This window comes from Pseudomonas sp. GM102 (assembly GCF_000282555.1).
Lineage (GTDB): Bacteria > Pseudomonadota > Gammaproteobacteria > Pseudomonadales > Pseudomonadaceae > Aquipseudomonas.
The window spans coordinates 1-57,671 of record NZ_AKJB01000067.1 but is presented as its reverse complement, the minus strand read 5'-3'; the positions used below and the strand labels follow the sequence as shown (position 1 = coordinate 57,671).

Annotated in this window: 45 protein-coding genes and 1 tRNA gene (1 of these 46 running past the window's edge); 36 read left to right on the top strand and 10 right to left on the bottom strand. The window is 59.5% G+C overall.

The genetic code is table 11. The features are described 5' to 3' along the window. The 10 genes from PMI18_RS11910 to PMI18_RS11955 all read left to right on the top strand — a co-directional run. On the top strand, positions 1 to 345 hold the 3' portion of the coding sequence (locus tag PMI18_RS11910) for an AprI/Inh family metalloprotease inhibitor (RefSeq protein ID WP_033036580.1). It extends 78 nt beyond the left edge of the window; only the last 345 of its 423 coding nucleotides appear in the window; the start codon falls outside the window, past its left edge; the stop codon is at positions 343 to 345. Between the two features lie 198 nt (positions 346 to 543). Further along, positions 544 to 2,319, top strand: coding sequence for a type I secretion system permease/ATPase (locus PMI18_RS11915; protein ID WP_007902363.1), 1,776 nt, complete (start codon positions 544 to 546; stop codon positions 2,317 to 2,319). After that, positions 2,316 to 3,665 (top strand): HlyD family type I secretion periplasmic adaptor subunit, encoded by a 1,350-nt coding sequence (locus tag PMI18_RS11920; RefSeq protein WP_007902362.1) that lies wholly within the window; start codon positions 2,316 to 2,318, stop codon positions 3,663 to 3,665. Before PMI18_RS11915 ends, PMI18_RS11920 begins: the two co-directional genes overlap by 4 nt. A gap of 2 nt (positions 3,666 to 3,667) precedes the next feature. After that, on the top strand, positions 3,668 to 5,032 hold the full coding sequence (locus tag PMI18_RS11925) for a TolC family outer membrane protein (protein WP_007902361.1): 1,365 nt from the start codon (positions 3,668 to 3,670) through the stop codon (positions 5,030 to 5,032). 201 nt (positions 5,033 to 5,233) lie between these two features. Then, on the top strand, positions 5,234 to 8,191 hold the full coding sequence (gene eprS / locus PMI18_RS11930; RefSeq protein ID WP_033036584.1) for an autotransporter serine peptidase EprS: 2,958 nt from the start codon (positions 5,234 to 5,236) through the stop codon (positions 8,189 to 8,191). A gap of 179 nt (positions 8,192 to 8,370) precedes the next feature. After that, positions 8,371 to 11,418: an autotransporter serine protease gene (locus tag PMI18_RS11935; RefSeq protein WP_007902359.1), complete on the top strand. Its 3,048-nt coding sequence runs from the start codon at positions 8,371 to 8,373 to the stop codon at positions 11,416 to 11,418. Between the two features lie 23 nt (positions 11,419 to 11,441). Beyond that, positions 11,442 to 13,142, top strand: a complete 1,701-nt coding sequence (locus PMI18_RS11940) for a polyurethane esterase (protein ID WP_007902358.1) — start codon at positions 11,442 to 11,444, stop codon at positions 13,140 to 13,142. Positions 13,143 to 13,239: 97 nt separating this feature from the next. Beyond that, the gene (locus PMI18_RS11945) at positions 13,240 to 15,093 is read left to right on the top strand and encodes a polyurethane esterase (protein ID WP_007902356.1); all 1,854 of its coding nucleotides are present in this window, start codon (positions 13,240 to 13,242) and stop codon (positions 15,091 to 15,093) included. A gap of 282 nt (positions 15,094 to 15,375) precedes the next feature. Next, positions 15,376 to 15,750, top strand: a complete 375-nt coding sequence (locus tag PMI18_RS11950; RefSeq protein ID WP_007902354.1) for a hypothetical protein — start codon at positions 15,376 to 15,378, stop codon at positions 15,748 to 15,750. A 76-nt stretch (positions 15,751 to 15,826) separates the two neighbouring features. Next, positions 15,827 to 17,032, top strand: coding sequence for a DUF1624 domain-containing protein (locus PMI18_RS11955; RefSeq protein WP_007902351.1), 1,206 nt, complete (start codon positions 15,827 to 15,829; stop codon positions 17,030 to 17,032). Positions 17,033 to 17,174: 142 nt separating this feature from the next. On the opposite strand, the gene PMI18_RS11960 is transcribed toward PMI18_RS11955, so the two are convergent. Beyond that, the gene (locus PMI18_RS11960) at positions 17,175 to 17,399 is read right to left on the bottom strand and encodes a YgdI/YgdR family lipoprotein (protein ID WP_007902349.1); all 225 of its coding nucleotides are present in this window, start codon (positions 17,397 to 17,399) and stop codon (positions 17,175 to 17,177) included. A gap of 224 nt (positions 17,400 to 17,623) precedes the next feature. Here PMI18_RS11960 and PMI18_RS11965 point away from each other — a divergent pair, with 224 nt between their 5' ends. The 3 genes from PMI18_RS11965 to PMI18_RS11975 all read left to right on the top strand — a co-directional run bounded on the left by PMI18_RS11965 (position 17,624) and on the right by PMI18_RS11975 (position 23,559). Continuing rightward, positions 17,624 to 19,276, top strand: a complete 1,653-nt coding sequence (locus tag PMI18_RS11965; RefSeq protein WP_007902347.1) for a VRR-NUC domain-containing protein — start codon at positions 17,624 to 17,626, stop codon at positions 19,274 to 19,276. After that, a complete protein-coding gene (locus tag PMI18_RS11970) occupies positions 19,273 to 21,540 on the top strand; it encodes an ATP-dependent DNA helicase (protein WP_007902345.1) in 2,268 nt (755 codons plus the stop codon). The genes PMI18_RS11965 and PMI18_RS11970 overlap by 4 nt, the downstream gene beginning before the upstream one ends. Before the next feature lie 99 nt (positions 21,541 to 21,639). After that, entirely contained in the window at positions 21,640 to 23,559 is a 1,920-nt protein-coding gene (locus tag PMI18_RS11975; protein ID WP_007902343.1) for a hybrid sensor histidine kinase/response regulator, read from the top strand. Positions 23,560 to 23,701: 142 nt separating this feature from the next. Here PMI18_RS11975 and PMI18_RS11980 read toward each other — a convergent pair whose 3' ends face one another. The 3 genes from PMI18_RS11980 to PMI18_RS11990 form a co-directional block, all read right to left on the bottom strand. Next, complete coding sequence (locus PMI18_RS11980; protein WP_007902341.1) at positions 23,702 to 24,178, bottom strand: hemerythrin domain-containing protein; 477 nt, start codon at positions 24,176 to 24,178, stop codon at positions 23,702 to 23,704. Between the two features lie 205 nt (positions 24,179 to 24,383). Beyond that, a complete protein-coding gene (locus tag PMI18_RS11985) occupies positions 24,384 to 25,730 on the bottom strand; it encodes a cation:proton antiporter (RefSeq protein WP_007902340.1) in 1,347 nt (448 codons plus the stop codon). Between the two features lie 55 nt (positions 25,731 to 25,785). Further along, complete coding sequence (locus tag PMI18_RS11990; protein ID WP_033036577.1) at positions 25,786 to 26,397, bottom strand: Yip1 family protein; 612 nt, start codon at positions 26,395 to 26,397, stop codon at positions 25,786 to 25,788. A gap of 170 nt (positions 26,398 to 26,567) precedes the next feature. Here PMI18_RS11990 and PMI18_RS11995 point away from each other — a divergent pair, with 170 nt between their 5' ends. The 3 genes from PMI18_RS11995 to PMI18_RS12005 are packed head-to-tail and all read left to right on the top strand — an operon-like array spanning position 26,568 to position 28,049. Beyond that, entirely contained in the window at positions 26,568 to 27,080 is a 513-nt protein-coding gene (locus PMI18_RS11995; protein WP_007902338.1) for a CinA family protein, read from the top strand. Further along, positions 27,077 to 27,595 carry a hypothetical protein gene (locus tag PMI18_RS12000; protein ID WP_007902335.1) on the top strand — a complete coding sequence of 173 codons (519 nt, stop codon included), beginning with the start codon at positions 27,077 to 27,079 and terminating at the stop codon, positions 27,593 to 27,595. The genes PMI18_RS11995 and PMI18_RS12000 overlap by 4 nt, the downstream gene beginning before the upstream one ends. A 7-nt stretch (positions 27,596 to 27,602) precedes the next feature. Further along, positions 27,603 to 28,049 carry a DUF421 domain-containing protein gene (locus PMI18_RS12005; RefSeq protein ID WP_007902333.1) on the top strand — a complete coding sequence of 149 codons (447 nt, stop codon included), beginning with the start codon at positions 27,603 to 27,605 and terminating at the stop codon, positions 28,047 to 28,049. A 147-nt stretch (positions 28,050 to 28,196) separates the two neighbouring features. Here the strand turns inward: PMI18_RS12005 and PMI18_RS12010 are convergent, their stop codons facing one another. After that, positions 28,197 to 29,054, bottom strand: coding sequence for an SDR family oxidoreductase (locus PMI18_RS12010; protein ID WP_007902330.1), 858 nt, complete (start codon positions 29,052 to 29,054; stop codon positions 28,197 to 28,199). 194 nt (positions 29,055 to 29,248) lie between these two features. Between PMI18_RS12010 and trbK the strand changes: the two genes are divergently transcribed. After that, positions 29,249 to 29,422, top strand: coding sequence for an entry exclusion lipoprotein TrbK (trbK, locus tag PMI18_RS12015; RefSeq protein ID WP_063343699.1), 174 nt, complete (start codon positions 29,249 to 29,251; stop codon positions 29,420 to 29,422). A gap of 78 nt (positions 29,423 to 29,500) precedes the next feature. Here the strand turns inward: trbK and PMI18_RS12020 are convergent, their stop codons facing one another. Next, on the bottom strand, positions 29,501 to 30,655 hold the full coding sequence (locus PMI18_RS12020) for a MalY/PatB family protein (protein WP_033036574.1): 1,155 nt from the start codon (positions 30,653 to 30,655) through the stop codon (positions 29,501 to 29,503). Positions 30,656 to 31,245: 590 nt separating this feature from the next. Here PMI18_RS12020 and fdnG point away from each other — a divergent pair. The 4 genes from fdnG to fdhE are packed head-to-tail and all read left to right on the top strand — an operon-like array spanning position 31,246 to position 36,837. Beyond that, positions 31,246 to 34,311: a formate dehydrogenase-N subunit alpha gene (gene fdnG / locus PMI18_RS12030; RefSeq protein ID WP_157221681.1), complete on the top strand. Its 3,066-nt coding sequence runs from the start codon at positions 31,246 to 31,248 to the stop codon at positions 34,309 to 34,311. Further along, on the top strand, positions 34,312 to 35,256 hold the full coding sequence (gene fdxH, locus PMI18_RS12035; RefSeq protein ID WP_007902318.1) for a formate dehydrogenase subunit beta: 945 nt from the start codon (positions 34,312 to 34,314) through the stop codon (positions 35,254 to 35,256). Then, a complete protein-coding gene (locus PMI18_RS12040; RefSeq protein WP_007902314.1) occupies positions 35,253 to 35,906 on the top strand; it encodes a formate dehydrogenase subunit gamma in 654 nt (217 codons plus the stop codon). The genes fdxH and PMI18_RS12040 overlap by 4 nt, the downstream gene beginning before the upstream one ends. 4 nt (positions 35,907 to 35,910) lie before the next feature. Further along, positions 35,911 to 36,837 carry a formate dehydrogenase accessory protein FdhE gene (gene fdhE / locus PMI18_RS12045; protein ID WP_007902311.1) on the top strand — a complete coding sequence of 309 codons (927 nt, stop codon included), beginning with the start codon at positions 35,911 to 35,913 and terminating at the stop codon, positions 36,835 to 36,837. 95 nt (positions 36,838 to 36,932) lie between these two features. On the opposite strand, the gene PMI18_RS12050 is transcribed toward fdhE, so the two are convergent. Together PMI18_RS12050 and relB are read right to left on the bottom strand one after the other, a co-directional pair. After that, on the bottom strand, positions 36,933 to 37,202 hold the full coding sequence (locus PMI18_RS12050) for a type II toxin-antitoxin system RelE/ParE family toxin (protein WP_007902310.1): 270 nt from the start codon (positions 37,200 to 37,202) through the stop codon (positions 36,933 to 36,935). Next, the gene (gene relB / locus PMI18_RS12055) at positions 37,192 to 37,383 is read right to left on the bottom strand and encodes a type II toxin-antitoxin system RelB family antitoxin (protein ID WP_007902309.1); all 192 of its coding nucleotides are present in this window, start codon (positions 37,381 to 37,383) and stop codon (positions 37,192 to 37,194) included. The genes PMI18_RS12050 and relB overlap by 11 nt, the downstream gene beginning before the upstream one ends. A 562-nt stretch (positions 37,384 to 37,945) precedes the next feature. Between relB and PMI18_RS12060 the strand changes: the two genes are divergently transcribed. From PMI18_RS12060 to PMI18_RS0129615, 4 genes are all read left to right on the top strand, one after another. Next, positions 37,946 to 38,314 carry a DUF6124 family protein gene (locus PMI18_RS12060; RefSeq protein WP_007902308.1) on the top strand — a complete coding sequence of 123 codons (369 nt, stop codon included), beginning with the start codon at positions 37,946 to 37,948 and terminating at the stop codon, positions 38,312 to 38,314. A gap of 344 nt (positions 38,315 to 38,658) precedes the next feature. Beyond that, complete coding sequence (selA, locus tag PMI18_RS12065) at positions 38,659 to 40,089, top strand: L-seryl-tRNA(Sec) selenium transferase (protein WP_007902307.1); 1,431 nt, start codon at positions 38,659 to 38,661, stop codon at positions 40,087 to 40,089. Beyond that, a complete protein-coding gene (selB, locus tag PMI18_RS12070) occupies positions 40,086 to 42,005 on the top strand; it encodes a selenocysteine-specific translation elongation factor (protein WP_007902305.1) in 1,920 nt (639 codons plus the stop codon). Before selA ends, selB begins: the two co-directional genes overlap by 4 nt. A 6-nt stretch (positions 42,006 to 42,011) precedes the next feature. Further along, positions 42,012 to 42,107, top strand: a tRNA-Sec gene (locus PMI18_RS0129615). Between the two features lie 524 nt (positions 42,108 to 42,631). Here the strand turns inward: PMI18_RS0129615 and PMI18_RS12075 are convergent. Next, entirely contained in the window at positions 42,632 to 43,378 is a 747-nt protein-coding gene (locus tag PMI18_RS12075; protein WP_007902304.1) for an SDR family oxidoreductase, read from the bottom strand. 134 nt (positions 43,379 to 43,512) lie between these two features. Here PMI18_RS12075 and PMI18_RS12080 point away from each other — a divergent pair, with 134 nt between their 5' ends. Next, a complete protein-coding gene (locus PMI18_RS12080; RefSeq protein WP_007902301.1) occupies positions 43,513 to 44,400 on the top strand; it encodes a LysR family transcriptional regulator in 888 nt (295 codons plus the stop codon). Positions 44,401 to 44,872: 472 nt separating this feature from the next. On the opposite strand, the gene PMI18_RS12085 is transcribed toward PMI18_RS12080, so the two are convergent. Then, positions 44,873 to 45,355 (bottom strand): Lrp/AsnC family transcriptional regulator, encoded by a 483-nt coding sequence (locus tag PMI18_RS12085; protein ID WP_007902300.1) that lies wholly within the window; start codon positions 45,353 to 45,355, stop codon positions 44,873 to 44,875. A gap of 178 nt (positions 45,356 to 45,533) precedes the next feature. On the opposite strand from PMI18_RS12085, the gene PMI18_RS12090 reads away from it, so the two are divergent. The 10 genes from PMI18_RS12090 (at position 45,534) to PMI18_RS12135 (ending at position 57,512) form a co-directional block, all read left to right on the top strand. Further along, the gene (locus PMI18_RS12090) at positions 45,534 to 46,793 is read left to right on the top strand and encodes a Zn-dependent hydrolase (protein ID WP_007902299.1); all 1,260 of its coding nucleotides are present in this window, start codon (positions 45,534 to 45,536) and stop codon (positions 46,791 to 46,793) included. A gap of 79 nt (positions 46,794 to 46,872) precedes the next feature. Next, the gene (locus PMI18_RS12095; RefSeq protein WP_007902298.1) at positions 46,873 to 48,099 is read left to right on the top strand and encodes a diaminopropionate ammonia-lyase; all 1,227 of its coding nucleotides are present in this window, start codon (positions 46,873 to 46,875) and stop codon (positions 48,097 to 48,099) included. Between the two features lie 711 nt (positions 48,100 to 48,810). Continuing rightward, entirely contained in the window at positions 48,811 to 50,220 is a 1,410-nt protein-coding gene (locus PMI18_RS12100; protein WP_007902297.1) for a circularly permuted type 2 ATP-grasp protein, read from the top strand. 3 nt (positions 50,221 to 50,223) lie between these two features. Next, positions 50,224 to 51,174: an alpha-E domain-containing protein gene (locus PMI18_RS12105; RefSeq protein WP_007902296.1), complete on the top strand. Its 951-nt coding sequence runs from the start codon at positions 50,224 to 50,226 to the stop codon at positions 51,172 to 51,174. Beyond that, the gene (locus tag PMI18_RS12110) at positions 51,171 to 51,968 is read left to right on the top strand and encodes a transglutaminase family protein (RefSeq protein WP_007902294.1); all 798 of its coding nucleotides are present in this window, start codon (positions 51,171 to 51,173) and stop codon (positions 51,966 to 51,968) included. The genes PMI18_RS12105 and PMI18_RS12110 overlap by 4 nt, the downstream gene beginning before the upstream one ends. A gap of 80 nt (positions 51,969 to 52,048) precedes the next feature. Beyond that, on the top strand, positions 52,049 to 52,786 hold the full coding sequence (locus PMI18_RS12115) for a proteasome-type protease (protein WP_007902292.1): 738 nt from the start codon (positions 52,049 to 52,051) through the stop codon (positions 52,784 to 52,786). Between the two features lie 193 nt (positions 52,787 to 52,979). Continuing rightward, on the top strand, positions 52,980 to 54,287 hold the full coding sequence (locus PMI18_RS12120) for a dicarboxylate/amino acid:cation symporter (protein ID WP_007902289.1): 1,308 nt from the start codon (positions 52,980 to 52,982) through the stop codon (positions 54,285 to 54,287). A gap of 233 nt (positions 54,288 to 54,520) precedes the next feature. Beyond that, complete coding sequence (locus PMI18_RS12125; RefSeq protein ID WP_007902285.1) at positions 54,521 to 55,486, top strand: tripartite tricarboxylate transporter substrate binding protein; 966 nt, start codon at positions 54,521 to 54,523, stop codon at positions 55,484 to 55,486. A gap of 1 nt (position 55,487) precedes the next feature. Next, the gene (locus PMI18_RS12130; RefSeq protein ID WP_033036571.1) at positions 55,488 to 55,979 is read left to right on the top strand and encodes a tripartite tricarboxylate transporter TctB family protein; all 492 of its coding nucleotides are present in this window, start codon (positions 55,488 to 55,490) and stop codon (positions 55,977 to 55,979) included. A 24-nt stretch (positions 55,980 to 56,003) separates the two neighbouring features. Beyond that, complete coding sequence (locus tag PMI18_RS12135) at positions 56,004 to 57,512, top strand: tripartite tricarboxylate transporter permease (protein WP_007902271.1); 1,509 nt, start codon at positions 56,004 to 56,006, stop codon at positions 57,510 to 57,512. Positions 57,513 to 57,671 lie beyond the last annotated feature (159 nt).

Sequence of the window (57,671 nt, the reverse complement as noted above, 5' to 3'; positions counted from 1 at the left end):
ATGGCACGCAGTCTTAAATTAGCCGACCCGTTGGAACTCGCCGGGAAATGGCAGGCCACCTTGATCACCGCGCAAGACTCGCCCGAGTCCCAGGTGTTGCAAGACAAACCGTCGAATGTTTGCACGATCGAGTTCAATTTGAACCAGACCCTGGGTGAGGGGGCCGACTGCCTCGGTGCCTGGCTGAACCAGTCGGCGATTGGCTGGTTTCCGGAACCGGACGGCATTGCCGTGACCGATAAAGAGGGCTCGAAAATAGTGTTTTTCAGCCGACAGAAGGAGGGGTTTTATAAAAGCACCTTGAAGTCAGGTCTGATCATTACGCTCGAGCGCACTGCACATTAAGTAAATAATGCCTGACTGAATATAAAAATAGTTATTGCCGTTATAAGCAGCAGATCAATAGCCGGAACGCTCTGAAGAGCAAAAAGAGTTGTTATTGAAGTGTAAGCGACAACCGGAAAAAAATGTCCCGCCCCATGCGCGGACAGTTAATTGGAACCTCGCCAAGTAAGGCGAGGATTAATACCTCAGGAAAAACCAATGAAGATGGCGAAGAGCCCGGCCACCGCACCGTTATTCAAGGCGCTGGGCGACTATAAGAGCATCCTGATCAGCGTCGGGTGTTTTACCGCACTGATTAATGTGCTGATGTTGGTCCCGTCGATTTATATGCTTCAAGTCTATGACCGGGTACTGTCTTCGCAAAACGAAACCACCTTGGCGATGCTGTCGTTGATGGTGGTCGGGTTTTTCGCTTTCATCGGTCTGCTGGAAATCGTGCGCAGCTTTATCGTCATCCGTATCGGCAGCCAATTGGAGCGCCGTTTCAACCTGCGGGTGTATCAAGCCGCTTTCGAGCGCAACCTGTTCAAGGGCGAGGGCAACGCGGGGCAATCCTTGGGTGACCTGACCCATATTCGCCAATTCGTCACCGGTCCGGCGTTGTTTGCCTTCTTCGATGCGCCGTGGTTTCCGGTCTACTTGTTTGTGATCTTTCTGTTCAACGTCTGGCTCGGCGTATTGGCCACCGCAGGCGCGGTACTGCTGATCGGGCTGGCCTGCCTCAACGAGGCGATGACCAAAAAGCCCTTGGGCGAAGCCGCGGGGTTTTCCCAGAAGTCCAGCCAACTGGCCACCAGTCACCTGCATAACGCCGAAACCATTCAGGCCATGGGCATGCTCGGTGTCTTGCGCAAACGTTGGTTTGAGGTGCACTCGCGTTTTCTCGGCTTGCAGAATCAGGCCAGTGACACCGGCGCGGTCATCAGCTCCCTGAGCAAAACCCTGCGCCTGTGCCTGCAATCCCTGGTCCTGGGGTTGGGCGCCTTATTGGTGATTCAGGGTGACATGACCGCCGGGATGATGATTGCCGGTTCCATCCTGATGGGCCGGGTATTGAGCCCCATCGATCAGTTGATCGCCGTTTGGAAACAGTGGAGCGGCGCCAAACTCGCTTACCGCCGTCTCGATGCCTTGCTGCAAGCCTACCCACCGGTTGACGAAGCCATGGCGTTGCCGGCGCCGAAAGGTCAGATCACCTTCGAGCAAGTCAGCGCCGGCCCGCCGGGGCAACGGGCAGCGACCTTGCACATGGTCAATTTCAACCTGGGCGCCGGGGAGGTGCTGGGCGTGCTCGGGGCTTCCGGCTCGGGCAAATCGACCCTGGCCCGAGTGCTGGTCGGCGTCTGGCCGACGCTGGGCGGCACGGTGCGGCTTGATGGCGCGGACATTCATCGCTGGAACCGCGACGACCTCGGCCCTTACATCGGTTATCTGCCCCAGGACATCGAACTGTTCAGCGGCAGCATCGCCGAGAACATCGCTCGATTCCGTGCGGCGGATCCGCAAAAAGTCGTCGAAGCCGCGCAACAGGCCGGTGTTCATGAACTGATCCTGCGCATGCCGCAAGGCTACGACACCGTGCTGGGCGAGGACGGCAGCGGCTTGTCCGGTGGCCAGAAGCAACGTGTGGCCTTGGCTCGCGCGCTGTACGGCAATCCGAGCCTGGTGGTGCTGGATGAACCGAACTCCAACCTCGACACCGTTGGCGAAGCGGCATTGGCCGGCGCCATCGCGCACATGAAGGCCCGGGGCACCAGCGTGATTCTGGTCACCCATCGCTCTTCGGCCCTGGCCCAGGCCGACAAGTTGCTGGTGCTCAACGAAGGTCGCTTGCAGGCCTTCGGCCCAAGCCAGGAAGTGCTCAAGGCGCTGGCCGGCGCCCAGGAGCAGCAACGTGAAAAACCTGCGCAGGCACCGGGCGGGCTCAGCATGAGCCGGCAGTATCAGCCCACGACAAGGAATTCGGGTGTATGAGCAGCACACGCATGAACGACGACAGCGAAGCGACGATGGAACACGACTACATCGCCGAACGCCCTGAGCGCGACGCGCGTTTCTTCGCCCGCATGGGCTGGATTCTGGCGATTGTCGGCGCCGGCAGTTTCTTCACCTGGGCGAGCCTCGCGCCGCTCGATCAAGGCATTCCGGTGCAAGGGACCGTAGTGGTCTCGGGCAAGCGCAAAGCCGTGCAATCGATGAGCAGCGGCGTGGTCAGCCAGATTCTGGTGCGCGAAGGGCAGGTGGTGAAGCAAGGCCAGCCGCTGTTTCGCCTCGACCAGACCCAGGTCGCGGCCGACGTGCAATCGCTGCAAGCGCAGTACCGCATGGCGTGGGCCAGCCTGGCACGCTGGCAGAGTGAGCGGGACAACCTCAAGCAGGTGAATTTCCCCGCCGAACTGAGCAACGATCCTGACCCGCGTCTGGCCTTGGTACTTGAAGGCCAACGGCAATTGTTCAGCAGCCGTCGCGAAGCGTTTTCCCGTGAGCAAGCCGCCCTGCGCGCGAACATCGAAGGCGCCAGCGCGCAGCTGGCCGGCATGCGTCGTGCGCGCACCGACCTGACGGCCCAGGCCAGTTCCCTGCAACAACAGCTGAGCAATCTTCAGCCCTTGGCGGACAACGGCTACATCCCGCGCAACCGCTTGATGGATTACCAGCGTCAGTTGTCGCAAGTGCAACAACAGTTGGCAGAAAACACCGGCGAAAGCGGTCGGGTGGAGCAGGGCATCCTGGAATCCCGGCTGAAACTGCAACAGCACAGCGAGGAATACCAGAAGGAAGTCCGCAGCCAACTGGCCGACGCGCAACTCAAAAGCGTGACCCTGGAAGAGCAATTGACCTCTGCCGGCTTCGACCTGCAACACAGCGAAATCATCGCTACTGCCGACGGCATCGCCGTCAACCTTGGGGTTCATACCGAAGGCGCGGTGGTGCGTCAGGGCGACACGCTGCTGGAGATCGTCCCGCAAGGCACACGCCTGGAAGTGGAAGGGCACCTGCCGATTAACCTGATCGACAAGGTCGGCACGCACTTGCCGGTGGACATTCTGTTCACCGCGTTCAACCAGAGCCGTACCCCGCGAGTTCCCGGCGAAGTCAGCCTGATCTCCGCCGACCAGATGGTCGATGAGAAAACCGGTGTGCCGTACTACGTGCTGCGCAGCAGCGTCAGTGACCAGGCCATGGAAAAACTCAACGGTCTGGTGATCAAACCCGGCATGCCAGCAGAAATGTTCGTGCGTACCGGTGAACGTTCACTCCTCAACTATTTGTTCAAACCGCTGCTCGACCGGGCAGGCTCCGCGTTGACCGAGGAATAAGGATGTTCGGCTGTATGAATAAGCTTTCCCTGCTCGCAGCGACCCTGGCGTTGCTGACGTGCAACAGTGCGATGGCCATGGGGCCCTTCGACATCTATGAGCAAGCGTTACGCAATGATCCGGTGTTCCTCGGCGCCATCAAGGAGCGCGATGCAGGCCTTGAAAACCGTGCCATCGGCCGCGCCGGGCTACTGCCGAGGCTGGGTTACAACTACAACAAGGGGCGTAACACCTCCAAGGTCACTCAAATTAATGAGGGGAGACCAGACTTCACCGAGGACCGCAACTACAGCAGCTACGGCTCGACTTTGACCCTGCAACAGCCTCTGCTCGACTACGAGGCCTACGCGGCGTATCGCAAAGGCGTGGCGCAATCGCTGTTCGCTGACGAAAACTTTCGTGGCAAGAGCCAGGAGCTGCTGGTTCGCGTGCTGGAGAATTACACCCAGGCGCTGTTCGCTCAGGACCAGATCGACATTGCACGGGCCAAGAAAAAAGCCTTCGAGCAGCAGTTTCAGCAGAACGAACAAATGTTCCGCCAAGGCGAAGGCACGCGCACCGATATCCTCGAAGCCGAGTCACGTTATGAACTGGCCACCGCCGAGGAAATCGAGGCGCGTGACGAACAGGATGCGGCCCTGCGCGAACTGGGCGCACTGATTGGCGTGCCAGCCATCGACATTGGCGACCTGACGCCGCTGGATCAAAACTTCCAGACCTTCACCCTGCAACCGGCCAATTACGACACCTGGCACGAGATGGCGGTGGCCAACAACCCGAACCTGGCCTCCCAGCGCCAGGCGGTGGAAGTAGCGCGCTACGAAGTCGAACGCAACCGCGCCGGCCACCTGCCAAAAGTCAGCGCCTATGCCTCGGTGCGCCAGAACGAATCGGAAAGCGGCAACACCTACAACCAGCGCTACGACACCAACACCATCGGCTTTGAAGTCAACGTGCCGCTGTATGCCGGTGGCGGGGTTTCGGCCTCGACCCGGCAGGCCAGCCGCACCATGGAACAGGCCGAATACGAACTGGATGGCAAGACCCGGGAAACCTTGATCCAGCTGCGCCGGCAGTTCAGCGCCTGTCTGTCGGGGGTCAGTAAATTGCGGGCTTATCAGAAAGCGCTGACGTCGGCCGAAGCGCTGGTGATCTCGACCAAACAAAGCATTTTGGGCGGCGAACGGGTCAACCTCGATGCGCTGAACGCCGAACAACAACTGTTTACCACCCGCCGGGACCTGGCCCAGGCGCGCTACGACTATTTGATGGCCTGGACCAAATTGCATTACTACGCCGGCACCTTGAGCGAGCAGGACCTGGCGAAGGTGGATGAGGCCTTCGGCCAGGGCCCGAAAGCTCAGTAGCGCATAGAAAACATTGTGGCGAGGGAGCTTGCTCCCGCTGGACTGCGAAGCAGGCCCAATGACGGTTGCTGCGCAACCGAACGGGAGCAAGCTCCCTCGCCACAGAAACACAGAAACACAGAAACACAGAAACACAGAAACGCCGCCCCAGGACTGGCGACTACAACTCTAAAAACGCCAAAAAAGCGAGATGTCATGCACATGGACGTACAGATCAAGCCGATGTCGGTCGGCACGCTATTGCTCGTGATTTCATCCGTGCCGGGCTCGGCCCAGGCGCTTTATCTGGAAACCGGTACCCTCGGCGACCCCGCCAGTTGGCGCTCGGCAGAGTTTCAGCGTGATTGGGGACTGGCGCGCATGCAGGCCGATCAAGCCTATGCCGCCGGCATAACCGGCAAGGGCGTGAAAATCGGCGCACTGGATTCCGGGTTCGATTCCAGCCATCCCGAATTTGCCGCAGACCGTTATCACGCGGTGACAGCCAGCGGCAGCTATGTCGACGGCTCAGCATTTAACGTCGACGGCACGCTCAACCCCAACAACGATTCCCACGGTACCCACGTCACCGGCACCATGGGCGCATCCCGGGATGGCAGCGGCATGCACGGCGTGGCGTACAACGCGCAAATCTACGTCGGCAACACCAACAAGAACGACAGTTTCCTGTTCGGCCCCAACCCCGACCCGCGCTACTTCACCGCGGTCTATAACGCCCTGGCGGATGCCGGCGTACGCGCGATCAACAACAGCTGGGGCAGTCAACCGCCGGACGTCAGCTACCGAACCCTCGACGACCTGCACGCCGCTTACGCCCAGCACTGGAACAAAGGCACCTGGCTCGATGCCGCCGCCGACGTTTCGCGGCGCGGCGTGATCAACGTGTTCAGCGCCGGCAACAGTGGTTACCCGAATGCCAGCGTGCGTTCGGCCTTGCCGTATTTTCAGCCGGACCTGGAAGGCCACTGGCTGGCCGTGTCGGGGCTGGATCAAAGCAATCAGCAGAAATACAACCAGTGCGGGATCGCCAAGTATTGGTGCATCACCACCCCAGGCGCGAAGATCGACAGCACCATTCCCGGTGGCGGTTACGCGATCAAATCCGGCACCTCCATGGCCGCACCACATGCCACCGGGGCACTGGCGCTGGTGATGGAACGCTATCCGTACATGAACAATCAGCAGGCGCTGGAAGTATTGCTGACCACCGCGACCCAGCTCGACGGCTCAATCACCGAGGCACCGAGTACGCGCATCGGTTGGGGTGTGGCCAACCTCGAACGAGCGATGCACGGGCCGGGGCAATTGCTCGGGTCGTTCGACGCCAATTTGGGGGCAGGGCAAAGCGATGTCTGGAGCAACGGCATTACCGACAAGGCGTTGATTCAGCGTCAGGCCGAAGACACCGCCGAACGCAGCGCCTGGCAACAAACGTTGAAGGACAAGGGCTGGGAGAACGGTATCGCGGCCGGCACCAGTCAGCAGGATCAAACCGATTACGCGGTGGGCATGGCTCGTGATTCCGCCGCCGCCAACCGAGTCTACGAAGGCAGCCTGATCAAGTCCGGTGCAGGGCGGTTGATGCTCACGGGCGACAACACGTATCGCGGCTCGACCACGGTTAACGGCGGCTTACTGGCGGTGAACGGCTCGCTGACGTCGGCGGTGACCGTCAATGACAGCGGCACCCTCGGCGGTAACGGACGGATCGCTGCCTTGACCGCCCATTCCGGCGGTACCGTGGCGCCCGGTAATTCCATCGGTACGTTACAAGTCAGCGGCGATGTGACGTTTGCGCCGGGTTCGACTTATGCCGTCGAACTGTCACCCACCAGCAGTGACCAGATTATTGCCGGCGGAACGGCCACGATCAGCGGTGCGACCGTGAGCCTGTCCCTGGAAAACAGCCCGACCTTGCTCAGCACCCAACAAGTGCAAAGCCTGCTGGGCCATCAGTACAACATTCTGCAAGCGGCGGGCGGCATTCAAGGCCAGTTCGGCGCGGTGTTGCCCAACTATCTGTTCATTGGCGGCAGCCTTGATTACGCCGCGACCGGTATTCAGCTGAGTATTGAGCGCAACGCCACGACCTTCGCCAGCGTCGGGCAAACGCCGAATCAGCGTTCCGTCGCGGCCGCAGTGGAAGGGCTTGGCGCGGGTAACGCCGTCTACGAAAGCCTGCTGCTGTCGCCGACCGCGAGTTCGGCGCAACAAGCCTTCCAGCAGTTGTCGGGGGAAATCTATCCGGCGCTGGGCTCGGTGTTGATCAATGACAGCCGTTATCTACGCGATGCGATCGGTGAGCGTCTCAACGAAGCCAACAGTTCCCGAAACAACGGCTGGATCAAGGCATTGGGCGCCTGGGGCAAGACCGATGACAGCCATGACACCGCCGGCTACACCACGTCGATTGGCGGTTTGTTGGCCGGTGTCGATGGCGCAGTGGATGACGAAACCCGTGTCGGCCTGGTCGCCGGTTATAGCGACAGCTCGGTCAGCATGGGCTCCGGAACTCATTCATCAGCACAAGTCGATAGCTATCACCTGGGCGCCTATGCCGGCCACGAAATGGGCGCTTGGCGCCTGAGTGCCGGGGGTGCCTACAGCTGGCATCGGGCCGACGTCAAACGTGACCTGCAATACGGCGACGTCAGCGCCAAACAGAAAGCCAAAGTCGACGCCGGAACCACCCAGGTGTTCGGCGAAGCGGCTTATCGCCTGAACCTGCAAGCACTGGCCTTGGAGCCATTCGCCAACCTGGCTTACGTGCACCTCGACACCGAGGGCTTCACCGAGAAAGGTGACGCGGCGGCGCTCAAAAGCCGTGGCGACCGGCGTGACGCGGTGCTCAGCACCCTGGGCGTACGCGCACTGAAAACAGTAACGCTGTCCGGCCAGCAACAACTGGATCTGAGCGGCAGCCTCGGTTGGCAGCACAACCTGAGCCACACCGATTCCGAGGAACACCTGGCGTTTGCCAGCGGTGGCACTCCGTTTGTGGTGGAAAGCTCGCCGCTGGTTCGCGATGCGGCGCTGGTGGGCGCCCATGCCAGCCTGGCCTTGAGCCGGGATGTTCGGTTGAACCTCGATTACACCGGCCAACTGGCCAGCCGCGAGAAAAGCCACGGCGTCGGGCTGAGTCTCAATTGGCAGTTCTAACACGGTAAAGGCTGTAGCACCGCAACCCCTGTAGGAGCGAGGCTTGCCCGCGAAAGGGCCGTGACATTCAGCATTGACGTTGACTGACACACCGCCTTCTCGGGCAAGCCTCGCTCCTACAAGTTGCGCGCCCCCCTGGCCACAAGGATTTTGGCAACACAACTAAGGACGGTAGTTCGATGAATAACAAGTACAACAACCTTGCCTTGCTCTGCGCATTGGCCACCCTGGGCACCGCACACGCGGCGCCCTACGTGGAAAACGGCAGGACAGGCGATCCCGATAGCTGGCGCAGCACGGAGTTCAACGCCGATTGGGGGTTGGGGGCGATCAACGCTCAGGAGGCCTATGCCGCCGGTTACACCGGCAAAGGCGTGAAACTGGGGATTTTCGATCAACCGGTTTACGCCTTGCACCCGGAGTTTTCCGGGGCCAATAAGGTGATAACCCTGGTCACCAGTGGTATCCGCGAATACACCGACCCGTACATTCCGGTCAAAGCCGGGGATGCCTTTCTGTATGACGGTTCGCCCTCGGTGGGCTCCAACGGCAAACTCGGCGCCCACGGCACTCACGTTGGCGGGATCGCCGCGGGCAGTCGCGATGGCGGTCCGATGCACGGCGTCGCTTTTGGTGCGCAGATCATCAGCGCCGACAACGGCGACCCGGGTCCGGAAGACGGCATCATTCGCGGCAACGACGGCGCGGTGTACAAGGCCGGTTGGGATGCCCTGATCGCCAGCGGCGCGCGGATCATCAACAACAGCTGGGGCATCGGCATCACTGATCGCTTCGACCTGGGTGGTCGGGACCCGGCGTACCCGCACTTCACCGTGCAGGACGCGCAACTGCAGTTCAACGAGATCCAGACCTTGCTCGGGACCAAACCCGGCGGTGCCTACGACGGCGCCATCGCGGCAGCCCGCAGCGGCATCGTGACGATCTTCGCTGCCGGCAACGACTACAACCTCAACAACCCGGACGCCATCGCTGGCCTCGGTTACTTCGTACCCGAGATCGCGCCGAACTGGATGACTGTCGCGGCATTGCAGAAGAACCCGGACACCAGCAGCCCCGAGCTCTACAACATCAGCACCTTCTCGTCGCGTTGCGGCTACACCGCGAGTTTCTGCGTGTCGGCACCGGGCAGCCGCATCTACAGTTCGATTATCAGCGGCACCAATGCCAATGACCTGACCACCGGCTACGCCAATTACAACGGCACCTCCATGGCGGCGCCGCACGTAGCAGGCTCGGTGGCGGTATTGATGGAACGCTTCCCGTACATGACCGGCGCGCAAGTCGCCAGCGTACTGCGCACCACCGCCACCGACCTCGGCGCACCCGGCGTCGACTCACTGTACGGCTGGGGCATGATCAACCTGCGCAAAGGCATCGATGGCCCGGCGATGTTCGTCACCGAGCAGGACATTCCCGAGGAGTTCCGCATCGACGGCGCCTACGGCTCCAGCCAGTTTGTCGCGGACTTGCCGGGTATCGGCGCGATCATCGACGCCGGCAAACCCACCGAGCGTGTGTGCAATGACGTGCATTGCGGGCTCGACGTTTGGCGCAACGACATTTCCGGCCATGGCGGCCTGACCAAGCAGGGCATCGGCACACTGGTGCTGACCGGCGCCAATACCTACGCCGGCCCGACCCTGGTCAATCAGGGCCGATTGGCCATCAACGGTTCGCTGCTGTCGGCCGTCACCGTCAATGACAGCGGGATCCTCGGCGGTAACGGCAGCATCGCGGCGCTGACCGCGAAAAGCGGCGGTACCGTGGCCCCCGGCAATTCCATCGGCACCTTGCAGGTGGCGGGCGACGTGACTTTCGAGCCCGGCTCGACCTACGCCGTAGAATTGTCGCCCACCAGCAGCGACCAGATCATCGCCAGCGGCAAGGCGATCATCGAGGGCGCAACGGTCAGCCTGTCTCTGGAAAACAGCCCGACATTGCTGACCACCAGCGAAGCGAAATCCCTGCTCGGCAATCAGTACAACATCCTGCAAGCGGCCGGCGGAATCGAAGGGCGCTTCGGTGCGGTGGTGCCGGACTACCTGTTCCTCGGCGGCACCCTCGACTACTCGGCTAGCGGCATTCAACTGGCTGTGGAGCGCAACGCGACATCCTTCACCAGCGCCGGGCGGACTCCAAACCAACGCGCCGTGGCCGCTGCCGCCGAGCAACTGGGCGCAGGCAATCCACTCTACGAAACCCTGCTGCTGTCGCCGACCGCCGCTGTCGCGCAACAAGCGTTCCAGCAACTTTCCGGTGAGATTCATCCGGCAATCGGCACGCTGCTGATCAACGACAGCCGCTATCTGCGCGATGCAGTCGGCGAGCGTCTGCGTGAGCACGATTTGTTCGACGCCGGGGCTCCCACCGATGACCGCAGCAACGCCTGGCTCAAAGTGCTCGGCGCCTGGGGCAAGAGCGATGGCGGGCATGACAACGCCAGTTCCAACAGCTCCATCGGCGGGCTGCTGGCCGGTGTCGATGGCTTGATCACTGAAGATACCCGACTGGGTTTCGTCACCGGTTATAGCGACAGTTCATTGAGCATGGGCGATGGCACGCACTCGTCGGCCTCGGTCGACAGCTACCACTTGGGTGCGTACCTGGGCCATGAAATCGACGCGTTGCGCCTGAGCGTAGGTGGCGCTTACAGCTGGCATCGCATCGACGTCAAACGTGACCTGCAATTTAACGGTGTCAGCGGCAAGCAGAAATCCAAACGCGATGCGACCTCCGCGCAACTGTTCACCGAAGCGGCGTATCGCCTGGACCTGCAACCGATCGCTCTGGAGCCATTCGTCAATCTGGCCTACGTGCACTTGAACACTGAAAGCTTCAGCGAAAAAGGTGACGCCGCCGCACTCAAGGGCGGGGAAAACAACCGCGACGTGGTGCTTTCGACCCTTGGCTTGCGGGCGAGCAAAGCCATTGCGTTGTCCGACCAGCAACAGCTGGAACTGTCCGGCACGCTCGGCTGGCAGCACAACCTGAGCAACACCCGTTCCGAAGACCACTTGGCCTTCGTCAACGGCAACACCGCGTTCAGCGTGCAAAGCGTGTCCATGGACCGTGATGCCTTGGTGGTCGGTGCCCGTGCCGGATTGGCGCTGGGCCGCGATACCCGTTTGAACCTGGATTACAACGGGCTGCTCGGCTCCCGGGAAAAAGACCATGGTGTGGGCCTGACCCTGGACTGGCAGTTCTGATTTGACGCTAAGGAAGCAAGAAGATGGGACTGTTTGATTACAAAAATGCCGGCAGTGAGGCCGGTAAAGCGCTGTACTCCGACGCGATCGCGCTGACGCTCTACGCGTACACGCCCACCGGTCAGCCATTGCCGGCGACCGCTTGGGCGCCGATTGGCGCCATAGCGTTGGGCTATCAGGGCAACGTCGGGGCTCAAGGCACCTTCTATGGCGAGAAGGACGGCTTCACCAGCGCCGAAGCCGAAGTGCTCGGTAAATACGACGGGGCAGGGAAGCTGATCGGCATCGGAATCGCTTTCCGTGGCACCGGCGGCCTGGGGTACAGCGACACCTTCGGCGACATGAAAAACAATTTGCTGGCCGCGGTCGGCCCGGTGGATTACGCGACGAACTACGCGAAAAACGCCTTCGATACTTTGCTGAAAAGCGTTGCCGCGTTCGCCATCGCCCATGGCTTGAGTGCCAAGGACGTGCTGGTCAGCGGGCATAGCCTCGGCGGGTTGGGAGTCAACAGTCTCGCGGAGTTGAGCGGCAATAACTGGGGCGGTTTTTTCAAGGACGCCAACTACATCGCCTTCGCCTCGCCGACCCAAAGCGCCACCGGCAACAACGTGCTGAACATCGGCTACGAGAATGACCCGGTGTTTAGAGTGCTCGACGGCACCACGTTCAGCAGTGGCTCGCTGGGCAAGCACGACGGTCATCAGGAGTCGGCGACCAACAACATCGTCAACTTCAATGACCAGTACGCTTCCACCGCGCAGAACCTGGTGCCGTTCAGCATCCTCAATCCGCTGAACTGGTCGGCCCACGGTTCGTTGGGCTATGCCGACGGTTTGAACCGGGTGATCGACTCGCGCTTCTACGACCTCACCGACAAGGACTCGACGCTGATCGTATCCAACCTGTCGGAGTCGTCCCGAGGCAGCACCTGGGTCGAAGACCTGGGCCGCAGCGGCGAGCCGCACACCGGCAGCACCTTCATCATTGGCACCGACAGCAATGACTGGCTCAAGGGCGGCGCGGGCAATGACTTCATCGAAGGCCGTGACGGGAACGACCGGTTCCGCGATGACGGTGGCTACAACCTGCTGCTGGGTGGCAAGGGCAGCAACACCTTCGAGCTGCAAAAACCGCTGCAGAACTTCAGCTTTGCCAATGACGGCGACGGCACGTTGTATGTGCGCGATGCCTACGGCGGCATCAGCATGACCCGCGACATCGGCGCGCTGGTGAGCAAGGAATCGGGTTCGTGGTGGGGCAGCAAGGAGGTGACCTACAACGTCACCGCCAACGGTTTGCTCAACGGCACGGAACTGACCCACTACAACCACTCGCTCAATGGCGATGCCTACGGCAACACGCTGGTGGCCAGCGTCGACGGTGACTGGCTGTTCGGCAACGCGGGCGACGACCTGCTGCGCAGCGACAAAAGCCACGTGACCTTCGTCGGTGGCGCGGGCAATGACGTGATGCAGGCCTCGGGGGGCGGCAACAACACCTTCCTGTTCAGCGGGGCCTTCGGCATCGACGCGATCAATGGGTATCAGGGCAGCGACAAACTGGTGTTCATGGGCGTCCAGGGCGCGGGGCAGGGTTATGACTACACCCAGCACGCGACCCAGGCCGGCAACGACACTGTGCTCAAGATTGGCGATTACGCCGTAACGCTGGTGGGCGTAGGTCTGGATAATCTCTCGGCTTCGGGAATTACGTTTGCGTAAAAGCTGCATGCACTAAAGGCTCCGGGGCGCCTCGTGATTGAGGCGTCCTGGCTGTGAGCTATCTCTGACAATTCCAACAAAGAGAGAGGCAATACCAATGGGTGTGTATGACTACAAAAACTTCGGCACAGCAGACTCCAAGGCGTTGTTCAGCGACGCCATGGCGATCACGCTGTATTCCTATCACAACCTCGACAACGGTTTCGCCACCGGTTACCAGCAAAACGGCTTCGGACTGGGCTTGCCGGCAACGCTGGTTACCGCACTGATTGGCGGCACCGATTCCCAGGGCGTCATTCCCGGCATTCCCTGGAACCCCGATTCGGAAAAGGCCGCACTCGATGCTGTGCAAAAAGCCGGCTGGACGCCGATCACCGCCGCGCAATTGGGCTATGACGGCAAGACCGACGCTCGCGGAACCTTCTTCGGCGAGAAGGCCGGTTACACTAGCGCCCAAGTGGAGATCCTCGGCAAGTACGACGCCCAGGGTCATCTCACCGAAATCGGCATCGCTTTTCGCGGCACCAGTGGCCCGCGGGAAATCCAGATCGGCGACTCCATCGGTGATGTGATCAACGACCTGATGGCAGCGCTAGGGCCAAAGGATTATGCGAAAAACTACGTAGGTGAAGCCTTCGGCAATCTGCTCAGTGACGTTGCAGCGTTTGCCCAGGCCAATGGGCTGTCGGGCAAGGACGTACTGGTCAGCGGCCACAGCCTCGGCGGGTTGGCGGTCAATAGCCTGGCGGACTTGAGCAGCGATAAGTGGTCCGGTTTTTACCAGGATTCCAACTACATCGCCTACGCCTCGCCGACCCAAAGCAGCAGCGACAAAGTGCTGAACATCGGTTATGAAAACGACCCGGTGTTCCGCGCCCTCGATGGCTCCTCGTTCAACCTGGCCTCGGTAGGCGTGCACGATGCCGCCAAGGATTCGACGACCGATAACATCGTCAGCTTCAACGACCACTACGCCTCGACGGCGTGGAACGTGCTGCCGTATTCGATCCTCAATATTCCCACCTGGATTTCACACTTGCCCACCGGTTACGGCGACGGCATGACTCGCGTGCTGGAGTCGCAGTTCTACGACCTGACCAGCAAGGATTCGACCATCATCGTCGCCAACCTCTCGGACCCGGCGCGCAGCAACACTTGGGTCCAGGACTTGAACCGCAACGCCGAAACCCATAAAGGCAGCACCTTTATCATCGGCAGCGACGGCAATGACCTGATCCAGGGCGGCAAGGGCAACGACTATCTGGAAGGCCGCGACGGTAACGACACCTTCAGGGATGGCGGTGGCTACAACATCCTGTTGGGCGGCAAGGGCAGCAATGTGCTGGACCTGCAGCAGTCGGTGAAGAACTTCACCTTTGCCAATGACGGTGCCGGCAACCTGTACGTGCGCGACGCCAATGGCGGCATCAGCATCACTCGCGACATTGGCAGCATCGTCACCAAGGAGCCGGGTTTTCTCTGGGGGGTGTTCAAGGATGACGTGACCCACAGCGTCACCGCCAATGGCCTTGCGGACGGCAGCAACCTGACCCAGTACGCTTCAAGTGTGAAGGGCACGACCGGGGCCGATACGCTCAAGGCACACGCAACGGGCGACTGGCTGTTTGGCCTGGACGGCAACGACCATTTGATCGGCGGCATCGGCAACGATGTGTTTGTCGGCGGGGCGGGTAATGACCTGATGGAGTCGGGCGGCGGGGTCGATACGTTCCTGTTCAGCGGCGCGTTTGGCCAGGATCGGGTGGTGGGCTATCAAGCCAACGACAAACTGGTGTTCCTCGGGGTTCAGGGCGTTGCGCCAAACGACGACTTCCGCGCCCATGCCACGGCGGTGGGGCAGGATACGCTGCTCACATTTGGCAGTGATTCGGTGACCCTGGTGGGTGTCGGGCTGGACAGTTTGTCCGGTAGTGGGATTGTGATCGCCTGAGGGTAGCGGGGCGCCTGTCAGGGCCCTATCGCGGGCAAGCCCGCTCCCACAGTGGTTGGTGATGTTCACAAAATCTGTGTCCGCATCAAATCCCTGTGGGTGCGGGCTTGCCCGCGATGAACGATAACGCGGTAAACCTGCCTGTCTACGTGACCCACCGGTCACTCTCGAACTCCAATACCTGCACCAACAGGAATCTGGCACTAAACCATCAGCCCATATGCGCGTTATACTATAACGCAGGTGCTGCATGCCGCCATTGAGTACAGGAGATTTTGCAACGTGAGTAACAGCAAGAGGTACACCTTCGGGCTGGCGCTGGCCTTTATATCGGCAACAGCCGCCGCAGAACTGCCTCAAAGCTCGATTCTGACCCGTTACGGGGTCACCTCCGATCAACTGCCAGAACCGGCCGCGATCGAAACCGCCAAACCCACCACGCCCGTCGAAGAAAAAAGCCGCTTTCAGATCCAGCCTGAACAGCCCTGGGTGACAGTTCGCCTGGGCGACGGCAAACCACCGGAGCAGACCGGCAATATCAGCATCGATCGTTCGATGCAGCAGGAACGGGAGCGTTGCCAGCGGATGCAGGAACGACTGATACGGCAAGGAGGGCAGTCCTTCTCCTGCGATAACAGTATTTCTGGAACTCACTGAGCGCAGCGCAGTTGCCAGGCTGAAAAAACAGGGCTGAGCCAGCGGTAATCCACTGACCACGACATGAGTGACTGATATGACCCTATCTACAGGTGTGGCAGGGCAGGCGGGAAGTGTTTCCCCTGCGCTTGCTGCCAGCGCTGCAAAAACCAATACCCGGATGCTGGCCATCGATGCCTTGCGCGGCTTCGTCATGCTTTTGATGCTCATCGACCACGTGCGGGAAACCTTTCTGCTGCACCGCCAGGTCACCGATCCGATCGATGCGCTGAGTGTCACGCCGGACTTGTACTTCACCCGCATGCTCAGCGAGATCTGCGCCCCGGTGTTCATCTTCCTCACCGGTTTGTCGGCCTGGCTCTACAGCCAGAAACACACGGCCAGCGAGACGTCGGTGTTCCTGCTCAAGCGCGGGTTGTTCCTGGTGTTTCTGGAGCTCACGTTCGTGTGCTTCGCCTGGAACGCTGAGTTCCCGCCCAAGACGTTGTGGTTGCAAGTGATCTGGTGCATCGGCATCTGCATGATCGTGCTCGCCGGGTTGCTGCACTTCAAGCGCGGTTGGCTGATCGTGCTCGGGGTGGCGATTGTCGCCGGGCACAACCTGCTCGATGGCGTGACCGTGGGGCCGGAGTCGCCGTTCTTTGTGCCGTGGTCAATCCTGCATCAGCGGGTGTTCATCGACATCACCGAGTTCACCCGGGCTCGCACGACGTATCCGGTGTTGCCGTGGATCGGGGTGATTCTGCTGGGCTGGGCCATCGGGCCATGGTTTGGCAAGGACATGGAACCGGCGGAACGGATTTCGCGGTTGCTGAAAGTCGGCTGCGGCCTGCTGGTGGCCTTCGTGTTCATCCGTTACCTGAACGTTTACGGCGAAAAGCCGTGGGTGCAAACCGGTGACTCGCTGCGCACCTTCATGAGCTTCATGAGCGCGAAGAAGTACCCGCCGTCGCTGATGTTCCTGATGCCGACCCTCGGCCTGGGGCTGATCCTTCTGGCGTTGTTCGAGAAGGCCCAGGATCGTTGGTCCACGGCGACCCTGGCGATCTACGGCGGTGCGCCGATGTTCTTCTACTTGCTGCACCTGTACGTGCTCAAGGCCATGTACCTGGTGGCCGTCGCCATCTGGGGCGCCAATCAGGGCACCTATTACGGCTTCGATGACCTGCCTATGGTCTGGCTATGGAGCGTGATCCTCGGGGTGTTGCTGTTCTTCCCGACGCGCTGGTTCGCCAACCTCAAACAGCGCCGTCGCGACATCGCGATTCTCAAATATCTCTGATCAAAGACCGAGAAGTTTGAGCGATGAAAATCCTGTAGGAGCGAGGCTTGCCCGCGAAGAACGATGACGCGTAATACCTGAAAAACCGCGGTGCATTCTTCGCGGGCAAGCCTCGCTCCTACAGGTTTTGCGTTTAATGTGGTCAGTCTTCCTTGCGAACCGTAGCCACGTCATCGGCCCGGACTTTCACTTTTGCCCCGGAAATATCTTCAAACTCAAAGAAGCCGTCCTCGGTCTTGGTATTCGGCATGTCCTTGGTCAAATACTGAGTGCCGTTCTGCAGGGTAACAACCGTTGGCGTCGAGCAACCGGCCAGGGCCAGAAAGGCCGCTACTGCCAAGGGCAAACCCAGAGTCTTGATATTCATACACACCTCTCCTTACTCAATAAAAACAGCGCGAACGCCTCGCTCGAGGTCAATCGCAACTGTGTCTCTAACGCGGTTGGTGCGATGGAATGGCAGAAAGTTCGATGGTCACCCGAAAATTGCCGAATAGCGTCGCCACTGATCCTTTTCCGTTTGCACCGGGTGGGGCATAGCTGGTATCTGTACGCATAACCAGTACTCGTTTGCCATGGCCCTTTTTGCCCGTGATTGTAAATCCTCTCGACGACCCGTTCTATTACTTGAACAACTTCATGCAAGTGCTTGATTGGCTTGAGCATCGCTATGCCGATGTATTGAGCGTCGAGGAACAGAATTTCATCCGCGACTTCAATCGACTACCCCGCGAGTCCCAGGCGCTGCTGGTCAGACTCGTGATGCGTAAGGGTGTGCATTTCAGGGCCGGCAAACTGAGTTACGTCGAGATCGGCGACATCGACAACGCTGCGGCGCCGTTGCTGGCATCGGGCTGGATCGACCAGCAGTCGCCATTGCACATCGAGGACTTGTTCGAGGTATTGCTCAAGGCCGAGATTCTCCAGTGCTTTGGCAGTGCCATCTATCAGCCCAAAGGCAAAAAGACCGATTGGTTGCCGGCCCTGAGCGAGCAGTTTCCCGAGGCGCAAAGTTTTGCCCAGTGGTGCCCGGCACTGAATGAGCGGTTGTTCAGCCTGACCGTCATGGGCCTGTGCGACCGGCTGCGGCTGATGTTCTTCGGCAATCTTTACCAGGACTGGTCGGAGTTCGTGCTGGCCGACCTGGGCATCTTTACCTACGAAAAAGTCGAGTTCTGCACCGAATCCCGAGGCTTGCGCAGTCGAGAGGACGTCGACGCCTGCCTGTTCCTGCACAGCTGTCAGCAGCGTTTCGAGGCCGGTGAAAACGTGGCGGACATAGTCGAGCAGATCAACGGGCTGCAGCTCGGCAATCCCTGGCTGCAAAGACGTCGGGGCAAACTGCTGTTCCAGATCGGCCAGCATTGCGAGCGCGTCGCGGATTTTTCCACCGCCCTGAACCTCTACCGCGAATGCGCCTACCCCGGCGCGCGTCTGCGGTTGATTCGTGTGCTGGAGCGCTGTAGCGAATATCAACTGGCCTTGGACCTGGCCACCCACGCCGAGCAAGCCCCTGAAAGCGCTGCCGAGCATCAGCATCTATCGCGTGTGCTGCCCAGGCTGCGGCGCAAACTGGGTGGGCCACCGATCAAGCGACCAGCCCCTCGGGCCATGCAGCGCCTGGACCTGCAACTGCCCAGGCACGATCCGGCGTTGTCGGTGGAGTCTTACGTTCAGGCGCATCTGGCGGACGATTCAGCGCCGGTGCATTACGTCGAGAACAGCCTGATCAATTCACTGTTCGGGTTGCTGTGCTGGCCGGCCATCTTCGCGCCGTTGCCGGGGGCGTTTTTTCACCCGTTCCAGCGCGGTCCGGTGGACCTGCTCAACGAAGACTTTCATGCGCGGCGCGCGGATCTGTTTCAGGCCTGCCTCGCTGAACTCGATGACGGGCGTTATGTGCAAACTGTCCGCGAGCGTTACAGCGCCAAGTGGGGCGTGCAGTCGCCGTTCGTATTCTGGGGCGCGCTGAGCGAGGAACTGCTGGAGCAGGCGCTCGACTGTCTGCCTGCGGAACACCTCAAGCACTGGTTCAATCGTCTTTTGCTCGACATCAAGGCCAACCGCGCCGGCATGCCGGACTTGATCCAGTTTTGGCCGCAACACAAAACCTACCGGATGATCGAAGTCAAAGGCCCCGGCGATCGGTTGCAAGACAATCAATTGCGCTGGCTGGAGTTCTGTCACGAGCACCAGATGCCGATCGCCGTCTGCTACGTGCAATGGGTGGAGCAGGGCGCGTGAGCTACAGCATTGCGGTGCGGGCGCTGTGCGAATTCACCGCGAAGGTCGGCGACCTCGACCTGCGTTTCACTCCGTCGCCGACCGCGCTGGAGGGCATCGTCGGGCATCGCACCGTAGCCTCACGGCGCAGCGAGGGTTATCAGAATGAAGTCGCGCTTGAGGGCCAGTATCGAACCTTGACCGTGAAAGGTCGGGCAGACGGCTACGATCCGGCGCAAAACTGCCTCGAAGAAATCAAGACCTACCGTGGCGACCTGAGCAAGCAACCGGCCAACCATCGGCAGCTGCACTGGGCGCAGGCGAAGATCTACGGTGGGTTGATGTGCCAGAAACTGCAGCTGGAACGCATCAATCTGGCGCTGGTGTACTTCGACATCGTCAGCGAAAAGGAAACCTGCCTGGTCGAGGCCTTCAGCGCTGCCGAGCTACAGCTGTTCTTCGAACACCACTGCGGGTTGTTCCTGCACTGGGCCGAACAGGAAATGGCCCATCGCGAAGGGCGCAATCTGGCCGCGCAACAGTTGGCATTTCCCCATACCGATTTTCGTCCCGGGCAACGGCATCTGGCCGAGTCGGTGTTCAAGGCGGTCAGCACCGGTCGCTGCCTGATGGCCCAGGCTCCGACCGGTATCGGCAAGACCGTTGGCACGCTGTTCCCGATGCTCAAGGCCTTGGCGCCGCAGCAATTGGACAAGGTGTTCTTTCTCACGGCGAAAACACCGGGGCGCAAATTGGCGCTGGATGCCGCTCAGGTCATCCTCGACAGCGCCGATGCTCCACCCTTGCGAGTTCTCGAAATGATCGCCCGGGACAAGGCTTGCGAGCACCCGGACAAGGCCTGCCATGGCGAGTCGTGCCCGTTGGCCCAGGGCTTTTATGATCGTCTGCCGGCCGCGCGTCAGGCCGCCAGCCAACTGAGCTTGTTGAATCAGAGTGCCTTGCGCGAAGTTGCCCTGCAGCATGAGATTTGCCCCTACTACCTCAGCCAGGAAATGGCCCGCTGGGCGGACGTGGTGGTCGCCGACTACAACTACTATTTCGACTTCAGTGCGCTGCTGTTCGGGCTGGCCCAGGCCAATAACTGGAACGTCGCGGTGCTGGTGGACGAAGCCCACAATCTGGTGGAGCGTGGCCGGCAGATGTACAGCGCCAGCCTCGACCAGGCGACGTTGAACAGCGTGCGAAAAACCGCGCCTGAGGCACTGAAGAGATCCTTGCAGCGGGTCAATCGCGAATGGAATGCCCTGCATGATCAGCAACTCAGCCCCTATCAGGCCTACGACAAAGCCCCGGAAAAACTCCTTCAGGCGCTGTCCTTGTGCTGCGCGAGCATCGGCGACTACCTGAACGATTACCCTCAGGGCCTGGACAGCGGCTTGCAGAATTTTTACTTCGACATGCTGCAATTCGGCCGCGTGGCTGAACTGTTCGATGAGCATTTCCTGTTCGATATCAGCAAACGCGACCTCGAGCGCAAGCGCAACCTGTCGCAGCTATGCCTGCGCAATGTTGTGCCCGCTGGTTTCATCCGCCCGCGCTTGACCGCTGCGCGTAGCACCGTGCTGTTTTCCGCCACCCTGAGCCCTCGGCATTACTACGCCGATTTGCTGGGAACACCGGCGAATACGGTCTGGATTGATGTGGAGTCGCCGTTCAGCGCCGAACAGTTGCAAGTGCACATCGTCAGCCAGATTTCGACCCGCTATGTCCACCGTCAGGCGTCCCTTGAGCCCATCGTCGAGCTGATCGCCAAACAGTTCACCCAACGCCCCGGTAACTACCTGGCGTTCTTCAGCAGCTTCGATTATTTGCAGCAAGTGGCGCAGTTGCTGGCTGAGCGGCATCCGCATATCACGCTGTGGTCGCAGTCCCGGGGCATGGGGGAAGGGCCGCGTCAGGCGTTTCTCGATCAATTCACCGTCCATAGTCAGGGCGTAGGGTTTGCGGTGCTGGGTGGCGCATTCGGCGAAGGCATCGATTTACCCGGCGCGCGGTTGATTGGTGCATTCATTGCCACCCTAGGGCTGGCGCAACTCAATCCGGTCAACGAACAGATGAAACAGCGCATGGCGGCTATTTTCGGTGCCGGGTATGACTACACCTACCTGTTTCCTGGCGTGCAGAAAGTCGTGCAAGCGGCGGGACGGGTGATTCGCACTCAGCAGGATCAAGGGGTAGTGATGCTGATCGATGACCGATTTGGCGAGAGCAAGGTCAAGCAATTGCTGCCGCGCTGGTGGTCGATGAAATCGGCGCCTTTTTAGCCTGTTGAGACGCGCCCTCACCACGTATTGGTTTTTTGGAGTTTCCAAACGAGCGGTTTGTCGCATACTCCAGAAGAACAACAACAAGGACAGGGCTCCATGAGCGATGACCGGACCAAGATCAATGCCATCGAGGAGATGCGCTTTCGTCTGCTGATCGATGCCGTGGTGGACTACGCCATCTACATGATTGACCCCGATGGCATCATCACCAGTTGGAACGCTGGCGCCAAGCGTTTCAAAGGGTATGAGGAGGCGGAGATTCTTGGTAAGCATTTCTCGCGTTTTTATACCGAAGAGGACCGCAAGGCCGGTTTGCCTCAGCGCGCCCTTGATACCGCCATTCACGAAGGGCGTTTCGAGGGCGAAGGCTGGCGGGTTCGCAAGGACGGCACGCATTTCTGGTCCCACGTCATCATCGATCCCATTCTCGATCCGTCGGGCAAATTGCTGGGTTTTGCCAAGATCACCCGGGATTTGACCGACCGCAAAATGGCCGAAGAAACCCTCAAGCAAAGCGAGCAGCAGTTCCGGCTGCTGGTGCAAAGCGTCACCGACTACGCCATCTACATGCTCGCCCCGGATGGACGCGTGACCAACTGGAATCTGGGGGCTCAGCGAATCAAGGGCTACCGGCCCGAAGAAGTGATCGGCCAGCATTTCTCGATGTTTTACACCCCTGAAGACCGCGAAGCCGGTGAACCCCGGCGTGCGCTGGAGATCGCTACACGCGAGGGGCGATTCGAAAACAAGGCCTGGCGCGTGCGCAAGGACGGCACGCAGTTTTTCGCGCATGTCGTGGTCGACCCGATTTGGGGCGAAACTGGCACGTTGCTCGGATTTGCCAAGATCACTCGGGACATCACCGAGGTGACCCAAGCCCAGCAAGCCCTTGAGAAAACCCGCGAAGCGTTGTTTCAGGCGCAAAAGATGCAGGCCATCGGTCAACTCAGCGGGGGGATTGCCCACGACTTCAATAACCTGCTGACCGTTATTCTCGGCAATCTGGAAATCGTTCGTAAACGAGCAGCGGACGACCCGAGAATTACCCGTTTGCTCGACAATGCCACTCAAGGCGCCTTGCGCGGCGTTTCCCTGACCCAGCGCATGTTGGCGTTTGCCAGACGTCAGGAGCTTAAGACTGAATCCGTCGAAATCCCGACGTTGATACAGGGGATTACCGGGCTATTGCGCAGCTCTCTGGGGCCGGCGGTGAGCATAGAAACATGCTTTACGCCTGGACTTGAACCGGTCATGGCCGACGTCAATCAGCTGGAACTGGCGGTGCTGAATCTGGCGACCAACGCCCGCGATGCCATGCCTGACGGCGGGAAACTCATCATCAGCGCCCTGACACATGAGGTCCACGATCAGAAGCTGTCCCTGACGGCTGGCCGTTATGTCTGCCTGAGTGTCACGGATACGGGGGAGGGTATGGATGACGCTACCCTGGCGTCGGCCATGGACCCCTTCTTCACCACCAAAGGCGTCGGCAAAGGCACTGGCCTGGGGTTATCGATGGTTCATGGGTATATGGAGCAATTGGGAGGACGCTTCAGTCTGAAAAGCCGGAAGGATGTCGGCACCACGGCTGAACTCTGGTTACCCGTTGCACTCGCCAACGCGGCCACCGCCCCCCCTATCGAGGAGGCAGCCATGTCGCGGGTGCCTCGCCTGTGTGTGTTGGTCGTGGACGACGACAGCCTGGTGTTGACCAGTACCAGCCTGTTGCTCGAGGACCTCGGCCATCGGGTGATCAGTGCCTCGTCCGGCGCGCAGGCGCTGGAGCTATTCGACAGTGAGCCCGCGATTGACCTGGTCATTACGGACATGGCGATGCCCAAAATGAACGGCGAGCAATTGGCGCAGATTATCCGCAATATCAGGCCACAACTGCCGATCATCCTCGCCACCGGTTACGCCGAGCGTCTGGAAGGCTTGGCGGCCAGACTCCCACGCCTGTCCAAACCCTTTACCCAACTCAATCTGGTGGAAATCATTGCCTTGGTGATGAAGTGATAGTCGGGAGCAAATTGGACATGGATATGTAGGAGCCAGGCTTGCCGGCGAAGGCGTCCTTGAGAGCGCCTTCGCCAGCAAGTCGGATCGCCGCACCGCTGGCTCCTACGAAAAGCGGTTCTCCGGGCCTGTGCTATCCCCATCAAGCCGCGAGATTAGACGCACCCAGTTCTTTTTTGTAGCGGGCTTTCAAGCTTTCCATTTCGCTACCCAATTCGTCGAGCGTCGCTTTGCCCAGCAGCTTTTTGGCCTGAGGAAACATTTCCTTTTCCTCTTCTTCGATGTGATGTTCCAGCAACTCCTTGACCACTTTCACTCGACCGGCGAATTCGATGCTGGAGGGGTCAGTGGTTTTCAGGTCGGGAAGCACCAGCGAATCGACGGTGCGATGTTCTTCCTTGGCTTCGTAATACATCACATCCTGTTCCTTGCCCCCGGCCTTTTTATACGCCGGGTACAAGACTTCTTCTTCCAGGCGGGTATGGATCTTGATTTCCATTTCCAGTTTGGCCAGCAACTCGGTGCGTTTTTTCACCCCACGTTCAGTGGACTCGCTCAACTGGGCCAGGATCCCTTTTACGCGTTCATGGTCGGTTTTCAACAGGTCAATGGCGTTCATGATCGAACCTCTTGTTTAGTCACGGGTCAAGCGCAAACGGTCTTCCTGCCGTTGTCGCTCACACTGCTGGAGCATTTCCCGTGCCTGTTTTAAAAGTTAAGAAAACCCAAATAAAAACAATCGGTTGTGATGGTTTTTAACAAGCCATTATCGTGCAGCCTGCATGAATCCAGTTTGCTGTTCAGTGCAGGTTGACCGACCTTCGTCAGACGTCCGGGTGATTGCGCCGCTCATAACGGGTCAGCATCGGTTGAGTACTGATGCCATGCGCCAGAATGCTGAGCGCCACTACCGACAACGTCAGGTCAGTGCACAGTGTCGCCGCTGCCGGACCGAGGTCATGGTTCAAGGCGTAGAACAGGTAGTAAAAGCTCCCGATCCCGCGAATCCCGAACCAGCCGATCAACAGCCGCTGGCGACCGTCCAGCAGGCGCCCCCACGGCATGATCCCTACACACAAGGGGCGAATGGCACAGAACAACACCAGTGCAACCACCAACGCTCGCCAATCCCAATGGCCCACCAGCACCACGCCCAGCAGAGTGACCAAAAACACCTCCATGGCTCGTTCCACCAAACTGCCAAATGCCAGCATGTCGCCCATCATGATGCCGGCCGCGACCTGGGTTTCTGGCAGATTCGCCACGTCGCCGTGGACGGCAGCCTCAGGCTCGACGTTCTGGTGGCCGACCACCGGTTGCACCAGATGCTCGGCGGGGATCCGTGCGTCGCCGGTGGATTTGACTTCAGCTTGTCGCAACCCCAGGCCGGCGGCGAATACCGACAGAAAGCCATAGCCATGGATCTCTTCGGCCGCGACATAAGCGAGGGCGATCAGGGCCAGCGTCAGGTAATCGTTGGGAGAAATGGTGCTGTCGGCATTGCGGATGCGCATCGACAAGGTCAAGCGACCGATGCCGTGGCCCATCCAGTAACCGATGAACAAACCGGCAGGCACGGCCCACAGCACACTTTTCAACGCCCACTCACCGAGCCAGGCGTCGCTGTTGCCGCTCTGTTGCACAAACAGCAAGCCGAGGATCACGAAAGGGAAGGCGATGCCGTCGTTGAGGCCCGCCTCACCGGTGAGCCCGAAACGCACCGAGTCGTAATCCCTGGCGTCGTTGACCTGCACCAGCGAGGCCAGTACCGGATCGGTGGGGGCCAGAATCGCCCCGATCAGCAACGACGGCCCCCACGCCAGGGCAAAACCGTAATGCAGTAGCAGGCAGACGCCAATGATGGTCAAGATCATCACCGGTCCCGCCAGGCCGAACGCCACCCGCCATCGAAGATCCTTCAGTGGCAGGCGCAATTTGAGTCCGCAGACAAACAGCGAAAAGAGCACCGCGACTTCCGTCAGGTGCTCCATCCAGATCGCCGCGTCCTTGATGTCCAGCTTCAACAAGCCCAGGCCACCCGGACCGATCGCCACGCCCAGCGCCAGGCACACCGCCGATGTGGTCACCGGCATCCAGCGCAGATAGGACGAGGTCAGTGCCAGGGTTAGCAGCACCGCACCCAACACCGCCACCCATACAATAAAGCTCATGCCCGGTTCTCGGAGGTGTACCGCCGATCGCCGGCGGATGGCGGACTCAGGAAAATCAAACGCCAGTCACGCGCACGTACTCGGGTCCCAGGTAGTTGAACCAGAGCAGAATCATCTCCACCAAAATAGTCACCAGCACCAATAGCCCGACGCCCCATACGCTCGCCGCATTCAGCAGGCCTTGCTCCTTGCGCTCGTGCATGAAGATCGGCAAACCGACGAACAGCAAAAACGTTGAATAGAGGGAGGCCGCCCCCAGCACGGTGATCGCCAGCCAGCGACTCGGATAGAGCCCGGCAATACCTGCAAGGAAGAACGGGGTGACGGTATAGGCGGCAAAACCGATGCACTGATTGACGGTGGGGCGTGAGTCGAAGGTGCGCGACATCCAGCGGATGAACAGCCCCATCAGCACCACGCCGACGATGATGCTCAGGTACAGCAGCCCACAGAGTTGCAGGGCGCTGGCGGCACTGAGTTTGACCGTTTCGTTTTCGGCCAGGCTCCAGCCGACGTAAGTGGTCCCGATAAACAGGCACACGGCGGGAATCAAGGCGAGCACCAGCAAATGAGCGAGGTAATGGCGCGGATGCGCTTCCTCATCCTTACGAATATCTGTCCAGACGAAATTGGGCTGAGTGAACAGCCTGACGAAATGTGCGGACATGACGACCTCCAGATACAAGCGGCCCGGCATAGGGGCCCCTAAAAGTATTGAGGTGCATCCGTCGCCGGGGGTTCATTTTTTATCGGGTGCCCCAAGAGCGGTCGGCTGGAGGGAATGTTTACAAACCACGAAGGTCAACCGAGCAGTTCCTCTTGCCTGGGTGCCTGGTCATGAACGTCAGCCAATCCGTCGTCGAATATTTGCGGCAACACGACTTGCGACTGACGACGGCAGAATCCTGTACCGCTGGAAAAATCGTGACTTTACTGGCCGAGGTGCCGAACAGCGGGGACCTGATCGAGAGCGGCTATGTGGTTTATTCCTCCGAAGCCAAGCAGCGATTGCTTAACGTCAGCCCCGATACGATCAAAACCTTCAACCTGACCAGTTGCGAAGTGGCGTGCGAAATGGCCTTGGGAGCATTGCGTGACAGCCCCGCCAATGTCGCGGTCGCCACCACCGGCATTTTGGGACCGGAGGATATCGACGGGATTCCGGCCGGCACCGTCTGTTTTGCCTGGGCGTACCAGACCGAGCGAGGGAAGCGCGTATTCACTCACCAGCACCGGTTTTTCGGGTCACGCAGCCGGGTGCAGTTACTGGCCGCTGAACATGCCTTGAAGCGGGTGTCGTTTTTTCATCAACGTGCATTGGCCGGTGAACAAGGCCAGGTCACACCATGAACAACGAATCGCGCCGCGACGAGCATCACAGCCGTGATTACCCGGTGCGCGAAGACATGGCCTATCAGGTCAAGGTCTGGCGATTCGAGCGCTGGGGCTGGTACGTGATGGTGCTGCTGGTGGTGTTGGCGTTGCTCGGCTTGTTTTCCCGTGGCCCGCTCAGCTCCCAAGACGTTCACGGCAGCGATGGCAAGGTACGGGTGGAGTACGAGATGTTCCACCGTCATGGCTCGACCAATCCGATGAAGGTCAGTGTGATCGGCCGGCCGGATGCCACGGTTGAACTGGAACTGAACGGGAAACTGCTAGAGGGCTTCGAAATCGAAACCCTGCAACCGGAACCTGTGCATGCACTCAGTGGTGAGCAGGGCATGAAACTGTGGGTACAAACGGACGCGCAAGGGCAGGCCAGTCTTTACCTGACTTTGCGTGGCGAGGGGCTGGGTCTGTTTCGCAGCCAAATCGCCTCGCCCGGGGCAGCCCCCGTCAAGGTGGATCAATTCATTTTCCCTTAGGTGATTTATGGATTCGGTATTGCGCGCAGTCGTGATGTACCTGGCGTTAATGGTGCTGTTCAAGATTGCCGGTCGGCGCTCGCTGGCCGAACTGACGACGTTTGATTTCGTGCTCCTGATGATCATCGGCGAGGCGACCCAACAAGCGCTGGTGGGCAATGATTTTTCCCTGACCAATTCGATGCTGGTGATCGTTACGCTGATTGCCATCGATGTCGGGCTTTCATTGCTCAAACAGCGCTCGCAATGGGTGCAGCGGCTGATCGATGGCGGGCCGACGACCATTGTCGAAAACGGCAAGATCCTGCACGAACGCCTGCGCCATGCGCGACTGGTGGAAGCGGATGTCATGGAGGCTGCGCGATCGAGTCAGGGCATTGAAACCCTTGAACAGATCAAATTTGCCATCATCGAGCGCAACGGCAAGATATCGGTGATTGCTCAAGAGCCCTGATTTCTTGGGTAAGCCCCAATGCCAGTCAGTTAAGCGAATGAACCGCTTTTCGTAGGAGCCAGGCTTGCCGGCGAAGGCGTCCTTAAGAGCGCCTTCGCCGGCAAGCCTGGCTCCTACAGGGGCCGAATGCAGTCTGTGCCGGTTGCATCAAAGCATCGGTTTGCCGCCCGTGACGCCATACCGTTGCCCGGTGATGTAGCTGGCTTCATCCGAGGCCAGCAACACATAGATCGGCGCGACTTCCACCGGTTGGCCGGGGCGGCCGAGCGGGGTTTGCGAGCCGAAGTTTTGCACGTCTTCCTCGGGCATGGTCGAGACGATCAGCGGCGTCCAGATCGGCCCCGGTGCCACGCTGTTCACCCGGATGTTCTTGGGTCCCAGCATCTGTGCCAGGCCGGCGGAAAAGTTGGCAATCGCGCCCTTGGTGGTCGCGTAGGCCAGCAATGTCGGCTTGGGCATGTCGGAGTTGACCGAACTGGTGTTGATGATCGAACTGCCGGGCTTCATGTGTTTCAGCGCCGCCTGACAGAGCCTGAACATGGCGGTGATGTTCACATCGAAGGTCATCACCCATTCTTCGTCCGGGATGTCTTCAATGTTTTCGTGGGTCATCTGGAAGGCGGCGTTGTTGACCAGAATGTCGATCCGGCCAAAGCGCTCCACCGTTTTATCCACCAGCGCCTGGCAGTGCGCTTTGTGCGCCACATCGCCGGGAAGCAGCAGGCATTGACGACCGGCCTGCTCGACCCAACGTGCGGTTTCCTGCGCATCTTCAGTTTCATTCAAGTAGGCCACCACCACATCCGCGCCTTCCCGGGCGAATGCAATCGCCACTGCACGGCCGATGCCGCTGTCGGCACCGGTGATCAGGGCAATCTTGCCCTCCAGCCGACCCGAACCCTTGTAGCTCTGCTCGCCACAATCCGGATAAGGGTCCATTTTCATCTGGACTCCGGGGACTGGCTGGCTTTGTTTCGGGAAGGGTGGTTTTGGATAGTCAGTCATCGGGAAATCTCCTCTGTTCAAAGCAAAAGATTCAAGCGGTACCAGCGCTCGTTGAGGGTTGACCCCGGTCTTTTGTCTTGAGTTCGGTTGGATTTCCGACGGGTTTAGCGCAGAGGAAAGTTCGCTGTTCCTGCATACACTCAACTCATGAGTTAGGCTCAATGCGACGCAAGAAACTCGATGAGGAGTTGCTCATGAACACTCAATCGCTAATTGCACTGGCACTCTCGTTGGCATGTCTCGCTGGCTGCGAAAACAAATACGATGTGAACGAGAAAAATTGCGAGCCGAAAAACTTCATGAAGCTGCCGGACGATCAGAAGCGGGAAGCCTTTATCAAGGCTTGCTTGGAGCGCATAACGCCTTGAACAGGATTCGATGCTGCGCCTATCGCCCATAAAAAACCCGATGCACAGGCATCGGGTTTTCGGCATCAACCCGGGCTGTCAGGCCTGGCGGTTACGCAAACTACGCTCCATCCGCGCGATCCCTTCTTCCAGCAGCGCCCTTGGGCAACCAAAGTTCAGGCGCACGAATTGCTGGGCGTGATCGCCGAAATCCAGCCCTGCGCTCAGCCCGACTTTCGCTTGCTCAAGGAAGAATTGCTGCGGGTTATCCAGCGTCAGCGCCGTGCAGTCGAGCCATGCCAGGTAAGTGCCCTGAGGGATGTTCATGGTCACACCCGGCAACCGCGTGCGAACCGCCTCCACCAGATAATCCCGATTGCTTTGCAGGTAAGCCATGAGCTCGGTTAACCACGGGCCGCCTTCGCTGTAGGCAACGCGGGTGGCTTCCAGGCCCAGCGGGTTGACGCTGTCGACCATGCCGCAGCGAGCGCTGTTGACCCGATGACGCAGTGCCGCGTCCTGAATGATCATGAACGCGGTCTTCAAACCGGCGATGTTGTAAGCCTTGCTCGCCGACATCAGGGTGATGGTGCGCTGGGCGATCTGCGGGCTGAGCGAGGCGGTCGGAATGTGTACGCGCCCGTCGAAGCACAACTCGGAGTGGATCTCGTCGGAGATGATCCAGGCGTCCTGCCCCAGGCAAATGTCGGCGACCGCTTGCAGTTCCTCACGCGGGAAGACCTTGCCCAGCGGGTTATGCGGGTTGCTCAGCAGCAGCGCGCCGCCCCCTTGCAGTGCCTGGCGCAAGGCATCGAGTGGCGTCGCATAGGTGCCATCGGCCAACGCGTCGAAATCCAGTTCGACCTTGTTCAGCTGCCAGTGGCCCGGCGCATGGCGCAGCGGCGGGTAGTTTGGTGTCTGCACGACCACGTTCTGCTGCGGCTGAACCAGCGCGTTCAGGGCCATGTTGAACCCCGACTCAATACCCGGCAGGAATATCAGCTCCTGAGGTTGCACGCGCCAGGCGTACTTGCTCCACAGGTCGGCGACGATGGCCTCACGCAAATCATCCTGAGCCACGCTGTAACCGAGCATCGGATGTTCCAGGCGTTTTTGCAGCGCCTGAATGATCGCTGGCGGCGCGGCAAAGTCCATGTCGGCGACCCACATCGGCAACACGTCGGCCGGGTAACGGCTCCATTTGGTACTGCCGGTGCCATGGCGGTCGAACACCTGATCAAAATCGAAAGTCATGCTCAGTCTCATAAAAGGCAGGGGGTTAATCCGGTGGTCATGATAAGCGCCAAACCCTGTGGGCGCGACCTGTGGCGAGGGGGCTTGCCCCCGTTCGGCTGCGAAGCAGTCGTAAAACCTATACATGCGATTTAACTTTGAAATGGGGGGCGCTTCGCACCCCAACGGGGGCAAGCCCCCTCGCCACAAGGCCCCCTCGCCACAGGTCGCTCCCATTAATTGTGTTTCCGGCTGGCTTGCGGAACTACCCGACTGTCGGTTTTCACACAGCATAAAACAGCATTGTCTACAGTTTAAAGTGGCGGTAGTTCCGTTGCCGTCACCGTGATCGTCCAGAAAAACCCGGCCAACGCACAGTGCCAGGCAGTTAAGCGAAATCCCTGTGGGAATGGACTGTGGTGAGGGGGCTTGCCCCCGTTGGGTCGCGAAGCGACCCCGGCATTTCAAAGTCAAACCGCATGTAATGGGTTAACGACTGCTTCGCAGCCGAACGGGGGCAAGCCCCCTCGCCACACAAGCCCGCTCCCACAGGGGCCGCGAATTGACTGACTGGTCAATGCACCGGGTTTCCACCTGATCAGGAGTGCACGATGGACCTCAACCGTCGTCAGTTCTTCAAGGTCGCTGGTCTCGGCCTTGCGGGCTCAAGCCTCGGCGCGCTGGGCATGGCCCCGACGCCCGCTTTCGCCGAACAAGTGCGTCATTTCAAGCTCGCCCATACCCATGAAACCCGCAACACCTGCCCGTACTGCTCGGTCGGTTGCGGCTTGATCATGTACAGCCAGGGTGACAACGCGAAGAATGTCGCCCAAAGCATCATCCACATCGAAGGCGATGCCGACCACCCCGTCAATCGCGGCACCCTCTGCCCCAAAGGCGCAGGCCTGCTCGATTTCATTCACAGCCCCAGTCGTCTTCAGTACCCGCAGGTGCGCAAGCCTGGCAGCACGGAATGGACGCGAATCTCCTGGGATGAAGCACTGGATCGCATCGCCGACCTGATGAAGGCCGACCGCGACGCCCACTTCATCGAGAAGAACGCCCAAGGGCAAACGGTGAATCGCTGGCTGACCACCGGTTTCCTCGCGGCGTCGGCATCGTCCAACGAAGCGGGTTACATCACCCACAAGGTGATTCGCAGTCTCGGCATGCTGGGGTTCGATAACCAGGCACGTGTCTGACATGGCCCGACGGTGGCAAGTCTTGCCCCGACGTATGGCCGTGGTGCCATGACCAACCACTGGACCGATATCGCCAACGCGAATCTGGTTCTGGTGATGGGTGGCAATGCCGCCGAAGCGCACCCTTGCGGTTTCAAATGGGTGACCGAAGCCAAAGCCCATAACAAGGCGCGGCTGATTGTGGTCGACCCGCGTTTCACCCGTACCGCCTCGGTAGCCGACTATTACGCGCCGATCCGCACCGGCACCGACATTGCCTTCATGGGCGGGCTGATCAATTACCTGCTGACCGAAGACAAGATCCAGCACGAATACGTGCGCGCCTATACGGACGTGTCGTTCATCGTCAAGGCCAACTACGGCTTCGAGGACGGCTTGTTCAGCGGTTACGACGCGAGCAAGCGCATCTACACCGACAAGTCTGGCTGGGGCTACGAAATCGGCGAGGACGGTTTCGCAAAAGTCGACCCGACCCTGCAAGATCCACGCTGCGTCTACCAATTAATGAAGCAGCATTACAGCCGCTACACCCTGGAGCTGGCCAGTCAGGTCTGCGGCATGCCCGTGGACGCGATGAAGAAAATCTGGGAGGAGATCGCCACCTGCTCGCAACCGGGCAAAACCATGACGATTCTCTACGCGCTGGGCTGGACCCAGCATTCGACCGGCTCGCAGATGATCCGCAGCGCGGCTATGGTCCAACTGCTGTTGGGCAACGTCGGCATGCCGGGCGGGGGCGTCAATGCCTTGCGCGGGCACTCCAACATCCAGGGCCTGACCGACCTGGGCTTGCTGTCCAACCTGCTGCCCGGTTACCTGACCCTGCCGGCCGAGGCCGAACAGGATTACAACGCCTACATCGCCAAACGTGCACTCAAGCCGTTGCGCCCTGGGCAGATGTCTTACTGGCAGAACTACGGCAAGTTCCACGTCAGCCTGATGAAAGCCTGGTACGGCGCCAATGCCACCGCCGAGAATCACTGGGGCTACGACTGGCTGCCCAAGCTGGACATCCCCGGCTACGACATCCTGAAAATGTTCGACATGATGGGCAAGGGAGAGGTCAATGGCTATATGTGCCAGGGCTTTAACCCGATCGCCGCGTTGCCGGACAAGAACCGTGTAATGAAGGCGCTGGCCAAGCTCAAGTGGCTGGTGGTGATGGACCCACTGGCCACCGAAACCTCGGAGTTCTGGCGCAACGCCGGGCCTTACAACGATGTGCAAACAGCCGAGATCCAGACCGAAGTCATTCGCCTGCCCACCACCTGTTTCGCCGAAGAAAATGGTTCGCTGGTCAACAGCGGCCGGTGGCTGCAATGGCACTGGAAGGGTGCCGATGGCCCGGGGCAAGCGCGCACCGACGTGAAGATCATGGCCGAGCTGTTCCTGCGCTTGCGCAAGCGTTACCAGGCCAACGGTGGTGCCTGGGCCGAGCCGATCCTCAAGCTCGACTGGCCGTACAAAGTGCCGGATGACCCGACGTCGGAAGAGCTGGCCCGGGAATTCAACGGCTACGCCGTATCCGATGTCACCGACGCTTCGGGCGCGGTGGTCAAGGCCGGTCAGCAGCTGTCCGGCTTCGGCCAACTCAAGGACGATGGCAGCACGGCATCCGGGTGCTGGATCTTCTGCGGCAGCTGGACCGAGCAGGGCAACAACATGGCCCGGCGTGACAACAGCGATCCTTTCGGCATGAAGCAGAACCTGGGCTGGGCTTGGGCCTGGCCGATGAACCGGCGGATTCTCTACAACCGTGCCTCTTGCGACCCTCAAGGCAAACCGTGGGACGCCAACAAGCGGCTGGTGTGGTGGAACGGCAAGGTCTGGACCGGCACCGACGTGCCTGACTACAAGGCCGATGTGCCGCCGGAAGCCGGGATGAACCCGTTCATCATGAACCCCGAAGGCGTGGCGCGTTTCTTCGCCCTCGACAAGATGAACGAAGGGCCGTTCCCGGAACACTATGAACCGTTCGAGACGCCCATCGGCATCAACCCGATGCACCCCAACAACAAGCAGGCGACCAGCAACCCGGCCGGGCGGATCTTCGATTCCGTCTGGGACACCCTCGGGCAGGCCAAGGACTTCCCTTATGCGGCGACCAGCTACCGGCTGACCGAACACTTCCACTTCTGGACCAAGCATTGCCCGATCAACGCCGTGACCCAGCCTGAGCAGTTCGTAGAGATCGGCGAAGTGCTGGCCAAGGAGAAAGGCATTGCGGCCGGTGACCGGGTAAGGGTCAGCTCCAAGCGCGGGCATATCGAAGCGGTGGCGGTGGTGACCAAGCGGATTCGTCCGCTGCAGGTCAACAATCAGGTGGTGCACCAGATCGGTATCCCGTTGCACTGGGGCTTCACCGGCGCTACCCGTCACGGTTACCTGACCAACACCCTGGTGCCGTTCCTCGGCGATGGCAACACACAGACCCCGGAATCCAAGTCATTCCTGGTCAACGTGGAGAAAATCTAAATGGCCAGCCAAGACATCATCGCCCGCTCGGCCACCACCACTGTGCCGCCCTCGGTGCGCACGCAAGAGGAAGTGGCCAAGCTGATCGACACCACCAAATGCATCGGCTGCAAGGCCTGCCAGGTCGCCTGCTCGGAATGGAACGAGCTGCGCGACGACGTCGGTCATAACCTCGGCACCTACGACAACCCTCAAGACCTCAGCGCAGATACGTGGACCTTGATGCGCTTCACCGAGCATGAAACCGACGCCGGCAACCTCGAATGGCTGATTCGCAAGGACGGCTGCATGCACTGCGCCGAGCCCGGCTGCCTGGCGGCGTGCCCCAGCCCCGGCGCGATCATCAAGCACGCCAACGGCATCGTCGATTTCGATCAGGACCACTGCATCGGCTGCGGCTATTGCATCACCGGTTGCCCGTTCAACATTCCGCGCATCTCGCAAAAGGATCACAAAGCCTATAAATGCACACTGTGTTCGGACCGGGTGGCGGTGGGGCTGGAGCCGGCCTGTGTGAAAACCTGCCCGACCGGCGCCATCGTTTTCGGCAGTAAGGAAGACATGAAAGAACACGCCGCCGAACGTATCGTCGACCTCAAGAGTCGCGGTTTCGAAAATGCCGGTTTATATGACCCCGCAGGCGTCGGTGGCACCCACGTCATGTATGTGCTGCACCATGCCGACACGCCCAGGTTGTATGCCGGGTTACCGGATCACCCGGCGATCAGTCCGCTGGTGGACCTGTGGAAAGGCCTGAGCAAACCCCTGGCGTTGCTGGCCATGGGCGCGGCGGTGCTGGCCGGGTTCTTCCACTACGTGCGCGTTGGGCCGCAGTTGGTCGAGGAAGACGAACATCCCGTCACCCTCGACCCGGCGGTGCATGAGTTCGATCCATCGGTGCACACCTTTGATCCGACGAAACCCGGCGGGGAGGACAGGCCATGAACGACAAACCGATCCTGCGCTACACCGCCAACCAGCGCACCAATCACTGGCTGGTGGCGATTCTGTTTCTCGCGGCCGCGCTGTCGGGGCTGGCCTTGTTCCACCCGGGACTGTTCTGGCTCAGCAACCTGTTTGGCGGCGGTTCGTGGACGCGCATTTTGCATCCGTACATGGGCGTGGCGATGTTTGTGCTGTTCCTCGGCCTGGTGTTCAGCTTCTGGCGGGCGAATTACTTCAGCGCCAACGACCGGTTGTGGCTCAGGCGCGTCGGGACTGTCATGCGTAACGAAGAGGAGGGCGTGCCGCCGATCGGCAAGTACAACCCGGCGCAGAAGCTGCTGTTCTGGGTGTTGCTGATCTGCATGCTGGTGCTGTTGTTCAGCGGCTTGGTGATCTGGCGTGCCTGGTTCAGCGCGTACTTCGGCATCACCGGTATTCGCTGGGCGATGCTGCTGCATGCGCTGGCGGGTTTCATCCTGGTGCTGAGCATCATCGTCCACGTCTACGCCGGCATCTGGATTCGCGGCTCGGTCCACGCCATGGTGCGTGGCCGGGTCAGCCGCGCCTGGGCGAGAAGACACCATGAGCTCTGGTACCGGGAAGTGACCGGTGACGAGACGCCTGAACGACCGATCACAAAAAAAGGATGACCCCTTGGCGACGATCCTCGAGCCTGGGCAGATAGAAGCGGCGGCGAGTTCACCGCCGTTTCTGTACCTGCCACCGAACAATCTGTTCACCTTGCGTGCGCTGCGCCTGGAACGCCTGGCCGACGGGCATCCCATGGCGGACTATCTGCGCTTGATCGCGGGGCTGTGCCACGTTCAGCAGAACCTGATGGACGATCCGCCCGTGACGACCCTGCCCGATCCCGAACGCCTGCGGGTGTGCATGGAACATGGCTTGCCACCGTTCGCCGCCGACAGTCTGGTGCGCGAAAATGTTTGGCTGCCGTATCTCGAAGCCTTGTTGCAACGCTATCAACCACCGCCACAATCGGCGGTAGAAAACGCCGTGGCGACGTTGCGCAGTGCCAACCCGGGGCTGCTCAAAGCCTGGGCGATTGCCTTGGTCAGCGGCCAGTATTCAATGCTGCCGGCAGAGTTGGTGCCGTTCCTCGGTGCAGCGCTGCAAGCGGCCTGGAGCCATTGGCTGCTGAGCACACCCAACCTTGAACTCAAGCGCGGCGACAGCCTCAGCCAATGCCCGGCCTGCGGTTCGCCGGCGATGGCCGGGGTGATTCGTCATCGCGGCAAATACAACGGTTTGCGTTATCTGGTGTGCTCGTTGTGCGCCTGCGAATGGCATGCGGTACGGGTCAAATGCGTGTATTGCGAACAGAGCAAGGGTCTTCAATACGTCAGCTTCGAGGATGACCGTCACGCTGCCAATCAGGCACCGTTGCGGGCGGAAGTCTGCCCCGGCTGCAACAGCTACCTGAAACTGATCTACCTGGAAAACGATGCCGAAGCCGAAGCACTTTCGGCAGACCTGTCCAGCCTGACGCTGGACATGCGCCTGGAGCAGGAAGGCTACCAGCGTCTATCGCCGAATCTGATGCTGGCACCCGGAGGTGACTGAGCCTGTCCCCTTGATGTTCAGGCTTGAAATAAATCCCACCCAATAAGCGAGCCACGAAGCGTGCTGGTCAAATCCGATGCAAATAACTGGTCGAGTCAGGGGTATTCCTGCCTGGCATGCAAAACGGTCAAGATCTCGATTCGATCCGTCACCCGGTAGACCACCAAGTAATTGGGATGCACAACAATTTCCCGCGTACCGGGTACACGACCAAATCGATAAAGGTAGGGATGTTGCGGAAGGGCCGAGGTAGCAACCTCAATGGCTTGGTACAGTTCGCTCGCCGCTACAAGGTGGCGGTCGCCAATATAATCAATGATTTGCCACAGTTCAGCCCGCGCTTCGGGTCGCCACTCAACCAGCATCGCGCTTATTGCGCTTGGCTTCGAGAAGGGATCGCATATCAGCCATTACCTGATCGTGCGGGACATTCGGGCGTGGATCATCGAGCGACGCCTGCACTTTGGCACGGAACCAACGGTCGTAGCTGGCGGCCTGCTCTTCGGTTTCAAACTCTGAAACGATGGGGGAAAGTTCGGCGCTCATAGTGACCTCCGGGATCAATACTTAGCAGTCTAATCGGTATGTGGCTCACTGTCGTGGGTGTCAAGATGAAGTACACCCAGCCAAGCATCACGTGGTCCTATCTCTCTACCTGTTGGGCGCAACCACATTAAACCTCTCGCTTGCGACAGCCAACCCCTAAAAGATGTCGGACGCTTCCTCAATTTTTTGAACGCTTTCATGTGTTTAACGTACGCGTTTAAAGACACCCGCCGTTACGTCCTAACGGCTACAACGCCTTGCGTCGTTACCTACACGTGCGCCAGAATCCGCTGACTTGTGCGGCTGTGGGGCGGGCTATATCGTTTCCCTGTCACTGAAAAACAGTGATCGGGTTTGGTAGCCCGCCTTTAAGTAGTCGCATGGCGACACCTTATGCAGTCTCTTTTTTGGGGCTCAGCTTTATATGGTGGTCATGCGTGGGGCTCCATTGTGAGCGCCGGGTTTCCTACTTAGACCGGTCTACCAACCCGCGTATGGCCGCCACCCTTCGTTTGGTAGCGAGGGTGATGGCTCTTATTTATTCTAAGTGGGAGTTTCATCTATGTTCAAAGTGACACCCAATCCACCGGAACCGGACACCGATCCGGCATCCCCGTACGAATCCCTCGACTCGAAAAAATTCCACGAAGCCGCCGAGCGTGCCCTGAATTTCTACCTCAACCCGGCAGCGGTCATGAACAACACCCCCCGCAAACCCAGCACCATGTACATGGTTGCGCCGGATGTCGGCCATGAAGCCTTGCTGGTTCAAACGTGTGAGAACTTGGCCTCGGCCAGTGTCATGGCCAGTGACATTGCTGCATTGGTGGAGGGCACCCACCGCAATACCCTGCTGGCGCTTCAGCAAGTCATCATGCTGGCTGAACTGGCGGTGAATCGAATGCTGGATAATTTCGTTCCACCTAAGTAATCACTCAGCCCTTTACCGAGAGGCTTGCCCCTCGGTAAAGAGCTTTGATCAAAGCGCTGTCTTTTTAAAGTCGATTAAAAGTCAGCACCACGGCCAAGTGCAATGCTCTGGGTTCTTCAAGAGCAACCCAGCCGGAGCACCAACAATGGCCGACCCACTCAGCTTCACCCTCAAATTCCCCTTCAAAAGCGCCAGCGGCGACACGATCACAACGCGAGCCTCAAACGCAAAGACATCACCGCCGCGCAGACGACCAAAGACGAAGGCGGCGCTCGGCATCACCTGAGCAGTGAGCCCAGCGGCTACACTCAGACGCGACGGTCACTCGCTTCCGGGAGCCTCTGATGTCTGCAACCTCCGCCAGCCAAGTCTTGCGGCTGCCCTCCATTGACAGCTTGCTGCGCCATCCCGCCTGCCAACCGCTGGCTGAACGTTACGGGCGTGATGCGCTGCTGGCCGGTTTGCGGCAACTGCTCGATGATCTGCGCGAGCCGGTTCAAAAGGGTGAACTCAACGCGGTTGAAATCGCCCCCGACGTATTGGCGGGCAGGGCGGGTGAGCGTCTGGCGATCCAGCATCGCAGCCAAGTCCGCCGGGTGTTCAACCTCACCGGCACGGTGCTGCACACCAACCTCGGTCGAGCGTTATTGCCAGAGACGGCTATCGAAGCTGTTCAACTCGCCGCCCGCTACCCACTCAATCTGGAATTCGACCTGCACAGCGGCAAGCGCGGTGATCGAGACGACCTGATCGAAGGCCTGATCCGCGAGCTGACCGGCGCCGAAGCGGTGACCGTGGTCAACAACAATGCCGCCGCCGTGTTGCTTGCTCTCAACAGCCTGGGCGCGCGCAAGGAAGGCATCATTTCCCGTGGCGAGCTGATCGAAATCGGCGGCGCCTTCCGCATTCCCGACATCATGGCTCGCGCCGGAGTGCGGCTCCACGAAGTGGGCACCACCAACCGCACCCATGCCCGCGATTACGAGTCTGCGATTGGTCCGCGCAGTGGCCTGGTGATGCGCGTACATGCGAGCAATTATTCCATCGAAGGTTTCACCGCCCGGGTGCCGACGGCAGAACTGGCGGAGTTGGCTCACCGCCACGGGCTGCCGTTGCTGGAGGACCTGGGCAGCGGCAGTCTGCTGGGCCTGACTCGCTGGGGCCTGCCCGCCGAACCGACGGTGCGCCAAGCGCTGCTCGATGGCGCGGACATCGTTACTTTCAGTGGCGACAAACTGCTCGGTGGTCCCCAAGCCGGATTGATTGTTGGCCGCAAAGACCTGATCGCCAAGATCAAGAAGAACCCGCTCAAGCGTGCACTGCGGGTCGACAAGCTGACCCTCGCCGCGCTCGAAGCGGTGTTGATGCTCTACCGCGATCCGGATCGGTTGGCCGAGCGTCTGCCGAGTCTGCGCCTGCTGACCCGCCCCCAAGCCGACATTCATGCCCAGGCCGAACGCCTGCAACCGTCACTGGCACAGGTGTTGGGTGACAGCTGGAGCGTCAGCGCGGTGCCGGCGCTGGGCATGATCGGCAGCGGCAGCCAACCGGTGGCTCGCTTACCGAGCGCCGCGTTATGCCTGCGGCCCAACGTCTCCAAGCGCCTGCGTGGGCGGCGATTGCTGGGGCTGGAGGCCGCGTTTCGTCGGCTGCCGATTCCCGTGCTCGGTCGCATCGACGATGACGCACTATGGCTGGATTTACGCCAACTCGACGACGAAGCCGCATGGCTGGCTCAACTCGATCAACTGCAGGAGGAGGGCCAGGACGGGTGATTGTCGGCACGGCGGGGCACATCGATCACGGTAAAACCTCCTTGCTCCAGGCACTGACCGGCCAGGCAGGCGACCGTCGCCGGGAAGAACGTGAACGCGGCATGACCATCGACCTCGGCTATATCTACGCGGCGCTGGAACCGGGCGCCGCGCTGACCGGTTTTATCGACGTGCCCGGTCATGAGCGCTTCACCCACAACATGCTGGCCGGGGCGCAGGGCATTGATCTGGTGTTGTTGGTGGTGGCGGCCGATGACGGCGTCATGCCGCAGACTCGCGAACATTTGGCGATCGTCGAGTTGCTGGGCATCCCTCGGGCACTGGTCGCCATCAGCAAATGCGACCGGGTCGATCCGACGCGTGTGCAGGCAGTCCGGGAACAGATCAAAGCATTGCTCGCATCCGGCCCCTATGCCAACGCGCCGCAAATCGCGCTGTCGAGTGTGACCGGCGAGGGTGTCGAGACACTGCGTCAAGCCTTGCTGAGTGAGAAACATGAGGTGCTTCAACGCAGCGCCAGCGGTGGTTTTCGCTTGGCGATTGATCGGGCTTTCAGCGTGGCCGGTGCCGGGATCGTGGTGACCGGCACCGCGTTGTCCGGCCAGGTGACCGTGAGCGATACGCTGATGTTGAGTCCGCAGGGCAAACCGGTACGGGTGCGAGGCCTGCATGCACAGAACCAAGCGGCCGACAGCGCAACGGCCGGGCAGCGAGTCGCGCTGAACCTGAGTGCCGAGCGTCTGGCCCTGGAGCAGATTCACCGTGGCCACTGGCTGTTGGCCCAATGGCTGCATGCGCCGACCCAGCGCCTGGATATCGAGATGACCTTGCTGGCCAGCGAAGCGCGAAGCTTCGAGCACTTTCAACCGGTGCACGTGCATCTCGGTACTCAGGACGTAACGGCGCGGGTGGCCTTGCTGGAGGGCAGCAGCCTGGCACCGGGTGAGCAGATGTTCGCGCAACTGCTGGTGAACGCGCCGGTGCTGGCGGTGAAGGGCGACCGCTTGATCCTGCGCGACCAAAGCGCCCAACGCACCCTCGGCGGTGGCCGGGTGCTCGACCCGTTCGCCCCGGCCCGACACCGCCGCAGCCCCGAGCGATTGGCGCAACTACAAACGCTGTCCACCACGAACAGCCTGGAAGACGCACTGCCGGCGCTGCTGGCCAACAGCGAAACCGGGCTCGACCCGCAACGCCTGGAACGCCAGTTCAACCGTCCACGCGATAGCTGGGCATTGCCCGATGACGTGCGCTTGATCGATACGCGGCAGGGGCCGTTGCTGTTCAGCGCTGCCCGCTGGGAAGCCCTGAAAGCGCCGCTGCTGGAACACCTCGCACGCTTTCATCAGCTCGAACCGGATCAAATGGGACCAGACAGGGACCGCCTGCGGCGCTTCGCCGGCACCGCGCTGGACCGGCCGACCTTTATCAGCCTGCTCGACGAATTACTGGCCTGCGGCGCGATCGTCGCCAGCGGTCCGTGGCTGCATTTGCCGGACCATCAAGTGCGTTTGAGCGAGGACGACGAGACCCTGTGGCAACAGCTACAGCCGCTGTTCGAACAGGCAGTTTTCGATCCGCCATGGGTGCGTGACTTGGCCAAAGTCGCTGGTCGCGAAGAGGCCGCCGTGCGCCTGCTGCTGCGCAAGATGGCGCGACTGGGGTTGCTGCATCAAGTTGTTCGTGACCTGTTCTACACCGACACGCTGCTGCGCCGATTGGCGGCTATGCTGGTGCAACTGGCCAGCGATGACCCGGTGATTCAGGTCGCTGCATTTCGCGATGCCGTGGGCCTGGGGCGCAAACGCAGCATTCAGATTCTTGAGTACTTCGACCGAATCGGCCTGACCCGACGCTTTGGCGACCGGCGCCAGATCCGGCTCGACAATGCACTGGCCCAACAAACAGAAGACTGAGTTCAAGGAAGGCAATCGCGCCCGGTGGCGCGGCCGGGCTTCAAACCCGGTTGGGGACGGCATCCGTTCCCGGGCAGGTTCGACTCCGGCTGCCTTCCGCCATTTCCAACCTTAACGGCACATAGTTTCGTGAGTGGGTACAGGAGGTCTAGCAAGGTTAAGCCTTCGAGCATCAGTGCCTTGCTATCCGTTGTATAGGCACTTTCCTGAAGAATAGGAAAGCGGGCCTCCTGCAAATTCGCAAAGGAGACCCAGCTCCACGGTCGCACCAGGCTAAGTCCCGCCATACGAGACACTGGACTGATATTTATGACTCATCTGACTAAAATGGCCTTCACCTCCAGCAGATGTTTGCGTAACCGGTCTGCATAATCCTCGGCGACAGCAGCCTGAACGCTAGCGCGATTGGCCAGTGCATGACGCCTCTCGGCCAAATCCACATCAACCCGTTGAAATGGAGCCTCTTTTTCGAGGAGTAAAATTGCTACTCGCTGAACAAACGGACAAAGCCCGTGGCTAACAAGCGTGAGCCGTGATTGCGACATTTGAATACCCACTGTTATTTCGACGACACCCGCTTCCGAGCGGGAAGCGGGCTGTATAAAAGTGAAGTTGTGACTAGCCCATTAAAGCGAGCGCCCACCATCAACAATAATTTCCGTTCCGACCGTCCAACGAGACTCGTCCGAGGCCAGATACAGAACCGCCTTAGCTACTTCTTCAGGCGTGCCAAAACGGCCAAAGGGTATAGTCGCAGCAATATCTTTGTTGACCTGCTCGCGGTAGGCATCGGGGATACCCGCCTTGTCGTACAGCGGCGTGTCGATCGGACCAGGGCTGACCGCATTTACTCGAACACCACGCGGGAGAAGCTCGCTAGAGAGCGTTTTCGACATGTTCAGAAACGCCGCCTTTGTTGCGGCGTAAATGGATGAACGCGCGGCGCCCAGGTGCGCACTGACCGAGGTGTTAAGAACCACCGATGCAGGGTTGGAGAAGACCGGCAGCAGTGCTTGCAGGAGGAAGTAAGGGCCTTTGACATTGATGTCAAAGGAGCGGTCAAACATCTCCTCGTTCCAGTCTTCGATTGGCATCCAGACGGATACGCCAGCATTGAGGAAGGCAACGTCGAGCTGCCCGTAATGAGACTGAACAGCCTGCGCCAGCTCCTTCTGGGCTGTGACACTGGCGGAGTCGGCTCGCAGCACCAAGACTTCGCTACCTAAAATAGCTTGAGCATTTGCCATGGACTCAGGATTAACACCTGTGACGATCACGCGTGCGCCTTCGGCGAGAAATTGCTTGGCGGTCTCCAGACCGATGCCGCTTGTACCGCCAGTGATGAGGGTACGCTTGCCTTGTAAACGGGACATGTAAATTTCCTCTCTTTTGGGGCGGCCAGCCGGACGACTGACCTTCTGAGAGCAACTATGTATTCATGCCAGCGCGCTGATAAGATGGGCAAATAGAATAGATCTCATGCAAAATCTGCATGAAAAGGGGCGTGATGGACCGGTTGTTACTGATGAGCTGTTTTGTACGCGCTGTCGAGACAGGTAGTTTTTCTGCTGCGGGACGTGATCTAGGACTAGGGCAACCGAACGTCAGTCGTTACGTCGCTGCTCTTGAAGACCATTTGCAAACCAGGCTGCTTCACCGATCCACACGAAAGCTGATGCTCACGCCCGAGGGTGAACGGTACTACGCAGATGCGCGGCGTATTCTGGACTCAGTGGAACAGTCAGAGTCCTCACTGAGAGGGAACGTAGCGCCGTCTGGGTTACTGCGCGTCGCTTGCCCGACCGCATTGGCTCACACCTTCATCGTACCGCACGTTGCGAGCTTTCTAGAGCGCTATCCCGAACTGTCGCTCGATCTTCAAATCAATGATCGCTACGTCAATTTAATCGACGAGGGGGCAGAACTCGCGATTCGTATTGGGCACCTGGAGGACAGTGCAATGCGGGCCCGGCCACTAGCGTGGTTCGAGCGTGTGTGCGTTGCCAGCCGTGCGTACCTAGAGAAACGTGGCTCTCCCTCTTCGCCTGATGACCTGAAGGAACACGACTGCCTCATTTATACCCTCCTATCCACTGGAACCAACTGGCGGTTTAAGGATACTGATGTCCCGATCTCCGGACGACTGCGTGTCAACTCGCCTGAGGCGATACGTGAGTACGTCAATGCAGGATTGGGAATCGCGCAGGGGCCTCAATGGCTTTATGAGGAAGGGCTGAGAAGTGGCAATCTTCAATTGCTGCTTAACGAATACGTGGCGCCACCCGTCCCGATCCAAATCGTATACTTAGCGAATCGGCTGCTGCCCCAGCGAGCCATCGTTTTCATGGATTTTATGGCGGATGTTTTTGCTGCATTCCATGAGCGCCCTAAATAGCCTCCTAGCCCACGGCCAGGGTACGAACGGAGAATCACAGCATGGCGGCCCCTTGGGCGAAAATCGCTGCACACTCACCATTCTTGCTCGTCAACGGGGCTTTAAGTAGTTACACCGGACTGCGGGGCTTGCCTCTCAAAAGTGTCCTGATTTATTGCCAACGCCGATTTGATACATCTCTAAATCAAAGGTGCAACGCTCATCGCATGCGGTTAAGAAAACGGGGGGCAGATTTATTTATTTGGATCACCGACCGCTTCTGGCCGATTGTTGCCTCTCGCGAAGAGCTGTAAACGACCCAGCGTGTGTAAAAACGCTTGGTCAAAATTGAAGTGTGCGCGTCTACATTAAATCTGAAATTTATCGACACATAAGCAGATGTGGATTTCGCGTAGAAGCGCAATTTTCAGTCCGGTTTTGAGTACCTGTCGCGCTCAAAAACGTTTTTACACAGCCTCGGCCGATATCAGCCTCAGGGGCTGCCCGGATCAAAAGCATCCGTCGGCACTTCCATGCCCACCTTGATGTTGCTCATCGATACCAGTGTCTTGAAGCGCTTAACGTTGTCGTTCTCGAAGAACAATTGCGCGGTCAGTTCGGTGTACTGCTCCATGTTCTTCACGAGCATGATGAGGACGAAGTCGCATTCTCCCGCCACGTAGTAGCACTGCTGAACCTGTGGGCAGCTCAGAAAGCCGCGCTTCATGGCGTCGAGCTGATCAGGGCGTTCGCTCGCGACTTCAACCTCCGTGATGATCGTCAGGTGGTAGCCCACTTGTGCCGGGTTGACCAGCGTGACGGTTTTGCGAGTGACCTTGTCGGCTGCCAGCTTTTTCAGGCGACGGTTGACCGCCGCCGGTGACAGGTTGATCCGGGTGCCCAGTTCATGTTGAGAAATCGTCGCGTCCCTCTGGACGGCGTCCAGCAGTGCAAGATCGAAGGCGTCAAGGCTCATAAGTGAAGGCTCTGAAGGGGCGCTCGAACACGAGCTGAAATACGCAATGAAATTTCATCCGGAGGGGGCAAATCAAGAAAATCTTGCAGCGGTCTCGAAATACTATTTACCACATCGTGAACGGCGTGACGTTGCGTTAGCGCCTGTTCATCTCGTACCTCTTGTGCTGGAGAGCCTTGTGCGTTCATTGACCGCTGACCTTTGCCTGAATGGCCAAATCCTTTTGCAGCAAATCCGCACCCTTGGGGAGATTGGGGTAGATGAAGCCAATGGCGGTCGCACGCGCATCGCCCTCACCGACACTGAAAAAGCCGGCCGCGATCAGCTCGTCGAGTGGATGAAGGCGCTTGCGCTGGACGTTCGGGTCGATCGGATCGGCAACATCTTCGCCACGTTGCGTTCGGCGACGGACCAAGGCGATCAAGCGCCGCTGATGATCGGTTCGCACATCGATTCTGTGACCAATGCCGGTGCCCTCGATGGTTGTTATGGCGTGCTTGCGGGGCTGGCTGTCGTCAGGGCGTACCGCGACGCTGGAGTGCTGCCGGCGCGTTCGATCACCATTGCCGCCTTCACCAATGAAGAAGGTGTGCGCTATCAACCGGACATGATGGGATCGCTGGTGCATGCCGGGGGAATGGATGTCGGGCAAGCGCTGGATACGCTTGGCACCGATGGAAGCCGCCTTGGGGATGAACTCGAACGCATCGGCTATGCCGGTGACATGGAACCCGGTTCGATCATTCCGCTTGAGTACCTGGAACTGCATATAGAACAGGGTCCGATACTGGAGGCCGAAGGCGTATTGATCGGAGTGGTTGAAAATCTTCAGGGCATCTCGTGGCAGCAGGTGGTCGTGCAAGGCAACGCCAACCATGCCGGCACCACACCCACTCGCTTGCGCCATGACGCCGGGTATGTCGCCTGTGCCGTGGTGAACGAGTTGCGCCAAATAGCGATGGATTCAGCAGGGGCTACCCTGGCGACCGTCGGCTGCATGAGTTTTGAGCCCAACGTGATCAACGTCATTGCGCGCAAAGCGACGTTCACCGTCGACTTGCGTGACCCTGACGAGTCGAGGCTGGTTGCTGCCGAGCAGCGATTGGCACAGTTTCTTTCCAGGGCTTGCGAGGAAGAAGGCGTGCGATTCAGCACTGAACAGTTAGTGCGGTTCGAGCCAGTGACCTTCAATGCAGAGCTGGCTGATGAGATTCAGGCGGCCGCCGAGCGGTTGGGCTACAGCCACAAACGGATGACGTCCGGGGCCGGGCATGATGCGCAGATGATTGCCCGCATCGCGCCGTCGGCGATGATCTTCGTTCCCAGCCGAGGAGGCATCAGCCATAACCCGCGAGAGCACACCGATGACGATCAGTTGCTCAACGGCGCCGATGTTCTGCTGGATGTGGTCATGAGGCGTCTCGACACTGGCCGCTGAGCAATTCACCCGATAGACCGATTCGCTGGCTGACATTCGCCAGCGACGACTTCGCTTTGCCTGAAAATGGAGTGCCCCTATGTTAATCGCCAACCCCAACGCAAGACGTGAACCGTATCCTGATGACCTGCTGGGCATCATGAACATGCACAAAGCCGCTGAAAGTCGCGCCTGGCTTGCCCATTGGCAGCACCTGAATCACCAGGGCACGCCTTTGTATTCGCTACCTGATCTGGCCGCGCAACTGGGCGTCGGGCGCGTGTGGGTGAAGGATGAATCCGCGCGCTCTGTGCTCGGCAGTTTCAAGGCTCTTGGCGCACCGATTGCGCTGGTCCGTTTGATCCTTCGGACATTTCCAGCGCGAGGTTATGACGCGCCAGGTCTGCTTGCAGGCAAGTACGCGACGTCACTCGCCGACTTCACTGTCATCAGTGCTACCGACGGCAACCATGGCCGTGCGCTGGCCGCAGCCGCGCAAAGCATCGGCTGCCGATGCATGATCGTGCTGCATGCCAAGGTCAGTACCGAACGCGAAGAGGGCATTGCGGCTTATGGCGCAGAGATCATCCGTATCAGCGGCAACTACGATGAGTCGGTTGAGCACGCAGCAGCCCTGGCTGCGAGCAATCAATGGCGGGTTGTTTCTGACACTTCCTATGATGGCTACGAAGAGATCCCGCGGGACGTCATGCAGGGTTACGGCACCATGGCCGCAGAGATCATCGACGCGTCGACTGAATGGCATGGCAGCGGATGTGCATTCACCCATGTTTTTCTGCAAGGCGGGGTCGGCGGACTGGCGGCGGGGATCGCCAGTTACTTCTGGGAGCAGTATGGCGAGCAACGACCTGTGTTGATTGTCGTTGAGCCCGAGCAAGCCGATTGCCTGTACCAAAGCGCCCTCAGCGGTAAAGCCGCAAAGGCCACGGGCTCGGTAGACTCGCTGATGGCCGGGTTGGCCTGTGGTGAAACCTCGCCACTGGCGTGGAAGTTTCTTCATTCCAGCGTGGATTTTTTCATGACCGTCCAGGATCAGGATGCCGTGGACGCCATGCGCAAGCTGGCTATCGGTAGCCCACAAGATATCCCGGTGGTCGCTGGAGAATCCGCCGTTGCCGGGCTAGCCGGGCTTACGCAGATCATGTCGACGCCAGGCCTCGCCTCAAAAACCGGTATCAATCGGCAATCGAAAGTCCTGTTGATCAGCACCGAAGGGGCGACCGCACCCAATGTGTACGCTGAGCTGGTCGGTGAGACAGCGACATCGGTATTAGCCCGTCAAAAAGAATGGTTGGCGGCCGTTTGACCGGATAACCGGGCGGCCCGCTCGCAGTCTGTCTCGACCTCATTTGGCCATGGATCAGGCCTTCTTTACTTGCCTCTCTACTTGGCACTTACGTTCTTCCTGACATCTCTTGGTGCATTTTTTTGAGCATTAATAGTGCGTTCGATATTTATCGAGACGCCGGGCGGGATGCTTTGTACTACAAGGGCAATAAAAATAATGAGTAGAAATTTCCCGCTTATAGGGCAAAAAACGCCCTGGAGTTGCTAATCGCACCATTTTTGCCCGCTCCAGACTTGTGCAAGTTACCAGTGAGAAAAACGTTTCAGCGGTCGCACCTGTTTCTGTCTCAAAAATGCAATGAAATGTCTCTCTGATGTCTTTGTGGAGGGGGTTTTCGTTTTTTATTGGCCGTAACAATACTTGGGCACAGCCCTTGCAAAAGTACTTTCCAACCACCGAAAGTGTGGTTTTCAACGAAAAAAGATAATGGGGAACGTTTATAAATGGGGCGCCAGAAATCAAACCGCAGAGGCCGAATCTCTGGCGTCGGGACGCGTCAAGAGATTACCGAAGTCATGAGGAAGTTATTTCCGAATGTGACAGGAAGTTAACGACGCACACTGAGGTGCTCAACAGAAACAGTACTCACTAAAACAACGTAAGGCCTTATTTTATTGAAATAGCAAAGTGATAAGAAAATGCCGTCTGTATCGCGGCAAGGAGTAGGGTATGTCCCGAGCTTTTTTTAACGAAATGTATGATGCGAGTGGTGGCTGCCGCCCACATTACCAGGAGTTCGCGCGTTGGTTGGCGGACACACCTCTGGAGTTGCTGGATCAACGTCGTCGCGAAGCCGACCTGTTGTTCCACCGAGCCGGCATCACCTTCACCTTATACGGGGACGAGCAGGGCACAGAGCGGTTGATTCCGTTCGACATCATTCCACGCAGCATCACCGCCCGCGAATGGCAAACGGTGGAGCGTGGCTGCATTCAACGGGTCCAGGCATTGAACATGTTCCTGGCCGACATCTACCACGGGCAACGCATTCTCAAGGAGGGCATTATTCCGGCCGAGCAGGTGTTGGCCAACGAGGGTTACCAGGTCGCCATGCAGGGCCTGAATCTGCACCGCGGCATCTATGCCCACATCTCCGGGGTCGATCTGGTCCGCGACGGGGATGGCAGTTACTACGTACTGGAAGACAACTTGCGCACCCCCAGCGGTGTGAGCTACATGCTCGAAGACCGCAAGATGATGATGCGCTTGTTCCCCGAACTCTTCGCCGCCCAGCGTGTGGCACCCATCGATCACTACCCCAATCTGCTGCTGGACACCCTCAAGAGCTCCAGCCCCCTGGACAACCCCACGGCCGTGGTATTGACCCCGGGCCGCTTCAACAGCGCTTACTTCGAACACGCGTTCCTGGCCCGTGAAATGGGCGTGGAACTGGTCGAAGGTGCCGACCTGTTTGTCCGCGACGATCATGTCTACATGCGCACCACCGCCGGCCCGAAACAGGTGGATGTGATCTATCGCCGCCTTGACGATGCCTTCCTCGATCCGCTGTCCTTCAATCCAGACTCCATGCTGGGTGTCCCGGGACTGGTAGCGGCCTATCGCTCGGGGAACGTGGTCTTGGCCAATGCCATCGGCACCGGTGTGGCCGACGACAAGTCGATCTACCCCTATGTCGACGACATGATCCGCTTCTACCTCAGCGAGGAACCGATCCTCAAGAACGTGCCGACCTGGCAATGTCGCAAACCCGAAGAGCTGTCCCACGTGCTGGCCCATCTTCCCGAGCTGGTGGTCAAGGAAACCCAGGGTTCCGGCGGCTACGGCATGCTGGTCGGGCCCGCGGCCACGGCGGCGGAAATCGAGGACTTCCGCGCGCGTCTCAAGGCACGCCCCGAAGCCTATATCGCCCAACCCACCCTGTGCCTGTCGACGTGCCCGACCTTTGTCGAAAACGGCATCGCTCCACGCCATATTGATCTGCGCCCGTTTGTACTGTCGGGCAGCGAAACCCGTTTGGTGCCCGGTGGCCTGACCCGCGTCGCATTGCGCGAAGGCTCGCTGGTGGTGAACTCGTCTCAGGGCGGCGGCACCAAAGACACTTGGGTAGTGGAGGACTAAGACATGCTTTCAAGAACCGCTTCGGACCTCTACTGGATGTCCCGTTACCTGGAGCGCGCCGAAAACCTGGCGCGCATGCTCGAAGTCAGTTACTCGCTGTCGCTGATGCCCCACGCCGGGCGCACCGATGGCCGCGCCGAGCTGGCGATGTCGCTATTGGCCGCCGGCACGCTGGACGACTACAACGAACGTTACGGCGAACTCAACACCGAGCGCATGCTGCACTTCTTCGCGCTGGATGAAACCAACCCCGGCAGTATCTATTGCTGCCTGCAGGCAGCTCGGGCCAATGCTCACGCGGTGCGTGGACGCATCACCGCCGACATGTGGGAGAACATCAACGCCACCTGGCTGGAGATGCGCAATATCGCCAGCAATGGCCTGGGTCGCTACGGCATCAGCCATTTCTGCGAGTGGGTCAAGGAGCGTTCGCATCTGTTCCGTGGGGCGACCTCGGGCACGATCATGCGCAACGATGCCTACTGCTTTATCCGCTTGGGCACTTTCCTTGAACGGGCCGACAACACCCTGCGCCTGCTGGATGCGCGCTACGAAATGTTCGGCGAAGAGTCGGAGGAGGTGAGTGACAACTCTGCGCGAGGCTACTACCAGTGGAGCGCCTTGCTGCGCGCCTTGTCATCCTTCGAGGCGTTCAACGAGATCTACCGCAATGCGCCCGGCGCCGAGCAGGTGTCCGAGATGTTGCTGTTGCGCGGCGATGTGCCGCGTTCGCTGCACGCTTGTATCGAGGAACTGGACCAGATCCTCGCCAGCCTGCCGGGCAATAACGGCCGACCGGCCCAGCGCCTGGCCGCCGAACTGAATGCGCGGCTGCGTTACACCGGGATCGACGAGATTCTCGGCTTCGGTCTGCACCTGTGGCTGACTGATTTCATCTCCCAGGTTCGCCATCTTGGTCAGACCGTGCACGAGTCCTATCTGGAGGTCGTATGAAACTGTCCATACGCCACGACACCACCTACAGCTACGCCGACGAAGTCTGCACCAGCATCCAGTTCCTGCGGCTGACACCGCAGAACAGCGATCGCCAGCGCATCCTCGAATGGCACCTGGAATTGCCGCGCCTGGTCCGCAGCCAGTTCGATCCTTACGGCAACATCCTGCATGTGTTGACGATGGACGAGCCCCACGGAGCTCTGGTGCTGACGGCTTATGGTCAGGTTGAAATCGATCCGGACCGTGAGTTTGAACGCGACAGCCAATCGCCTTTGCCATTTTTGCGCACCAGTCACCTGACAAAATTGGACGATGCGCTGAATGCCTTTACCGTGCAGCACTGCGGTACGCGGCGTGATCGGACGGCGCTGATCGACCTGATGAATGGCCTGGCCGACCACATGGTCTACAACCCGGGTGCGACCACGGTCGATACCAGCGCAGCCGAGGCGTTTGCGGGCGGAGGAGGGGTGTGCCAGGACCACACCCACGCCTTCCTGGCGTGTGCCCGCAGCCTGGGGATTGCGGCGCGTTATGTCTCTGGCTACCTGTGTACCGAAGATGAAAATCACTTGGCCAGTCATGCCTGGGCCGAAGCGTGGCTCGACGATGGCTGGTACAGCTTCGACGTGACGAATCGGTTGGCCCGGCCCGAACGCCATCTGAAACTGGCGGTGGGTCTGGACTACCTGGACGCCTGTCCGGTACGCGGTATGCGTCGTGGCGGCGGGGCTGAGTCGATGCTGGCTCGGGTACAGGTAACGTCCCTGTTTCAGGTTCAACACCAATAACCCCGAGTCAGTCGCAGCAACTGGCCATACCGTCATGGAGACGGTATGGCCTCTCATCTCAAATTCACGAGTTAACACGAATGACTTATTGCGTCGCTATGCACCTGGCCGACGGGCTGGTGTTCATCTCCGATTCAAGGACCAATGCCGGTATCGACCAGATTTCAACCTTCCGTAAGTTGTTTATTTTCAGCACGCCTGGAGAGCGGCTGATCGTGCTGCAAACCGCGGGCAACCTGGCCACGTCGCAATCGGTGGTCAACCTGCTCAAGCAACGTGCGAGCGGGTCGGGTACCCATCTGTTGAATGTCCGCACGCTCTATGACGCCACCGTGCTGGTGGCCGAAACCGTTCGCGAAGTCGTCGCCCGGGATCGCACCAAGTTGGCGGGCAAGACCGACTTGAGTTGTTCCTTTCTGGTCGGTGGGCAAATCGCGGACGGGCCCATGGACGTGTACAGCATTTACCCGCAAGGCAACTTCATTCAAGCGACTGAAGACACGCCGTTCCTGCAATTGGGTGAAAGCAAATACGGCAGGCCGATCCTGGATCGCAACCTGAAGTTTCGCACCTCACTCGACGAAGGCCTGCGCTGCGGGCTGATCTCGTTCGACTCGACCATGCACAGCAACCTGTCGGTAGGCATGCCGCTGGACCTGCTGGTGTATCGCAAAGACAGTTTTACCCGTGCGAAAAGTTACCGCATCACGGCCGACGACCCTTACTTCAATCGTATCCGTGCGCAGTGGGCCGCCGGGTTGCAAGACATGCTCGCTGCTCTGCCTGAGCCTCCCGACGTGTACATGACGCCTGCATGACGTAGTCGGCTGATAACAAAAATAACGATTCACCTCTTGTACAAGCACCGCCCCGATTCAAGGGCGGTTTGCTTGCTGCCCGGTTCAGCGCACTTGAGCGGATAAAAGTCGTTCCGTGCATGGATCAACCTATTGCGAATGAATCGCTGCCATTGAGGCAATTGGAACTGGGTTAAACCCATGGAGGTGTTTTATGAAGAGCAAATTACCGGCTGCGGCATGGATTCTGATCGCCATGACCCTGGGGATCCTTATCGGTTACATGGTGTTCATCAACTTTCCGGACAAGGAATCGGCGACCAAAGTAGCGGGGTACATCTCCATTGTCTCGGATGTCTTTTTGCGTCTGATCAAAATGCTGATCGGGCCGCTGGTGTTCTCGACGCTGGTGGTGGGTATCGCGCATATGGGCGATGCCGCGTCGGTCGGGCGCGTATTTGCCAAGGCTCTGGGGTGGTTCGTGACGGCTTCGTTGGTGTCTCTGGTGCTGGGGCTGGTCATGGCCAATCTGCTACAACCTGGGCACAACCTCGGCCTTCCACTGCCCGATATCGGTGCCCACACTAACCTTGCGACGTCAGCCTTCACCCTGAAGGATTTCGTCGTCCACCTGGTACCCAAATCCTTCGCCGAGGCGATGGCCAACAACGAAATCCTGCAGATCGTGGTGTTCTCCATGTTCTTCGGCGTCGCGCTGGCGGCGCTGGGCAAAAAGGCCGAGCGTCTGGTGGGTCTGATCGAAGAGTTGTCCCACGCGATGCTGAAAATCACCGGTTACGTGATGAAGTTGGCACCCATTGCAGTGATGGCCGCCATGGCCGCGACCGTGTCGGTGAACGGGCTGGCAATCCTGTTGAAATTTGCCGTCTTCATGGGCGATTTTTACCTGGGGCTGTTCTTGCTGTGGGGGCTGCTGGTGCTGGCTGGCCTTCTGTTTCTCGGACCGCGGGTGTTCAAGCTCGTGGTGTTGATCAAGGAAGCCTTTCTGCTGTCTTTTGCCACGGCGAGCTCCGAATCGGCGTATCCGAAAATTCTCGAGGCCCTCGATCGCTTTGGTGTAAAGCGCAAGATCTCCAGTTTTGTCATGCCGATGGGGTACTCGTTCAACCTCGACGGCTCGATGATGTACTGCACGTTCGCAGTGCTGTTTATCGCCCAGGCTTACGGCATCGAGTTGTCCATCGGTACCCAGATCACCATGTTGCTGATTCTGATGCTGACCTCCAAGGGTATGGCCGGCGTACCGCGGGCGTCCCTGGTGGTGATTGCCGCGACGCTGAACCAGTTCAATATTCCCGAGGCCGGGCTGTTACTGATTCTGGGGGTCGATACGTTCCTCGATATGGGGCGCTCGGCAACCAATGCGGTGGGCAACTCCATTGCCACTGCCGTGGTCGCCAAATGGGAAGGCGAACTGATGAGCGAAGAAGAGGCCCAGGCTCACGCCAGAACGCTGGATCTTGCGGACGCGGTGGTATCGGCGGTCCCGGTAAAGGCCTGAAACGCGGGCGTGCAGCCTAATAGAATAATGCCCCTGCGTTTCTGATCTGCTTTTGGTGCCGGCCCCGCGGAACATCAGCTCATTGCGCGGGGCTATCGGTCGTTGCCCATCCGGTTGATTGAAAGGACACCAACAAACACAACTATGACCTACGCTTATCCCAGACGCATGTTCAACGAACAGGGGTTCTTCCCTGATCGAAAACAACAAGAACAGCTATCCGGAGACGACTCATGTTTGCATTGGCCCGTCGATTCAGCAGCAACCTCGCCGTTTTAGTTACCGCCGCCGCGCTCGCCTCACCGGTTTTTGCGCTCGATACCGTCAAGTTCATGGCCCCAGGTTCCGTCGGCGGTGGTTATGACCAGACCGCACGCGTCCTGGGCAAAGCCATGGTCGAGGCGAAAACGGCAAAGTCCACAACCTTCGAGAACAAGGGTGGCGCTGGTGGGACCCTGGGGTTGGCGCAATTTGCCAACGGCACCAAGGGCGACGCCAATGCCCTGATTGTGGTCGGTGCAATCATGGTCGCAGCCATCGAGCAGAACAAACCGCAAATCACCTTGAAGGACGTGACGCCGATCGCCCGGCTGTTTACCGAATACAACGTGATTGCCGTGCGTGACGACTCCCCGTACAAAACCCTGGACGACTTGCTCAAAGACTTCAAAGCCAATCCGTCCAGCATCAAATGGGGTGGTGGCTCCAAGGGTTCGATCGACCACATTGGTATCGCCGAACTGGCCAGCAAAATGGACGTCCCCGTCAACAAGGTCAATTACGTCGCCTTCGCCGGTGGCGGCGAAGTCGTCGCTGCGGTGCTGGGGGGCCACATCACGGTGATCACCGGCGGCTACGCCGAGCTTGCCAAATACGTCCAATCCAAACAGTTCCGCTTACTCGCTATCGGCGCGCCCACACGTGTAGAAGGCATCGATGCACCGACCCTCAAAGAAAGTGGCTATGACGTGACGATCGGCAACTGGCGTGGCGTTTACGGCGCAGCGGGCCTGACGCCTGAACAGCGCAAAGAACTGACCGAAGCCGTCCTGACCGCCACCAAAAGCACGGTCTGGCAAGAAAACGTAAAAACCAATGCATGGTCACCGAGCATTCTGACCGGGGATGATTTCGGCAAATTCGTCGAAGAAGAGCATGGGCGCCTGCGCGCGATGCTGGTCAAGGTCGGGCTGCTTTGAGATGGCCGGGCGCTGGAGAGTCATGCCGACCCAACTGGCGATTGGCTTAGGTGTCGTCGTCATCAGCGCGGTATTGGCGTTCGGCGCCTCGCGGTTTCCTCCCGAGATGGGGTTCGTCATCATGGCGGCCTATGTCTACCCCTATGCCGTCGCGGTATTTCTCGGCGTCGTGGGTCTGTTGATGTGCTATCAGGCGCTCACCGGTGGTTTTCGCAACCTTGGCGACGACCACGAAACCACCCAGGCTCAGCCCGGCGGCAAGCTCGGCGCGACCTGGGTCACGGCGGGGCTGGTGGGAGTCGCCTTGCTCATTACCTACATCGGCTTCGTATTGGCGGCGGCACTGCTGTTTGCCTGTTCGGCACGGGGCTTTGGCAGTCGCAGCCCGGTGCGGGACCTGGCCATCGGCATCGCCCTGACGCTACCGATTTACTGGCTTTTCACCGCCGGGCTAGGGGTTTCCCTGCCGCCCCTGGTCAACGCCTGGATCTGATCCGGGCCCAAGGAGGTCGACAAGGTGGACATTCTCGCAAGTCTGGCAACCGGCTTTGGGGCGGCGCTGGCGCCGATCAATCTGATGTGGGGTTTTATTGGCTGTCTACTGGGTACAGCGATCGGTGTTTTGCCGGGAATCGGGCCGGCGCTGACCGTCGCCTTGCTGCTGCCGATTACCGCCAAAGTCGATCCTACCGGGGCGCTGATCATGTTTGCCGGCATCTATTACGGCGCTCAGTTTGGCGGCTCCACCACCTCGATTCTGCTCAACACCCCGGGGGAGTCGTCCTCCATGGTCACGGCCCTGGAAGGCAACCTCATGGCCCGTAACGGACGAGCAGGCCCGGCGCTGGCGACGGCCGCTATCGGTTCATTTGTCGCCGGTACCATCGCGACAATTTTGCTGACCTTGTTCGCTCCCGTTGTTGCGACGCTGGCACTGAAATTCGGGCCGGCGGAGTATTTCGCGATACTGGTGCTGGCCTTCACCACGGTGTCGGCGGTGCTCGGTGCGTCGATGCTGCGCGGCTTTGCCTCATTGGGCATCGGGTTGACCATCGGCTTGATCGGCCTGGACTCGACCTCGGGCATTGCCCGCTACACCATGGAGGTGCCCGAGCTGGTCGATGGCATCGAAGTGGTGCTGGTGGCGGTCGGCTTGTTTGCCGTCGGTGAGGCCTTGTACAGCGTGCTCTACCAAAAGGAAGAAACGAGCAGCCGACATCGCCTGACCTCGTTGTGGATGACCCGCGCCGACTGGAAACGCTCGATTCCCGCGTGGCTGCGGGGCACCTTGATCGGTTTTCCCTTCGGGTCGATTCCGGCCGGTGGCGCGGAAATTCCGACGTTCCTGTCTTATTCGACCGAACGCAAACTCAGCAAATACCCGAAAGAGTTCGCGGCCAGCAAAGGCGAGGGCGCCATCGAAGGTGTCGCCGGCCCCGAGGCGGCCAACAACGCGAGCGCCACCGGCTCGCTGGTGCCGCTGCTGACGCTGGGCATCCCGACCTCCGCCACGGCGGCGATCTTGTTGGCTGCGTTCCAGAACTACAACCTGCAACCGGGGCCGCTGCTGTTCCAGACCTCGGGTGAGTTGGTCTGGACGCTGGTGGCCTCCTTGTACATAGGCAACGCAATTTTGCTGGTGCTGAACCTGCCGTTGGTGGGCCTGTGGGTCAAACTCTTGCAGATTCCACGGCCGTACCTGAACGCCGGCATTCTGGTATTTGCCACCATCGGCGTGTACGGCATGCGTCACTCGACGTTCGACCTGTTTTTGATGTTGGCCATCGGCTGGGCCGGGGTGTTGATGCGCCGTTTCGATTTCCCCGTAGCCCCGGTGATCGTCGGCATGCTGCTGGGCCCGATGGCGGAAAAACAACTGCGCAATGCCTTGTCCATCAGCCAGGGCGACTGGATGGTGTTTGTGACACAACCGATCGCGGCGTCGGTTCTGGTGCTGACGTTGTTGGTGTTGCTGGTTCCGTATTTGCTGCATAAACGCGGGATCAAATTGCATGAGGATGATTGAGTGCTTCGCGAGCCGGGCTTGATGATGCTTTGCCCTAGGAGCATGGCTCAAGAATCCCCCACGTAGATCGTTCCCATGCTCCGCGTGGGAATGCCTCAACGGACGCTCCGCGTTCGGCTCCGGAAGGGACGCGGAGCGTCCCGGGCTGCATTCCCACGC

Excerpts from the sequence above, each read along its gene's own strand:
- PMI18_RS11915 (WP_007902363.1), top strand. The coding sequence starts at position 544 with ATGAAGATGGCGAAGAGCCCGGCCACCGCACCGTTATTCAAGGCGCTG.
- PMI18_RS11920 (WP_007902362.1), top strand. The coding sequence starts at position 2,316 with ATGAGCAGCACACGCATGAACGACGACAGCGAAGCGACGATGGAACAC.
- PMI18_RS11925 (WP_007902361.1), top strand. The coding sequence starts at position 3,668 with ATGTTCGGCTGTATGAATAAGCTTTCCCTGCTCGCAGCGACCCTGGCG.
- eprS (WP_033036584.1), top strand. The coding sequence starts at position 5,234 with ATGGACGTACAGATCAAGCCGATGTCGGTCGGCACGCTATTGCTCGTG.
- PMI18_RS11935 (WP_007902359.1), top strand. The coding sequence starts at position 8,371 with ATGAATAACAAGTACAACAACCTTGCCTTGCTCTGCGCATTGGCCACC.
- PMI18_RS11940 (WP_007902358.1), top strand. The coding sequence starts at position 11,442 with ATGGGACTGTTTGATTACAAAAATGCCGGCAGTGAGGCCGGTAAAGCG.
- PMI18_RS11945 (WP_007902356.1), top strand. The coding sequence starts at position 13,240 with ATGGGTGTGTATGACTACAAAAACTTCGGCACAGCAGACTCCAAGGCG.
- PMI18_RS11955 (WP_007902351.1), top strand. The coding sequence starts at position 15,827 with ATGACCCTATCTACAGGTGTGGCAGGGCAGGCGGGAAGTGTTTCCCCT.
- PMI18_RS11960 (WP_007902349.1), bottom strand. The coding sequence starts at position 17,399 with ATGAATATCAAGACTCTGGGTTTGCCCTTGGCAGTAGCGGCCTTTCTG.
- PMI18_RS11975 (WP_007902343.1), top strand. The coding sequence starts at position 21,640 with ATGAGCGATGACCGGACCAAGATCAATGCCATCGAGGAGATGCGCTTT.
- PMI18_RS11980 (WP_007902341.1), bottom strand. The coding sequence starts at position 24,178 with ATGAACGCCATTGACCTGTTGAAAACCGACCATGAACGCGTAAAAGGG.
- PMI18_RS11985 (WP_007902340.1), bottom strand. The coding sequence starts at position 25,730 with ATGAGCTTTATTGTATGGGTGGCGGTGTTGGGTGCGGTGCTGCTAACC.
- PMI18_RS11990 (WP_033036577.1), bottom strand. The coding sequence starts at position 26,397 with ATGTCCGCACATTTCGTCAGGCTGTTCACTCAGCCCAATTTCGTCTGG.
- PMI18_RS11995 (WP_007902338.1), top strand. The coding sequence starts at position 26,568 with ATGAACGTCAGCCAATCCGTCGTCGAATATTTGCGGCAACACGACTTG.
- PMI18_RS12000 (WP_007902335.1), top strand. The coding sequence starts at position 27,077 with ATGAACAACGAATCGCGCCGCGACGAGCATCACAGCCGTGATTACCCG.
- PMI18_RS12005 (WP_007902333.1), top strand. The coding sequence starts at position 27,603 with ATGGATTCGGTATTGCGCGCAGTCGTGATGTACCTGGCGTTAATGGTG.
- PMI18_RS12010 (WP_007902330.1), bottom strand. The coding sequence starts at position 29,054 with ATGACTGACTATCCAAAACCACCCTTCCCGAAACAAAGCCAGCCAGTC.
- trbK (WP_063343699.1), top strand. The coding sequence starts at position 29,249 with ATGAACACTCAATCGCTAATTGCACTGGCACTCTCGTTGGCATGTCTC.
- PMI18_RS12020 (WP_033036574.1), bottom strand. The coding sequence starts at position 30,655 with ATGACTTTCGATTTTGATCAGGTGTTCGACCGCCATGGCACCGGCAGT.
- fdxH (WP_007902318.1), top strand. The coding sequence starts at position 34,312 with ATGGCCAGCCAAGACATCATCGCCCGCTCGGCCACCACCACTGTGCCG.
- PMI18_RS12040 (WP_007902314.1), top strand. The coding sequence starts at position 35,253 with ATGAACGACAAACCGATCCTGCGCTACACCGCCAACCAGCGCACCAAT.
- PMI18_RS12050 (WP_007902310.1), bottom strand. The coding sequence starts at position 37,202 with ATGCTGGTTGAGTGGCGACCCGAAGCGCGGGCTGAACTGTGGCAAATC.
- relB (WP_007902309.1), bottom strand. The coding sequence starts at position 37,383 with ATGAGCGCCGAACTTTCCCCCATCGTTTCAGAGTTTGAAACCGAAGAG.
- PMI18_RS12060 (WP_007902308.1), top strand. The coding sequence starts at position 37,946 with ATGTTCAAAGTGACACCCAATCCACCGGAACCGGACACCGATCCGGCA.
- selA (WP_007902307.1), top strand. The coding sequence starts at position 38,659 with ATGTCTGCAACCTCCGCCAGCCAAGTCTTGCGGCTGCCCTCCATTGAC.
- PMI18_RS12075 (WP_007902304.1), bottom strand. The coding sequence starts at position 43,378 with ATGTCCCGTTTACAAGGCAAGCGTACCCTCATCACTGGCGGTACAAGC.
- PMI18_RS12080 (WP_007902301.1), top strand. The coding sequence starts at position 43,513 with ATGGACCGGTTGTTACTGATGAGCTGTTTTGTACGCGCTGTCGAGACA.
- PMI18_RS12085 (WP_007902300.1), bottom strand. The coding sequence starts at position 45,355 with ATGAGCCTTGACGCCTTCGATCTTGCACTGCTGGACGCCGTCCAGAGG.
- PMI18_RS12095 (WP_007902298.1), top strand. The coding sequence starts at position 46,873 with ATGTTAATCGCCAACCCCAACGCAAGACGTGAACCGTATCCTGATGAC.
- PMI18_RS12100 (WP_007902297.1), top strand. The coding sequence starts at position 48,811 with ATGTCCCGAGCTTTTTTTAACGAAATGTATGATGCGAGTGGTGGCTGC.
- PMI18_RS12105 (WP_007902296.1), top strand. The coding sequence starts at position 50,224 with ATGCTTTCAAGAACCGCTTCGGACCTCTACTGGATGTCCCGTTACCTG.
- PMI18_RS12110 (WP_007902294.1), top strand. The coding sequence starts at position 51,171 with ATGAAACTGTCCATACGCCACGACACCACCTACAGCTACGCCGACGAA.
- PMI18_RS12115 (WP_007902292.1), top strand. The coding sequence starts at position 52,049 with ATGACTTATTGCGTCGCTATGCACCTGGCCGACGGGCTGGTGTTCATC.
- PMI18_RS12120 (WP_007902289.1), top strand. The coding sequence starts at position 52,980 with ATGAAGAGCAAATTACCGGCTGCGGCATGGATTCTGATCGCCATGACC.
- PMI18_RS12125 (WP_007902285.1), top strand. The coding sequence starts at position 54,521 with ATGTTTGCATTGGCCCGTCGATTCAGCAGCAACCTCGCCGTTTTAGTT.
- PMI18_RS12130 (WP_033036571.1), top strand. The coding sequence starts at position 55,488 with ATGGCCGGGCGCTGGAGAGTCATGCCGACCCAACTGGCGATTGGCTTA.